Consider the following 54,088-nt stretch of genomic DNA (forward strand, 5'->3'; position numbering starts at 1 on the left):
ACCTGGGCCACATGGTCGGCGCATTTCCCTTGGAAACACCTCCCGCTCACCTGCCCGACGGATTCGGCACCACATACATCGGCCCCGGACGCACAGCCGCGGTGATGAACCTGGGACCGAAAAGGTCCTCGACCTTCTTCGCCTACCGCTGCCCCGACCCCGACACCGAACTCACTCTCGGCCCCGCACCCGCCCTCACCCGAGCATTCGGAGATCTCGGCGGCGGCGTCGCCGAAGCACTCCCTCAACTCGACGCCAACCCCGGTACCGCCTACTTCGACTCGGTCGGCCAGATCGTAATGGACCGCTGGAGCCAGGGCCGAGTCGTCCTACTCGGCGACGCCGCCTGGTGCGTAACGGTATTCGCCGGCTACGGCGCCGCCCTCGCCCTCGACGGTGCCGACCAACTGGGCACCGCCCTGGCCGCCCACAACGACGTCCCGGCCGCCCTCACCACCTGGGAGACGACCCTGCGCCCCGAGGTGAAAAAGCGACAGTCACTGGCACGCAAGGGAATCGCCCGTTTCGCCCCACCAACACGCACCCACGTCTGGGCAGGAGAACTAGCCCTCCGCGCAATCCAACTCCCCGGCATCCGCACCCTGGTCCACCGCTCCATCCAACGCGCCAACAACTGACCGCCGAGTCCGGCCACCGATATCCCTGTGATGCCCCGCGTCGAGACTCACTCTGTCTCAATTCTTTTCGGGTGCGGACGCGGCGAAATCGGACCTGAACCACCCCGCATGACCGGCTACCGTGGACACTCGACGAGGTAGGCATAGGACAGAGGAGCGTTGACGTGACAGTGTTCTCCGGACGCGCGATGTGGGGGCCGCGCTCACGAACGACAACACTCGTCGGGTCGCGGTATGCGGGTTCTCAGGCCCCGTACCAAGACTCACGTGGACGCATTCGCAGTTGGCGCTCACATGGATCCTGAAATGCCTCCGACTCTCGCACCCGGCGTTTGCCCACCTCAGCGAATCATGCTGGAGGACCTGCTGATACGACGCTGGCAACCGGAGGATCTCATCCTTCGGTTCGAAGCGATTACGACGTCGTACGAGCACATCCATCCGTGGATGGAATGGCTAGCCGAGCCGACCACACTCGATAACCAACGCGCATTCGGTGAACGCGTCGCCTATGGGTGGCCAACTCCCGATCGAGCCTTCAACTACGGCATCTTCGACACCGACGGCACAGTGCTCGGTGCGATCGGCCTGCACGACTGCCTCGGCCCACCGGCCGTCGAGATCGGCTATTGGTGCCACGTCGAGCACACCGGTCGCGGTGTCGTGACCCGCAGTGCGGCCGCGCTGACTCAGCTCGCGATCGCACTGCCAGGTGTCGACCGGGTCGAAATCCACTGCGACGAAGCCAACGTCCGCAGTGCGGCCGTCGCACGCCGCCTCGGCTACCGCCTAGACCGGATCGAGCCCCGTGCGAAGCGTGCCCCCGCCGAATCCGGTCGCGGCATGTACTGGGTCATGGATCGATAACCCCAAGCCGCCCAATTTCGCTTCCGATGGACGCCAGGCCACCACACACGCCGAATAACCGAAGTCTATTGTCCCTCCCTTGCTCGAGCGCGGTCCTGCTGGGTGAGTGACTGCCCGTGAACAACCGCGCCGACGTAATCGCTCCACTTGTTCGCCAATTCGGCCAGCCGCCACCATGCTTCGTGAACGAGTTCATCGGAGGCGCTTTCACAGGTGTGGAGCAGTTCAATTGCCTCGACTTGCGCGGCAGCGAGTCGGTCTATTGCAGCACCCGGAGACTCGTTGCAGCACTCGGGAAATGGCGCGCAGCACTGCACCCAGGTGTCGATGCACGTGATCACCAGCTGCCGAGTTATGTCCAGGCTCCCCCGCCCCGGGTATCGTCGCCGAGCGAGGTGTAGTTCGGCGAGAGCACGCGAAAGCTTCGTGACCGGGTGCGCATCTGGGTCGTCGCCGATGTGGCCACAGCATGCCGCAAGCACCTCGTGCCAATCGGGAAGATTCGCCCGGGGTGGCGTCACGGGAATCGCCATGCCTACAAAGAGCACATGGGGCTTCATAGCCGATCAATCCTCGGCGAGCCCGGCGCTGTAGGCAGCAGCCGCCAAATAGACAAGACACTGCGGGCCGTGCGCACCATGAGCGCCCAATAGGAGCCGAGCATGAGCGAGTTCGGAAATCGAGGGTTCATCGAAACAGTTGCGGGACTGAGTAAGCCACAAATCTCGCTGCGCAGGCATGACCATGTCATCCTTTGGTTCTCACGAAGGTTGTGCCAGAGAGGAGCCAATCGAACGGAGACTCGACTCGGCGGCCGATCCACATCGAAGGGTGTCAGGATTCGTCGCTCGAACCGTCCCGCACCGGGACACTCGCTAGCATGGCTTGAAGGCGAGCGCCGAGGGGTCAACCAATGAGCGAAAGTCAGCAACGCGAAGGTCGCTATGTCGGCCAGCGAGTACGCATGATCCGGAAACGCCGAGGTATTTCCCAACAGGTGTTGGCCGACAGGATCGGCAAGTCACGTGGCGCGGTGGCGAAGTACGAAAGCGGCGAGCGACCTGTCGATTCGCGCCGCACACTGTTGGACTTGGCGCAGGCACTCGGCGTCACCATGAACGATCTGACCGGCCATGAAGAGGAGAAGCTCGACCCTGCATCCGCCGGATTTCACTCCGTGGTTCCCGATATCGAAACCGTGCTGTGGTCACAGGGGAACACCACGGACACCCGCCCGCCCCGCAGTGTGGATGGCCTACTCGAAATGACGCGCGAGGCCACCCGAATTCGCGACAACTGCGACTACGCCACACTGGGTCCGATGCTCGTGCCGATGCTGACCGACGCTTACCGACACGTCCGCCAGACCGACGATGAGCGTGCGTGGGACGTATTCGGCACTGTCGCATACGGTGTCGCCTCCGCGCTTCGCGCTCGTGGCTATCACGCGCTCGCATGGACGGCGTCGCAAGAAGCTCAACGTGCGGCCGACCGTACCGGTCAAATCGCGCAGATCGCGGCCGCCGCATTCAGTCGAGGACAAATCATGCTGTCGCGCCCCGGCGCGCTGCCGGCTGCGCTCGCGACCACCATGGACACCGCCGAGCGAATCTGCGCTGACGTTCGAACAATCGGTGAGATCGAGACATACGGAATGCTGCACCTGCAAGCGTCCATGGTGGCTGCCACGATGGGAAAAGACCCCGCGCCGCATCTGGCCGAGGCAGCCGATCACGCCAGCAGACTGGCCGATGTGAAAACCGCTCCCAATCGATCCGTGGCACGAAACGAGTCATTCGGCCCGGCCAATGTCACGCTCTGGCAGATGTCCGCGGCGATGGAAAGCCGCGAGCCCGGCCGGGTACTCGCTCTCGCTCCGACCCTGTCAGTAGACGAGCTGCCCAATGAAGGACGACGTGCGCAGTATTTCGTTGAGATCGGTCGCGCCCAGGCCATGCAGGCGAACTATCGAGACTCCCTGTACGCCCTGCTGCGCGCCGAACACACTGCGCCCCAACATGTTCGAAATATGGTGACTGTTCAGGAGCTCGTCGGACACATGATGCGGACCGCGCGACGAGAGCTCACAACCGGTGAACTCGGCAGACTCGCACATCGCGTCGGTGTCGTACCGTCCTGAATTGGCGGGCACCGTACGCGCTGCGACAAGTCACGAGTTGCTACGGTGGTGAGGACTTGATCGGGCCCCTGCGGGGCTGTTGACTGGCCCAACATGGAACGCTGGGGTGCGGATCTGTACGGAGATCCCTGTGGCGGTTGCGGTTTCGAGTGGTCGACGACCACTGAGCAGGCGATCGAATTGGTCAGGCAGCTGCCATCGCGATGCCGGGCTTTGCTGCATGATCGGACCGGCTCGGAACTGCACCCCGATTTGGGCTGGACAGTGTCCGGCTATGTCAGTCACATCGTCGACAATCTGAGAATCTGGGCTGAGCGATCGGCGGGGGCACGTCTTGGTGGTGCGACCGAGGTCAGCGGCTATGACCCGGATCTGATCGGCCGCGGCCGTCGCTACAATGACGTCGCGCTCGCTGGCGCGCTGTGGTCACTCGAGCACGCTTCGCGAGAGTGGGTGGAGTCGATCACCGCCGCACTCGAAGCGGATGTCGTTCTCGTACACGCCGATCGCGGTCGACAAACGGCCGCTGACGTGGCACGTAACAACGCTCATGACGGGTTCCATCACATATGGGATATCGAACGGACCCTCGGTGCGGTCGACACCGAATAGGCGACGGTGAGTTGGTCGCACGCCAATCGAGTCGGACCGGTGAAGACAGGTGGACGTATGTTGGAGCGATGACTGTCGATACTCACGGCGCGCGGCCGACGGCCGGCGTCGTCGCAACCGATCAGGATGCCGTGCTCAGCGCGATCGCGGGGGTGTTCGGGCGGCTCGAGGCCGCGCTCGGGGCCAAGGATGCCGTTGTGTTCGACAGTGTGTTCACCGATGACGTGGTGTTCATCAATCCCGCGGGCGAGATGGTTCGGAACTGGGATGAGCTGCACGATTATCACCAGTTCGCGATGCGGAACAGCCCGGATGCCGAGGCGCATTACGACATTCTGGCCGTGCGGCTGCTCGCCGGTGGACATGCGATCGTCAATGTCGAGCAGACGCTGCGGACCCCGGATTTCGCGGTAACCAACCGTGGGACATGGGTTTTCACCGAACATGACGACAACTGGTGGGTCTGCTCGGTGCACAATACGAATGTGGCGGGGAGTGCCGGACCACCGGCGGCGGAACCTGCCGACGTGTGAGGTTGTGGCGAGTTCAGCGAAGCAGAACCTCGATGCGGTGCTGCGCGCAGATCTCCATGATGATGTCGAAGATCGAGCTGTCGTCTCGATTGGTTCGCCTGCCGAGATGAGTTCTTGCCGTGGCAGATTCGTTCCACACGATCGTGAACGGGGTGGTCGCTCCGAATCCGCCACGCGTGCAGTCTTCGAAGGCGTCGAGATTCCAGCCGAAGTATCCGCCCGGACCGTTCACCGCCTCGCCGATGGCGCAGTAGAAGGTGTCCTCGTCAACGATGTGAGTTCCGTCGAGCTCGTATCGGGTGCCGGGTGGGTCGTCGGGGAGGGGCGTGCGTCGGTGCAGGGCTACCGACAACCATGCGCGGAGCGCGGGCCGGTCGATGTTGTGCCACAGGCCATTTCGGGTCAAACGGCCGGATCGCACCAGCTCCCAAGGCCGCTGCGCCTCGGGACGCAATTCATGGCAGGACAGGCTCAGCGTTACGTCGGCCAGGGCGGGGTCGTCCGCGTTCGGCCGGATGTGTTCGGCGGTAACCCGATTGGCGAAGTAGCTGGCGAGACGGTGGCCGGTGGGATCGAGGAAGTCGATGTGAGCGTTGCCGAGCGCGGCATGTTTGGTACCGAGCCGTTCGGTCGCGCGCCGCAATTTTTCCCGGGGTGCGCAGCCGAGCAGGACCACGTGGCGCGTGTAGGGGTCGTTCGGCATCGATGGATCCGGGGTGAACAAACCTGTCGCGTCGAGGGCGTCGCACCAGAGGTCGTCGGCGTCGTCACCGGTGAGCCGGTACTTGGCTGAGGGAATCGTGGTGTGAGGTTCGGGCATCGGTTGAATCTAACGCGGGTGGAGGCCAGGGCGGGTTCGCGCCTTGGCGAATTTGCCGCGATGGCCTCCCACCGGGAACAAGAAGGGCGGTGGGAGGACATCGGGCACGGCGAGCCGGGTCGCGGAGCTCGCCGTGGCCGGGACCGAGGGGGCATTCCGGCGGCCGGCCATCGCCCGGTGCCGGGCAGGGCGCGGGTGATGGTGGCGCGGCGGGATGAAGACGGTTCGGTTCCGGCCCGCGCTCGCGGTGATGTGGGGCAGCCGCGGAGCGCGAGATGGGTTCGGCTACAACGGGATCGGGGGTGATCGAGGTGTGGCCGAGGGGTTATGGGCGGTTGGCGTAGGCGGAGTGGGTACCGAAGGTGCGGTAGCCGTAGACCAGGGGGGCGGCGGTGCGGGTTTCGGCGGCCTTCACTTCGCCCAGGAGCAGGATGTGGTCACCGGCGTCTATGGCTTGGTGGAGGTGGCAGGCGAGCCAGCCGGGGGCGTCGGTCAGGCGCGGGAGGTCGTTGTCGAATTGCCAAGGGACACCGGCGAATCGGTCCGCACCGCGTTGGGCGAAGGTGATGGCTATGCGGTCGTGGTCCGAGCCGAGGACGTTGACGCCGAAGCGCTCGGTGCTCAAGATGGCCGGGAGCAGGCCGGAGCGGTGGTCCAGGGCCACGCTGATCATGGGCGGGGCCAGGGACAGCGAGGCGAAGGAACTCACCGTAACGCCGAAGGGCACCTGGCCGTCGGTGGTGGTGACGATGGTGACCGGGCCGCAGACACCGGCCATCAGATTGCGAAACGTGTCCTCGGACAGCATCTTTGCTCCGATCAGGTGAAGTTCTTGGTGGCCGTGTCGCCGGTGGCGCGGCCGAGCAGGACCTGACCCGCCTGGGCGAGCATGCCGTCCTCGTCGATGGTGAGGTGGCCCAGGATCACCTCCACATCGCGCAGGAAATGCTGTGTGGGGTCCTGGGTTTGGTAGATGGCGGCACCTGAGCCGCGTACGGCGGTCTGGATGGCGTCCCACGCCAGGCGGCCGACCGACAGGCAATCGAGTTTGATGTTCGCACGCATCTCATCGCTCATGGACGCGGTGCTCGCGGCATTGACCTCGATGGTTTCCCGGACAGCGCGATCGAGGGTGGCCTCGGCGGTACGAAGCTGGGAAACCGTTCGCGCGTAACGCAATTGACCGGCGGCGGTATCGCCGGTCAGACGAGTGCCGAAGGCCTCGCGGCGCTTGTCCAGGCGCTCACGGTAATCGCGGACCACCGCCTGCCCCGCGCCCAGCAGCAGCGCGGGCAGCAGGAAGACCAGCAGATCGCGAATATCGTAGGAGTACAACGGTTCCGGGTAGAGTGCGGCGGCCGGATTGTCGCGCGAGAGCCAGTCGTGGAGTTCGAGGCTGAAATCCTCGGCGACGAATTCGTCGTCCACGATGACATTGTTGCTGCCGGTGCCCTTCATCCCGGCCATATCCCAGGTGTCGGGCACCTCGACCGCCGACCGCGGCAGCAGGAACAGCCGCAGCTCATCCTCGCCTTCGATCCTGGCGGCCAACTGCACCCAGTTCGCGTTGAGCACGCCCGAGCAGTACGCCCAGCGCCCCGAGAGCTGGAACCCACCCTCCACGCGCACCGCCCGCCCGGGCGGATTCGCCGCGACCGCCACCAACTGCGGTCCGGGCGTGGCGAATACCTTGCGCTGGGTCTGCTCGGGCCAGCGCGCCAGCATCCAGCCGTGCGCGATGAAGAACGACAGCGTCCACGCCGCCGAGGGATCACCCTGCGCCAAAACCCGCAGTACATCGACGAATTCGCGCGGTCCCGCGCCCGCTCCGCCGAGCGCCTCGGGCAACAGCAGCCCGAACAGCTCCTCACTGTCGGCCACGGTGGCATCGGGTAGCCGGCGCAGCTCCTCGGTCTCGGCGATGCGTGCCCGCAGCACCGGCACCAGCTCCTGTGCCCGGGCCACGAGCGGATGCACCGCGCCGAGCTGAGGATCCAATACGTCTTGCATGACTCTCCCGTCGAAAGTGGCGGTGACCGGATCTCCCCCGTCGGGCAACTCGCCGTAACTGTGGTGCCACCCCATGAGACACCACAGATGTGCGCAACGTCAACTAAGTTTCGAAAGTTAGTAAAATATGCGCGTCTGAGAAATCGGCTACAGTACGCACATGTCCAAGGTGAAAGGCGCAGGCTCACGTGCCGATACGGTGACCGCGGCGATCCGCGCGGACATCCTGGCCGGACGTCTGATCCCTGGGCAGCGACTCACCTTCCCCGAACTGGGCGCGGTCCACGCGGTGAGCGTGGGCGTACTACGTGAAGCCCTGGCCCGGCTGGTCGAACAGGGCATCGTCACCACGGTCAGCAATCAGGGCTTCAGTGTCATCGCCCTGTCCGCGCGCGATTTCGCCGAGCTCACCCAGGTCCGCACGCTCATCGAACCGCAGTTCATCCGCGTCTCGGTGCAGGCGGGATCGACGCGCTGGGAATCGGAAGTCGTTGCCGCGCACCATGTTCTGCAACGCACCCCGTACTTCGCCGAAGACGGCACGGCATTCAGCCCGGCATGGAATACCGCGCACACCGACTTCCACATGACGCTGCTGGCCGGATGCAGCAATGTGTACATGCACGACGGCACCGCGCGCCTGCGCGATGTGTCCGCGCTGTACCGGCGCTGGTCCCCCATCCGCAGCCCCGTCGATGAGGCACTGGCGCGCATCACGACTGAGCACCGCGACCTGATGGACGCGGCGCTTGCCCACGACGCCGACCGCGCGGAAACGCTACTGCGCGAACATATTCAACGCGCGGCCGACGAGATCGTCATTGCGCGGGAATTTCCCGAGCCGTCCGCAGCCGCGCAAGGATAACCATGCCCGCGCCGCCGATGAGCGCGAGGAACGATGCGCCCAGTACATAGCCCGGCCCGGCGAATCGCTCCAGCCCGAGCGCGTGATCGAGCGAATACCGGCCGGGCCCGGCGAGCCCGGTCCCGAACGTGGTGAGGCCGTACAGCAGCGCGAGCTCACAGCCACCCTTATTGGCCCACAACCCATTTGCCGCCGTCATGGCCACCGCGACCACCATGGTGCCCACGATCAGCGCGGTCCCGGCGGCGGTGAACAACCCACCCGCGAACAGCACCGCGCCGAGCACCTCGGTCGCACCGGCCACAACAGCCATCGCGGGCCCGGGCCGCAATCCCCATTTCTCGAACACTGCCCCGGTGCCCCGCGGTCCGGAGCCGGAGAACCACCCGAACAGCTTCTGACACCCGTGGCCCGCGATCAGCACAGCGAGTGCCACCCGCAGAAACAGCAGTCCCGCATCCATTGTCAGCGTCCTTCCGTCAGGCCGTACGCGGCGGCCCCGTTGCTATCCAGAATCGCGGTCTTCTCGGCCGCGGTGAGTTGTTCGGCGTTGCGCACCAGATCGACTGCGACAGTGGCGGGTTCGCGCGGGGTGTCACTGCCGAGTACCAGCCGATCCAGCCCGAGCGAATCCCGCATTGTGCCGAACAGATACGGATCCTCGATGAGGCTGGTGTCGTACCAGAATCTGCGCAGCTGACCCAGTACGCCACCGAGTTCGGCGTGCAGTTCGGGATCGGCGGCCCGCAGCCCGCGATCCCAGCGCCCGAACAGGTACGGAATCGTCCCGCCGGTGATCCCGCCGATCACCCGGACGTTCGGAAAACGCAACGGCACCTTGGCCGCAACGAGCCGGCACAGCGCGATCGCCATCTCGGTCGGCCCGCAGAACGCGGGGGTGAGCATGAATTCCGCGGACCCCGGCGCCATCTGCGGGGTCGCTCCCGGATGCAGGAACACCGTGGCGGAGCGCTCGTTCAACGCCGCCCAGATATCGTCGAACTCGGGAGCGTCGAGGGGGCGCCCGGCGACCGACGGGCCCAGATTCACACCGCGAAAACCACATTCGTCGAAACAGAAGTCGATCTCGGCGAGCGTGGCGGCGATATGCGGCAGCGGCAGGCTCCCGAACGCGCCCAATCGGCCCGCACCGGCAGTCACCGCCTCGCGCATCATCTCGTTGGCGTAGCGAGTCGCGGTGATCCCCGAGCCCGCATCGGGAAAGTACGGCTGCACCGCGCCCACACTCATCACGGTGAGATCGATTCCGGCGGAATCCATATCGCCGATCCACCGCTCGATGAACGCGGCGTCGCCCGCGGCGAACTGCCGCCGCGCCGCGGCGGTCAGATGTGCGCCGTAATGCGCGAAGGAGTCCACCCGCGCCCGGGCATCGAGGGAGTCCATCGTGTCGAAGAAGCGCGGTGGAAGGTAGTGACTATGAAAATCTATGCGCATAGTCGCGAAGAATACGCACATCTATCAAACATTCGAAAGTATGCGCTGAGCACTCCCAGCTCCGGGCCATCAGCACAGACGTGCGAGAATTGACCCCGTATCCGATCGGAAGGTACTGATCCGCAGTGAACATGGGCCTGGTTTTGGGCGACCGCCGCTTCCGCGCTTCGGCACAGGAGCACGTGGTGTTGCCGCATTTCCTCAGGTAGCCACGCCCTGCTCCCACCGAAGCGTCGTCGGCCATCGACACCTTCGACCCGCACGGGAGCCACATGTCCACGATCAGCTGGACCGAGAACGACACCCTCCACACCGCCCGCTGGCATTCGGAGAACGGAACCCCCGCCGCGGCGCAGATCGTCATCATCGACGACAGCACCTCGGCGAACAACGCCCTGCGACTGGCCCGCTCGGGCACCGGACTGCTCTGGCGCGGCGACTTCCACAACGCCCGGCATCTGCTGCGCGCCATGGATCGACGCCTGGCCGGGAAATCGACTCCTCCGGCCGGCCGCCGGTCCGGGAAATCGGCATCGGGAGATCGGCGTTCCGCCAAGGGATCGCCCCCGGCGTCGGTGCGCGGGGAACTCGGCGCGGTCTTTCACGCACAGCGTGAGACCCGGTCGCGGCGAGCCGCACTCCTGGGCAGCGTGCTGATCGAGCTCGAGGTCGATCGCTCGATCGACCTCGGCCGCGCACCCGATGTGCGCGCGGCCTGCGAACACGCCTACGGGGAACCCGCGCACGAGCTCGGCGAAATCTCCCGCGAGACAACCGTTATCTCACTGCCCGAGCTCCTGGGAGTCATGAGCGCGTACGAGTGGCACCGCAAGGGCATCGACATCACCGCCGTCGGTGGTCGCCTGCACCCGGCCTACGGCGTCTTCGCACCCACCCGCGACGAATACATCGATCTCCTTGCCGCCATTCCCTTTCCGGTCGCTGACCCGCTGGTCTTCGATATCGGCACCGGCACCGGAGTCCTCGCCGCAGTGCTCGCGCGGCGCGGCGCACGACAGGTTCTCGCAACCGACCTCAACCCCCGCGCGGTGCGCTGTGCGCACGAGAACATCCGCCTGCTCGGCCTCGACAACCAGGTCCACGTGACGGAAGCCGACCTGTGGCCCGATGACACCACCCGCGCGGATCTGATCGTGTGCAACCCGCCGTGGCTCCCCGGAATCCCCACCTCGGCATTGGAATTGGGCATCTACGACGCCGCCTCCGACATGCTCAACCGCTTCCTCGGCGAACTCGTCGACCATCTCACCGCACCCGGTGAAGGCTGGCTCATCCTGTCGGATCTGGCCGAACACCTGGGCCTGCGCACCCGCGAGGAACTGCTCGCCCGCATCGCCGCCGCCGGTCTCGAGGTGCTCGGCACCCACGAGACCGCACCCCGCCATTCGCGCGCGGCCGATGACACCGATCCGCTGCATGCCGCGCGTGCACTCGAGCGCACCATGCTGTGGCGGCTGGCACCGCAACGCTGAATTCGCTTCAGGATGCCCCGGTCTCGGCCGGGGTATCGAGTGCGCGGGCGGTATCGCGCACCAGCGTCCGGAACCACTGATGCCCCGAATCGAAAGTGTGCACCGAATGCCACCACAGCGCTTCGTTGATCGGCCCGGCATCGAATGGGCACGCGATCACCCGCAGTGTCGGCGGCAGGTTGATCGCCTGTGTGAGCCGCTTCTGAATGATCGCGATCCGATCGGTGCCCGCCACCAGTAACGGCAGCGCCACAAAGCGATCGATGACCGCGCGCGGGCGTATCAGCACACCGCGCTCCGCGAGTCTGCGCATCATGAAAGTCGGCTCACCGGGCTCATATTGTCCGAGCACCCAGTGCAATCCGGGTAGCTGCTCGGCGGTGGGCGGATGCTCGGCGATCGGATTGTCCCTATCCACCAGCGCCACCCACTCATCGGAGAACAGCTTCGAACTGGGCACACCGAGCGGGAACGCACCGTGTGGCGCGATCAATCCGTCTTCGGATCGCGCCGAGGCGTCGGAATGCAGCTCCGAGGGTTTGATGAATTGCCGCAACCGCAGCGAGGCATGCGGTGCCTGCGCCTCGAACGCCGACAGCAGGCTGGGACCGAGCACGGCGACCAGATAATCCGAGACGGTGAGCACGAATTCGCGATCCGAGGTGGCCGGATCGAACTGGGACTTGGTGTCGAACAGCCGGTCCGAGAGCTGCATGACCCCGCCCGCCTGCTCGCGCAATTGCGTGCCGAGCGGAGTCAATTCGTAGTGGTTGCCCACGCGTTCGAGCAGATCGTCATCGAAGTGCCGCCGCAACCGCGCGAGCATGGCACTGGCCGCGGGCTGGCTCACCCCGATTCGCGCCGCGGCCCGGCTCACATGCCGCTCTTCGAGCAGGGCATGCAGTGCTACCAGCAGATTCAGATCCGGGCGAGCAGACATCCGGCAAGGGTATCAGTCTGGGTGATGGCTGGATACAGATCAATGATTTCACGAATAACCCCAGCGTAATCACACTGGAACGCATGGTTGACATCACCGCCGTGCTCGATGGCGTGCACGGACCGGTTCTCTACGCCGTGTTCGTCGCCTTGACCCTGCTGCTCTTCTGGATACCGACCGGGATGATCATTCCGGGCGAACCCTTCTTCGTCCTGGCCGGAATTCTCGCCGCGAGCGGGCAGGTCTCACTACCCCTGGTGCTGATCGTCATCATCGCCAGCGCGATCATCAGCCCGATCGGCGCGTACGCGGCCGGACGACGGTTCGACGGCTGGATCAGCAGCCGTCCCGCCGATTCCAAATTCCGCCGCCTGCTCACCAAAGGTGAAGCCGCACTGCGCCGCCACGGCGCACCCGCGGCCGCTTTCGCGTGCTGGATTCCCTTCCTGCGCACCACCATTCCGCTGATGATCGGCGCCTCGCGCTACTCCTTCACACGCTTCGTCGCGTTCAGCGCCACCGGCACCACACTCTGGAGCGCGCTGTTCATCATCGGCGGCTACTTCGCCGGGCCGTTCTTCCAGAAGTTCGCGATCTACGTCGGCATGGGCCTGCTGATCCTGCTGGTGCCCCTCATCTTGTTCAAACTCATCCGCCGACTCGTGCGCGGCCCCGCCGCCAAGCAACCGGCGCAATGAACCCGCCTCACCGAAGGCATTCCGGCCCAACCACACCCACCGAGAGGATTCCTATGACAAGCAATCCAGTCACCGCGTACACGCACGCGCTGCTGATCGACGGCACCGGCACACCCGCACTCGCGGATGCCACCATCGTGGTCACCGACGGCGAAATCACCGCCGCGGGAACCGATGTGCGTGTACCGGCCGACGCGAAGATCGTGGACCTGGGCGGTAGGACGGTGCTGCCCGGACTGATCGACGCGCATGTGCACCTGGGTGGACTGGGTTTCGGCAACACACCCGCGTTCGGCGGCCGCGCCGAGACCGACGACTACGCCGCCGCCCGCTCGGGCGCGCTGCGGCACGGCGTCACCACCGAACGCAGCCTGGGCGATTTCCTCACCGACAGCCTCGCCGTGCGCGATGAGATCGAACGCGGTGAGCTCATCGGCCCGCGCCTGTTCACCAGCGGCCCCAGCTTCCAGGTCGAGGGCGGGCACCCCAACGGCAGCGTCTGGTTCAACGATCCGGTCGCACTGCGCGAGGCGGCCCGGGTGCCCACGACCGCCGAGGAAGCTCGGCACGCGGTGCACGAATTGGCCGACGCCGGAGTCGATCTGATCAAAATCATCATCTCCAACAACGCGATCTTCGGCCCGCCACGCCCCGAGCTGAAGATGCCGTGGGATATCACCGCCGCCATCATCGACGCCGCGCACGCCCGGGCACTGCGCGTGGTCACCCATACCGAGACCCTCGCCGACGCCCTGCAGGCGGTGCGCGCGGGTTCGGACGATATCGAACACCTGCTCATGCGCGCACCGGAACCCCTCGACCCCAGCGCATTCGACGAACTGTTCGAGCTCATGGCCGAACGCGGTACGTATCTGGTCGCCACCATGGTCGCCCATCAGCACGAGTCCACACCCGAAACCGACGCTCGCACACTGCGATACGGCAACCACCTGATCAAACGCGCGTACGACCGAGGAGTGACGCTCGGTGTCGGCTCGGACGCCCACTCGGCGGGCATGCACGGCTGGGCGCTGCGCAACGAACTCATCATGATGGTGCACGACCAGGGCATTCCCGCCGCCGACGCCCTCGTCGCGGTGACCAGGACCAATGCCGAACTACTGGGCTACGCCGACACGATCGGCACGGTCGAAGCGGGCAAACGCGCGGATCTGCTGATCATCGACGGTGATCCGATCGCCGATATCACCGCCCTGGCCAATATCCACCAGGTCCTGCGCGACGGCGTCGTAGTCGTCGACAACGCGCACGCCTGAACCGAGACACCCGAAAGGAGCAGCGCCATGACAGCGGAAACACACCGCGGCACCGAATCCACGATCATCACCGAAACCCATAACGGTGAACAGTTCGACGTGGTCTACAAACCCGCGCGCCGCCCGCCGGACCTCGGCGAAGGCAGCGATGACGAATTCGCGGGCAACGGCTACCTGGGCTACTGCCCGCCCTTCCACACCCGCAGCTACCAGGCCGCGCCCGGAATCCGATGCGATCAGGACCAGCCGGTCACCCTGCGCGACGGCACCGTCATCTACACCGATATCTACCGCCCCGACACCGACGTGCCGGTCCCGGTGATCATCTCCTGGAGCTACTTCGGCAAGCGCCCCGGTGACGGTATGACCGAGTGGAATGTCAAAGGCGTTCCCCGCGAGACGATTTCACTCATGGCCAAGTTCGAATCGGTCGATCCCGGCTACTGGTGCCACGTCGGCTACGCGGTCGCCAATGTGGACCCGCGCGGTATCGGGCACTCCCAGGGCAATATCAACTTCCACGGCTCCCAGGACGCCCGCGACGGCTACGACTTCGTCGAATGGCTGGCCGAACAGCCCTGGTGCAACGGCAAAGTCGGAATGGCGGGCAACTCCGGCGTCGCGGTCACCCAGTGGGCGATCGCCGCACAGCAGCCCCCGCACCTGGCCTGCATCGCTCCCTGGGAGGGCACCTCGGACATCTTCAACGAGGCCATGTACGAGGGCGGCGTCCCGGGTCTGACCTTCCATTCGGCGCTCACCGGATTCCTGTCCGGTCCGGGCCTGGTCGAGGACATCGGCGAAATGGGCCGCCGCTACCCGTTTTTCAACAACTACTGGCGCGATAAGGTCGCGGATCTGACCCAGATCCAGGTGCCCTGCTATATCACCGCCTCCTGGAGCCACTTCCACCTGCACGGTGCTTTCGAGGGCTTCCGGCATGTGGGCGATGAGCGCAAATGGATTCGCGCACACCGGGATTTCGAATGGCCGGATATGTACTCCCCCGGCAATATCGAAGATCTGAAGCGATTCTTCGACTGCTACCTCAAGGACATCCACAACGGGTGGGAACTGACCCCGCGCGTACGCCTCGAGGTCATGGACGCGCTGGACTGCGACTACCAGGTGAATCGTCCCGAGCGCGAATTCCCGTTGGCGCGCACACGATACGACAAGCTCTACCTCGATGCCGCGAGCGGCTCGCTCTCCCCCGAACCGGTCGCCACAGCGTCCAGCACGTCCTACGACGCGGCCGAAGGCGTGGTCACCTTCGATATGACCTTGCCCGAAGAGACCGAGCTGACCGGGTATTCGAAGCTGCGCCTGTACGTGGAAGCCGACGGCAACGACGATATGGACCTGTTCGTCAACATCCAGAAGCTCAGCACCGCGGGCGAATGGATCCCGACCCATGTGCTGGACCATCCGCATCCCGGTGCGTGGGGCAAGCTCCGCGTCTCGCGGCGCGCCCTCGATGAGCAGAGGTCGACCGACTTCCACCCGGTGCTGGCCCAGCGCGGCGAGGACAAGCTGAGCCCGGGCGAGATCGTGGCGGTGGACGTCCCCATCTGGCCCACCAGCCGAATCTGGCACGCGGGCCAGCGCATTCGCGTCCAGATCGCCGGGCATTACATTCGCGGCGACTGGTTCGAACCACTGACCTGGCAGACCTGCAATACCGGGCGGCACATCCTGCACACCGGTGGCGCGTACCAGGCGTATCTGCAAATCCCGGTGATCCCACCGAAATTCACCGATGCGGGCCACACCTACCGGTAACCCCAAGACTATTCAGGAGGACCCATGACCAGAATTGATGTGCACTGTCACTACCTACCCGAATTCTATCGAGAAGCCCTGGCCGCCAACGGTCATGCGCAGCCCGACGGCATCCCCTTCATCCCGCAGTGGAGTGAGAACGCCGCGCTCGAGGCCATGGACAGCCTCGGCGTGCGCAAGTCATACCTGTCGATCTCTTCGCCCGGCGTGCATTTCGGTGATGACGCCGCCGCGCGTGATCTGGCCCGGCGGGTGAACGAGGAAGGCGCACGCCTGCATCGCGCCCATCCGGATCGATTCGAATTCTTCGCCTCCACTCCCCTGCCCGATATCGATGCCGCCCTGGCCGAAATCGCCTACGCCTTCGACGAACTCGATGCCGCGGGCGTGGTCTTCGAAACCAATTTCGACGGCATGTATCTGGGCAACGAGCATTTCGCGCCGGTGTACGCCGAACTCGATCGGCGGAGCGCGGTGCTGTTCATGCATCCCACCAGCCCGGCGGGTGCCTGCACGGGTGCCGCAGAGCCGCTGCGCTATCCGCGCCCGATGCTCGAATTCCTCTTCGACACCACCCGTACGGTCACCGATCTGGTGCTCTCGGGCACGCTGGAACGCTATCCGAATATCCGGGTGATCGTGCCGCACGCCGGCGCGGTGCTGCCGATGATCACCGCGCGCGTGGATGTCATCGGCGCGAAGATGGTCGGCAAGACCGATCCCATGCGAACCGCGTTGCGGCGCTTGCACTTCGATCTGGCGGGCATGCCGGTGCCCGAGCAGCTGCCCGCGCTGTTGAGCGTCGCCGATCCCGAACATATCCACTACGGCAGCGATTTTCCGTTCACTCCGCTGCCCGAAATCGATATCAACGCCAAGCGTCTGGACGCGGCCGAGATTCTGCAGGGCGGACTGCTGGACAAGGTGATGTACGAGAACTCGGTGCGTCTGTTCAGCTGAATCCGCTTTGACGCAAATGATGGCCCGCACCGGAATCCGGTGCGGGCCATCAGTGTTCACGCGTTACTGCTGAACGGGCACCGGCTGCTGTGCGACCGGCTGCTGCACCGCGGGCTGCGGTGCGTTGATGGTGCTGAAGAACTGCGACGCCGCCGCGATACCCACCGGAATACCGACCAGCGCCGCACCGGCCGCAGCGCCGAATCCACCGGCCATCGCCCCGCCGCCGACACACCCCGCGGCAGCCGCGGGCAGCGTCAACGTCCCGGCGCTGACCGGAATGAACAGCGAGCCACCGGTGAACGCACCGAGCACGCAACCGCTCACCAGACCGATGGTGCCGCCCACCAGGGTGCCGATACCGGTCGCCAAACCGAACTGGGTTGCGGCGGTGCCCAGGGCGCGGTTGTAGCGCTCCTGCGGGTCGATCGCATCGCCCGGACCGGCCACCGGCGCGACGGCGGCGACGGTGTCGACCGGGGTCTGCGCGGCCGAATCCACCTGTGCCGCAGCGGCGACCGGTGCCGCGAACTGCTCACCGACCACGGTGGCCCCGATCGGGTCCTGCACCTGGAACTGGCCGCCCTGGGTGGTCAGTGTGCCGATCGGCGAGCTGAGCACCACCGAACCGTCGGACAGATCGCTGGTGTAGCGCACGCCCGGCAGGATCTCCACACTCAGGCGGCTCGGATCGGTATTCGCCGGGGCCGCATCGGCGTGCGCGGTTCCCGCGGCTGCCACCGCGGCGGACACCGCGATAGCGGCGATCACGACGGCCTGGCGGGCATTTTTCGTCGAGGTCTTCATCGGCCTCATCTCCATCTCTCTGGATATTCTCTTCTCGGCGCGCGCGACGACTCGCAATGCGTTGTGCGCCGGAGATTTCCGCGAATCGCGTAATGCGAATTCGCTCGGGATCCGATCCCTTTGACGTGTACCGGATCACATTCGAAACTATCAGGTGACCTACGACACTTCAAACCTATGTTGAATCGGAATAGGGGTATAAATCGAGCGAATAATGGACGTTGACAAAGCGTTCACGGCAAACGCCGAATAGCCCTTTCCGCATTGTGCGGAAAGGGCTTTCGGTGGGCGGGATTCAGGCGGTTAGATCGTTCCCTCGCGCAAGGGAATGGCCGGAGCCCCCGCGACGATACGGTTTTCCAATACGCCCAGACCCTCGATCGAGGCGGTGACGATATCGCCCTCGCGCAGGAACGGGAACTGTTCGGGCGAATGTGTTTGGGACAGTTCATTGATGCAGCCGGTGCCGCAGGTGCCGCTGCCGATCACATCGCCCGGGCGCACCTCGGTGCCGCGCGAGGCATAGGAGATCATCTCGGCGAAGGACCAGTACACATCGGACCAGACGGCCTCGGTGTACTTCTGCCCGTTGACCTCACAGCGCATGGCGAGCCGATACCCGGTGCCCTCCTTGAACGCGGCCAGCTCGTCGGGGGTGACCAGCCACGGGCCCAGGCCGGTGGCGGTGTCCTTGCCCTTCACCGGGCCCATGGACAGCGTCATTTCGCGTTTCTGCAAATCCCGTGCGCTCCAGTCGTTCAGGATGCAGAAACCGGCGATGAGCCCCTCGGCCTGCTCCGGGGTCACATCGCGGCCGTAACCGCCGAGCACCGCGCCGACCTCGAGTTCGAAATCGAATTTGGTGCTGCCCGGGGGAATAGGGATATCGCCGCTGCCGGTCGCGGCATAGGGATTGGAAAAATAGAACACCGGGATGCGATACCAATCCGGGTCCATGTCCAGACCGCGCCATTTGCGCCCGGCCCGGACGTGCTGTTCGAACGCGTAGAAATCTCGCACCGTCGGCGGTGTGGCGATCGGTGAAAGGTATTGCACGTCTGCGGGATTCAATACCTCGCCGGAGGTGCCCCGGGCGAGTGCGGCTTCGGCGAGCGAGCGCTCGGGGTCATTGAGCAGTGGCGCGATATCGTCGAGATCGTTGAGCAGATGGATACCATCGGATTCCACGATGCCGACGCGGACGGTTTCGGCGGCGGTGCGGATACGGGTCAGTTTCACGCGGATTCTCCTGGGTTGATAGCCGTCACGTTGTGTTGGGTGGTCCACTCGACATAGGAGGGCTCGGTGAATCCGGTGCTGCCGTAGCGATCCACCGAGGCACGGATGCGCTCGAGCAGCTGATCCAGATCGGTATCGAGGTCGATATGCTCGATGAAGGGCTGGCGCGCCTCGAATCCGGTCTGCCAGTACACCTCGCAGCGATTGCCCTCGGGGTCGTAGAAGTACACGCCGACGGCATTGCCGTGCGAGACCACCATGTCCAGCCGCACGCCCTGTTCGCGGAAGCGGCGGAAGAAGCCGATCACGCTCTCGAGGGAGGCGCAGCGGAACGACACCTGTTGCAGCAGTTGCGCATCGGCGGCGGCGGTGCGGCCCGAGGCGAGCAGGACCTCATGGTGTTCGGTATCGGGACGGGCCGAGAGGAACCAGACGCCCAGCTTCTCGTCATGGTCGGTGACGGTCAGCCCCAGCGTGCCGGTGTAGAACTCGAGCTGGCGCGCGATATCGAAACAGCGGATGCCGACGTGGCCCAGTTCCGCGATCGCGGGTGTGAAATCGATTGTCATTGCTTACCTTTCGCTGCGGAGATGGTGTCCAGGAGTCGGCCGGTGCCCAGCACCGCGCGCAAGCGCGCGGCGGTCGCACCGGCATGTTCGGAGGGGAAGACCGCCGCGACATAGCGGTCGGGGCGCAGCAGCACGAACTTGCCCGCCGCCGGACGCAGCAGCGCCTCGAGTTCGCCGTCGGCATCACCGATGGCGGGGCGCGATCCGCCGGTGCGGGGGCGTCGATCACCGAGTACGACATCGACGCAGCGCATGGGAAGCGGACGGAGTGCGGCGATGGCGCGCTCCCACTCCTGGTCGGTGACATCGACTCCCAGCAGGTTGAAGCGATCACCGAGTACCGCGTCCAGGCGGCGGGTGGCACCGTCCGGGTGCAGGGTCCAGGGCTGGTCCAGCGCCGAGCCCACGAGCTCATCGGCGGGCGAGCCGTCACGTACCACCAGCCCGCTGCGAAAGTGGGGCTTGGGGAGATACTTCAGATGTACGAGATACCGTCTTCCCCAAGGTATTCGGAGCATGGCCGTGACTGCGGCATCACGCACTCGCGCGGCTGCGCGGTTCGTGGTCATCACGATCCGCCCTTGCAGGATCGAGGCGCGCACGGTGATCTCGGCATGCGGTTTGCGTTCGGCCGCATAGGAATCGAGCAGTGTCGGCGAGGCATACCCGCCATCGATCAGTGCCAGTTTCCAGCACAGATTCGCCGCGTCCCGGATACCGGAGTTCAAGCCTTGGCCCGCGAACGGGGGCATCATGTGTGCGGCATCGCCGAGCAGGAACACCCGTCGATCACGCCAGCGCTCGGCCACCAACCCGCTGAAGCGGTAGTTGACCGCCCGTTCCACCTGGTCCGGGGTGATGGTGCGGTAGGGGGCCAGTAGCCGCTGGATCAGATCGAAGGGCGGTTGTTCGCGGGCATCGCCCTCGCCCGGGCGCAGCAGGAACTCGTACCGGCAGCGGCCGTCGCCGCCGGGCACGATCACCCGGGGCCGGTCCGGATCGCCGAAATGCATGCTGCACCGGTCGTCATGGCTGTCGCCGACGGTGTCGACCACCAGCCAGACATCATCGAAGCTCTTGCCCGCCATGGTGATTCCGGCCTGTTTGCGCACGGTGCTGCGTCCACCGTCGCAGCCCAGCAGATAGTCCGCGTACACGGTGTCCTCGACCCCGCCCGCGCCGCGCAGCGTGACCTCGACGCCGTCGGCGTCCTGCCGATACGAGACCATCTCGGTGCTCATATGCAGCGTGACATGGTCCCGGCGCTCCAGTTGCCGCATCAGCACCTGCTCGAGTTCGGGCTGGGAGAACTGGCTTTTGATCGCATAGCCGAACACATACGGCCGCGCGCCGCGTGCCTGGAACAGTCGCTGCTGTCGACGGCCGTAGAACCGCACGCCGGTCCCCGGTGCGATCACCGCGTCCAGGCGTGCGCCCAGGCCCAGTCCGTGCAGTACCCGCAGCGATTCGGCGTCCATGCTGATGGCCTTGGCCTCATCGCTGGTCGAGGGGTTCCGTTCGATCAGCACCACGTCCACGCCCGCGGACGCGAGTAGATTCGCCGCCGTCAAACCGACCGGGCCACCGCCCGCGATCACCACGCGCAGCGAGGATTCGCCCTGCGCCAGTGGAGGATTCATATTCGATTCCGATCTCTGTGCCGTGCGCGGGGCCACGGGAGCTCCCCGGCGCACTCGATCGACGCTCACTCTGTTCTGTAGAGCGGATCATGTTCTGCACAGTAGTCACTTTTTGTGGGTCGCGTCAAGAATGGCGACTCTTGCGTTGTTCCGCACACAGGTATACGTTCTGTGTCGCAGAACACATGGTGAGCCTGATTCCGGCCCGGAGAAGACGTCCCGGGCCAGCTCGAACGCGCCCGTCAGGCCGAAATCAGCACCGCCGGTTCGGCATTCACGGTGGCCGCAGCGTCGCGCTCCACCCTGGTACGAGAGGTAGTCCTCGCATGTCCACCGACACTCGACCGACCGTCGACACCCCGCACGGCAATCCGCCGAACCCCGCCAGACCACGCCGCATACTCGCCCTCGGCGTGCTGATCATGATGCTCGAGGGCTGGGACCTGGGCGCACTCGGCACCGTCGGGCCATCGCTGCTGGACTACGAGCCCTGGCATGCGACCGATGCCACCATCGGCATGCTGGGCAGTGCTCTGGCTGTCGGAATGCCGATCGGCGGTTTCCTGGCCGGACGGGCGGCCGACGCCTGGGGTCGCCGCGCACCGGTGCTGGTCTGCCTGGTGTGGGTGTCGATCGCCATGTCGATCAGCACCTTCGCGCCCGGACTGGCGATCTTCGCACTCGGTCTGGGACTGACGGGGATCGGTATCGGCGGGCTGACCACCCTGACCATCACCTTCGTCGCCGATGCCGCGCCGGCGCGGCGCGGGGCATTCTATGTGGGAGCCGCGCAATGCGGTGTCGCGCTGGGCGGGGTGATCGTCGCGTTCGTGGGCCGAGCGGTACTGCCGCAGTGGTCATTTCAATGGTTGTTCCTGTTCGGTGCGCTGGCCCTGCTGCTGATCCCGGCCTGCTGGTATCTGGTGCCGAATCTGGCCGCGGGCCTGCACACCAAGGAACACGCACCGTTGCGCGCGCTGCGCTCGCCGGAGTTCCGCCGCCTCACCGTGCTGTTCTCCACCGCGAGTTTTTTCGTGCTGCTGCTGGTGTCTGCCGTGGCGGTATGGCTGCCCACCCTGCTCGTGCATAACGGGCACGACCTGCGCTCCGCCCTGGGATTCACCGTCGCCTTCAACGGTGGTGCGATCGCGGGCACCTTGATCGCGACCGTGATCGCCGATCGCGGCTGGACCAAGGCCACCATCCTCGCCTGCCTGGCCTGCGCGTCGGTGGCCATGCTCGCGCTGAGTGCGGCCGGAGCGACCTGGTTGATCCTGCTCATGTCCGCGGCCGCCGGTATCGGCGCGTTCGGCACCCAGAACCTACTCAACGCCTACATCACCGCCTCCTACCCACTTCGCCTGCGCGGCACCGCACTCGGGCTGATCATGGGTTTGGGCCGCGTCGGTGCGATCGCCGGACCCGCCTACGTCAGCGCCGTCACCGGCACTTGGTCCGCGCCGGCCATCGGCTTCTACGCCCTCATCGTGCCCGCGGTGATCGCCGCCGCCTTCGTCGTCCTGATTCGCCCCGCGTCCCAGCCCGAGTACAGTGTTCTGGTCAGCAGAACGCCCTAGACCGAGCCCGCGGTCGCATCAGCAGGAGGAACCGTGGCCGTAGCCGCCGGATATCCCATCGAATCCGTGGACACCGCCATTCGAATCCTGTTGATGCTCAAGGACGAACCCGAACTCCGCATCGCCGCGGTCGCGCGTGAGCTGGGCGTGGCCCGCTCGACCGCGCACCGCATGCTCACCACCCTCCAGGCCCGGGACATGCTCCGCCAGGACCCCGCCACCAAAGCCTTCGGCGCGGGCCCGGCCCTGGTCGAACTCGGCATCGCCGTCATGGGCGCGGCCGATCTCAAAGCCGCCGCCCGCCCCATTCTCGAGCAACTCGCCGAACGCACCGGCGAAACCGTCCACCTGGTCACCCTCGAGGGCACCGAACTGGTCTTTGTCGACGGTGTCGAAGGCAAACAGGTCATCCGCGCGGGCCTGCGCACCGGCCACCGCACCCCCGCCCACACCACCGGCGCGGGCAAAGCCCTACTCGCGGTGCTGGATTCCACCGAACTTCGCCGCCGCTACCCCACTGCCCGCCTCACCGGTGGCACCGACGACGCCGTCCACACCCGGCGTGCCCTCGAGACCGACCTGGACGAGGTTCGCACCCGCGGCTACGGCATCAACCACGCCGAATCCGAATCCGGCCTGACCGCGTTGGGTGCGGTCATCCACGACACCCGCGGCGGCGTCCGCGGCGCGCTGTCCCTGTCCGGCCCGTCGTTCCGCATCCCCGCGGCCAAGATCGACGAACTCGCCACCGAATTACGCTGGGCCGTCGAAGAACTCACCACCCGACTCGGCTGACCTGCCTAGCCCGCAAACATGAAAAGGTGTCGCCAATGACCCCGCTCGAAGAACTCGAGAACGACATCGCCCGCAGCGGCCTGCTCTTCGACCCGCAGATCGCCGACGACTTCATCCACGGAACCGCCCGAATCCCCAGTGCCGGAGTCGATGTCGCGGTGAACGTCGATCCCGAACTCGCCGACCACCCCGACCCGGATGCCACCGTCCTGCTGGCCGCGATCGAGCGACTACTCACCATCGCCCCCGAACGCTGGCACCAGATCATCGATGCGATCGCACAGGAAATCGAAGAGGCCGTCGGCGACCAACCCATCGCCGAACCGATCGACCTACGTGATGACCTGACCCTCAGCTCCACCGTCGTCTTCCACGATGCGACCCTGCTGTCCTTCGCCGCCCCGAAACAGTTCCCCGACAGCTGGATTCGAGTCCAACTCGATGAGGATCTCGCCGTCGACGGCGTCGCGGTGGACGACAGGGAGGACGATGTCGAGACAATGGAATTCGAGTCGGCCGACGACCTCCTCGACCATCTCAGCGCGGCGGACAATCCCTGACCTGACCGGCGTGGATCATCACACCAGTGGCTGGTGCTTTCGAATCCGGTGCCGCACATAGCCGATCTGCGGTCCGCCGACACTGCGCAGGAACTTGGGCAGGAATCGGTTGACGAATCCCACGAACTGGAAGAGGTGCTCGAAGCGGCGCTGATCGGCCGCGGTCCAGGCCACGCCCATATGCTCGCGCATATGGGGTGCCAGGAATCCGGCGGTCAGAAAGCGCAGCAGGCCGCCGAAGAACAGCCGCAGATACCAGTGGATCATCCGAAGGTGTAGCAGGTCGTCGACGTATTGCCGCACCTGCTCGTCGATGCTCACCCGCCGGCAGGCGTCCAGCCAGTACGCGTCGAAATCGGCTCGGGTCTTGGGCCACATATCCGGATGCACCTGCAAAGTCGTGCCCAGCGCCGAGGCCGTGGAGTAGAACGCCTCGGCCTGTTCGGAATTCATTCTGCCGTGCAGCATCTGGTAGGAATCCTCGAAGCCGACGTACAGACACGCGGCCACCCACAGCTGGGTATTGCGATCGAAGGCGTTGTATTTGACCTTCGCTCCGGGCTGGGACCGCACCTGCCGATGCGCGACATTGACCGCCGCGCGCATGGCCTGCTTCTCCTCGTCGGTGCCGAGGATGGCCACTGCCAAATAGGAGGCGGTGGTGCGCAGTCGTTTCCACGGATGCTTCATGAGCGCACCGGATTCCACCGTGCTCTCGACCACGCCGCGTCCGACCTCCGGCCACGCCATCTGCATGGCCACATTCGCCGGTGCGTTGGACAGTCCCCAGAAATCGAGCGCGTCCGGCAGCTGCGGTAGCCGTTTGCCGCCGACCCGGTGCACGGACGGAATATTGATGCGGGTCTGCTCCAGGGTCAGCGGCGGCGTGCTGCCGGGCTCGGGAGTTTTCGCGACCGACATACGGCGATGCACGGTGGGCGCGTGATCCTCCTCGACATACGAATCACTGTGCGGATCATCGTAATTGGGTTCCCAGCGCGGTGTGTCCAGGGTCATGGTGGTCCCTTCTCGAATCAGCGCGCAGCTCTGGCAGGAGCGACGCGGTCGGTGAAACTGCCGTGAAATCCGGGGAATACGTGCCCGTGCAGACGCGCGATAGCGAGCGGAGCTCGTTCGATGTCTCTGGCATCCAGGATGATCAGCGCGGTGCGATGTTCGGCCGCCAGATAGGTCAGGGCCAGAATCCAGCCGTCGTCCTCGGCGGCGGTGGCCGATCGCGGCACGAACATCGGCTCACCCGGGAACTCCCCGGCGGTGAACTCATGGCGATGTTCACCTCCGGTGCGATGGTCGAATTTGACTATCGCACCGGCACTTTCGGGATGATAGGCGGCGAAGTAGCTGAACCGGTGCGCCCGGCCGGTGCGCCGCTCATCGTGCATGGGGAATTCGACCGAGGTGAACTCGCCGAGATCCTCGCGTTCGACGCGGCCGGACCGGGTGATCCGCACGCGCACCGGACGTCCGACGGCGGGCAGTCCGTCGCGGAACTTCTTCAGTGCGCCGGTGAGGAATTCGAGCGATTCGTGGCGCACCACATCGAGCACTACGTCATCGCCGTCCTCGTAGGCGTTGTCGATGTGCACGTAGATGAAGGGTTCGCATTCGATGATCCGATGCCTGCCGCCATCGCGCGGCACCAGCACGATGCGCATGCCGCGCTCGGGGCGGTACGCGGCGGCATCACCGTGGGTTCCCCTGCCGAGCATGGCGAGTCCCGCTCGCACGGGGTCCACCGTGATCGGCGCGAGCGCGAAGACCAGGAAGTGTTCGGTAATCGCGAAATCGTGCTGCACGATGACATCGTCGAGCGCGATCACTCCGAGCGTGCGCGCCCGCCCCGCAGGATCCACCCGATAGCAGCGCAGTGACGGCGAGATCTTGCGCCCCACAGCCAGATCCAATCCGAAATTGAACAGCTCGCCGGTGACGGGATCGATCTTCGGGTGCGGCGAGAAACGGGACAGGCGCGTGAGCGTCCCGTCGAAATCGCAGGGGCCCTTGGTGCTCAGGTCGACCGGATCGATATCCCACGGCCGCCCGACATCGCTGAGTGCGAGCAGCCGATCCGCGTGCACCACGGCGTGGGTGTTGGCGTTATCGGCGGGTGGACGACCGAGGTTGGCGCGCAGCCCGGCGGCCTGGCTGTACAGGCCGCGCACGCCCGCACCTCGATTGCGCTCCTCGGCACGGAATTTCGGTGTTCGCACGTAGCGGGACCGGAACCGCACGGTACCCGCGTCAATGACGAACTTGGTCACCAGCCCGTCCCCGTCGAAGGGGTGTTCGGCGCGGAAGCCCCCGGCCTCGAACCGCGCCGGTCCATTGCGATAGAGCGTGCCGCGCAGCTCGTGCGGAATCGTGCCGGTCACCGCGAGTTCGACCTCCTCGGGGCATTCCACGGCGGGTTCGAATGCGCGCGCGAGCGGGTTGCGGGTCTCGGTGACCGGGGACATGAGCCTTCCTCTCCCTCTGGTTCGGCTCTACGCGCCGTCACAGCCGCTTAGAGACGTTGAGATGGTTTCCACTTCAGTCTCTCAGCGCGAACGGCTCGAGTCAACGCGTATGTTAATGTCAATTCCTCCCCGGGTGACCTGACCCCGCAGGTGCCGATCAGCCTGTCGTGGCACCAATTGTGCAGTTTTGCACCACATTTCGCCCCGCTCCCCCGTCGCAGCGATCGACTCCGCCGCCGCCGTCGATCACGTCGTCGCCCGGGCCGCCGTCGATGCTGTCGTTCCCGCGACCACCCGATATGCGGTCATTGCCGCCTCCCTCGGTGTAGCCGAACAGCCCCGGCAGATACCCGGTGAGCACCGAGACCGGAATCGGCATCCGCTGCACCCCGGGCATGCCGAGCAGTCCCAGCACCAGGCCGTCGATCGCGACATCGAGCGCGGCGACGATATTGTCGCCCTTGACCGGCGCTCCGAGACCGTTCGGCCCGTCGCCCAGCACGATGACATCGTCACCGCCCGGGCTGCTGACCGTGGGTCCGAGCGCGGACTGATTGTCACCGACCACGAACCCGGACCCTCCGGGCGGTCCGGTGAGAAAGTCGTTGCCGCCCAACCCATTCGCGCCGTAGAAGCTGGTGTTGTCACCGTTCATCGAGAACACCGACCCGGAGGAATCGGTGATGATGTCGTTGCCGCCCGGACCGCTCGCGACGCCCGTGATGGCACCGTTGTCGCCGACGAAGATCTCCAGATCGCCTGCGGCGTCGGTCAATTGGTCATCGCCACCCGCGCCGGAGGCATTGCCCCGGAACGAGGCGTTGTCTCCGTGTAGGATATCCAGGTTCCCCGGGCCACCGTTGAGCACGTCGTTGCCCCCGTGGCCCGAGACATCGCCGACGATGACCGCGTTATCCCCGGCGATAATGTCCAGATCACCCGGACCGCCCAGCACGACGTCGTTTCCGCCGTCGGCATCGATGGTGCCCACCAGCGCGAATTGATCGCCGATGACCGCATCGGTACCCGCCTCGCCGTCCACGAGATCATCGCCGAGGGCGCCGATGACGAAGTCGTTGCCACCGCCCCCGCAGATGATGTCATTGCCCGCGCCGCCGTCGATCCAGTCGATACCGTCGGACCCGACGATCACATCGTCACCCGGGGTCCCGTGGATATACCCGGCCCCGACGATGGTGGCCGGGTGACCATGGCAGCTCGGCGGCTGCCCCGTGGCCGGGCCGGTCGAAAACACCGTCCCCGCAACCGATATGGCGAGCAGCACCAGCACGATTCCACCCCGCCCGCGGCTCATCCGATGTCCAGCAGGTTCGGCTGCCCCGCCAGATACCGTGCCCGGTCGACCGCCTTGAACGGTTCGAGTTCGGGCGGCCGATAGCCGTCGAACAGCGCCGCGTGCGCCTCGCGTGAGCCCGCCGCGTCGAGCAGTGCGTTGACCGCGTGCCGGGCGGCTTCATTGGCTGCCTCCATCGAGGTGAAGTCGATATTCTTCGGTGTCTGAACATAATCCGCGGCCAGGAACAGATTCGGAATCGCGGTCCGCGCACTCGGGCGCAGCTCCCACGAGCCGACGGTGTTGAGGAAATAGCGTTCATCGTTGTAGGGCTCATCGGTGCCCAGATCCTGCGCCGCGGGATCGATGAAGTAGGACTCGATCATGTCGTCGGTGAGAATGTCCGCGCCGGAATCGTTGAGATGCATCTTCATCTGCGCCCAGGAGTCGTCGGCGATCTGCTGCGGTGTGCACCGGCTGGCCGGTTTGCCGTACAGCACACCGGGTTCCTCGACCCAATCGGAGATCACCACCGACAGGCAGTCCTGCTCGCGGCCCGATCCCCAGGTCTGGCTGAAGTTCTCCTTCCAGATCTGCCCCTGCGGCAGCGAGACCAGCTTCCACGGCGAGTCGATATGCGCGACATGACCGCGCAGCACCGCGGGCTTGCGGTTGAGATAGAACTGGATCCCGTTCGACCATGAGGTCTGCAACTGCTTCAACTTCTCGAATTGCGGGTCGCGCGAGGCCAATTCGGAGTCGGCGAGCAGCGGTGTGGCCCGTTCCAGTGGGACAGCGAGCACGAACCAGTCCGCGCGCACCGATTCGGTACCCCGGGGACCGCGCACCCGCGCCCCGCCGATCCGATCACCGTCCAGATCCAAGCCGACGACTTCGGCGGGCATCCGGAATTCGACGCCGATCGATTCGAGATACCGGACCCAAGGGTCGATCCAGGCCTCATTGGTCGGTGCGTTCATCACCCGGTTGAGCGGTCCGGAGCTGCCCGGAAGCTGCAGGTATCCGGAGAACAGGATCGATTCGATGCCCTGTCCGGCCGTACGAGCGCTGGCCACATGGGCTTTGAGCGCCTGGATGATCTGCGCGGAGCCGCCGAACACCCGCTGATAGTCGATCGATCGCGACGGTGCGCCGAGGTAGTTCCACCACGACACGTGCTCCCACTGTCCGTATCGCCGCTCATCGCAGCTGGTCAGATACACCAGAATGCGGTCCACGACATAGGCGGCCTCCCACGGCGGAATGAAGACCGCGTGCGCGAGGGTGCCGATCAGCATCTGGCGCAGACTGTCCAGATTGATCTGCCCGGGTGTGTGTATGGGGTCTTCCAGGACCCAATCCGGCAGTCGCCCGGCGCGGGCGAGACTGACATCGGCCAGGGTTTCCAGATTCCCCAGCACGCCATTGGCGTTGCCGGGGAACGGAATTCGGCCCAGCGTATCGGGCAGGTGGCGGTAGAAGCCGAAGTAGCCGCGATGCCCGTGCTCGCCGGGCAGATCCCGGCGGCCATCGGTGCCGGTGCCCGGCACGTACATGCTTTTGGCCTTGCCGCCGAAGGCTTTTCGCTCGTACACGGTGACGGCGAAACCCCGCTCGGCCAACTCGTGTGCGGCGCTGAGCCCGGCGACGCCGCCGCCGAGCACCGCGACCCGGCCCGCGTCGGCCGCCGCACGCGCGGTGTTCCTCCGAGTTCCGGCGAGCGCCGTTCCCGCCGCTGCGACCCCCGTGATCTTGAGCAGGGTACGGCGAGAAATCGGAGCGGTGCCTGTGTCCAGGCGCGTCGAAGCAACCATCCCATTCTCCAACTGCGTGATGATGGCACCTGCCGGGCACGAAAAGCCTGGCGGCACTGTGGAATTGCCCGGTCGACCGGTAACGAGCCCCATCGCTCGCCGCGGCAGGATCTGCGCGGTTCAGAAGCAGGAAGTTATCTGTAATTCGCCATGTCGAGACCCCACCCAACGTGCATAAAATGCTGCCGATACCTGAGTTAAGTTAGTGAGCATTCTTCTGGGTTTCAAGGTCAAGTGGCTAGGGTCACAACCGGATTGATTACGGATGTTCATCGATACCCGCGTTTTGCCGGGCCCATCGAAGTGGGGGCACCAAAGGCGCTGATACTGAATAGCTTTCGTTGATACGGTCCGGGCGTTGGTTCAGTTCGCCGATGCTGCTCGGCTTCACGAAACGAGATCCCCATGCTGCGTCTTGTCCGTATGCGCCGCGCGCTGGCCGCGATCGCGCTGGTCGTTCCGGCCGTCACGGCGCTCACCGGAACCGCTGCCGCCGATGCCGAGTCGACGACGACATGGACCGTCACCAACCCGAACGCCGACGGGGCATTCACGGCGGTGTCCGGCAAGGTCACCGTCAAGAATGGTTCGGGGACACTGCTGTTCACCTGTGCGAGCCTGACATCGAAGGGCAAGATCGTCTCCGGCACCCGCACCTCCCCCGGGCTGGGCACCGTCGAGACCACCGCGGCAGCCACGTGCAATGCGCCGGACGGCACGGTATGGAACGCCACCGGCGTCATGATGGGCGACTCGAGACTTGTCGCCAACGGCTACGACGCCGCGACCGGGACCACCTCGATCACCAATGGTCCGGACGGCGTGCCGATCAATGTCTCCTTCGTCAGCAGAGACACCGCGCACCAGTGTGGGTTCTACACCTATGCGACCGCGATGACGTACGCCAACGCGACCTCCACGCTGAAGGCAACCACGGCAAAGGTCAAGGTCGGCACCGCGAGCGGTGCCCCGGTATGTCAGGGACTGCTCACCCAGGGCGAGACGGTCACCTTCGCCGCCGACTACAAGGTGACCCCGGCAATCAAGATCACCGCCTCCTGATCGCGGAGCGGCCGGTGCGCTCGCACGAAGCGCGTCGAATCCGGAGCCGCGATGAATCCTGCTGTCGGGTAAGGCGTGCGGGGTAAGATCTGTGGCCAGCGTGGCCATCGCAGGTTCGGGTCCACTCTCGAGCGGCTCGACGGTGGTTCGCCAGACCGAGGGATGCGCCCATGTCCGACCTGCGCGCTTACGCAGTCTTGACCGCAGTGCCCGCCCTGCTCGCGTTCGGATCGGGAACGGCCACAGCACAACCCGCCGCTGCCCAGCCGCCCATCACGGACGGTCTGGAAGTCCATGCTGTGGCACCGGATCCCAACTCGCTGCGGATGGCAGCGCAGTCGATCCCATTGCCGGAGGGAATCAACCCGCAGCTCCGCGAGCAAGCCCAGACCTACCTGGACGGTGCGCAGCAGCAGATCATCAACGCGTACAACGGGATCGGGCTGCCCAGGGTCCAGGCCAATAGGGCCGACTCGACAATGGCGGGCCAGGTCATCGGCGCGATCATCGGCAAGGTCGTGGTGTTCCCGCTTGAGATTGTCGGATGCGGAGTCGGTGCGACGGTTGGCGCGATAGCAGGCGGCGTCATCGGTGCGCTTCCGACCGTGGGTGCGGGGGCGCCTGTCGGGGCCGCCGTCGGCGGGGTGGCCGGATGCCTGATCGGCGGTCTGGCCGTGGCCATTCCGGTGGATGTGGTGGGCCTGGCCGGAGGCGCGGCACTCGGTGGGCTCGTCGGTAATGCCCTGGGCACCGACGCGCCCCCGGCAGCCGCTGCCGCGCCCATCGTGAACAGTGCAGCGCCCCAAGCCGATCCGCTGCCCGCTGCGCCGGTCGCCGCCCCCATCGCGGCGGCGGCAGACACGGTTACCGCGCTCGCACCCGCCGCTGACACAGCGGTCACCTCATTGCGGTCCGCCATCGCGGCCCTGCCCCCGCTCACACCCGACGCGCTCGGTCCGCTCACCCAACCCGCCAACGATTTACTCGCGGCGGTGCAGGCGGCATTCTGAGCGCCCAGTGCGCGAATTGATTACCGCCGTAGGCAGTTCGGTCAGTCGATCTTCAGGTCGGTGAATGCCGTCGGCCAGTCGACCTCGGCGGGACCGTCGTACAGTTCGAAGGTCTTGCCGTGTGCTTCGGAATTGAGCAGCGCGGCGACCGTCGCCCGAGCCACGGTCTCACGGCTCACACTCCCATCGCCACGATCACCCTGTTCGAGACGCACACCACCGGCAGCCGAATTCGTGAGCCACCCGGGCCGCACGATCGCATACGGTGCCCCGCTATCCCGCAACACCTGCTCACCGGCCCCGCGAGCGCGGATGATCCCCGCAAGCTCCGGATGCTCGTCCGCCCGGGTGATGTAGATCTGCGAGAGCAGAACAACCGGAATCCGCTGCGCCGCAGCGAGTTCGGCAATCCGCCCCACCCCGGCATTCATCACCGCATCGGCACCCGCATCGTCCACGGGCGGCTCGACCGAGACAATAACGCCGTCGATTCCAGTCACGATGCCAGCATCGACCGAACCCGCGAGATCGACCGAGATACTCCGATCGTCCCGAGGACGCCGCGTGCCGACGACCACCTCGTGCCCGAGACCGCGAAGCAGTTCAACCGCTCGCCGTCCGGTACGCCCCGTACCCCCGATGACCAGATACTTCATGTAACTCCTCCGGCAACTAACATTCCGCGCAATCGCACCTCGGTTGCCGATCTTGCCGGTGAACGGCCGAGTCGTCGAATCGCCCGCCGGGGAGCGCGGGATCCAGCACCACTGGCACACTGTGCCTGTGGGGAGCACTTTCGCGATACGCCAAGCTGCGACAGCGGATTACGATGCCATCGTCGCCGTAGTCGATCTCTGGTGGGGCCGACCGGTCGCTGCATCCCTGCCACGCCTGTTCCTCGAACATTTCGCGCGCACCAGCCTGATCGCCGAGCAATGCGGTGAGCTCGCGGGATTCCTGATCGGATTCTTCTCACCGGACGATCCGCGCACGGCCTACGTCCACTTCGCGGGCATTCACCCGGACCATCGTGGCGCGGGTTTGGCCCGCGATCTATACCACCATTTCATCACGGCGGCGAAATCCGATGGGCGGCAACTGATCCGGGCCATCACCTCACCGAGAAACGTCGCGTCCATCGACTTTCACAGGGCATTGGGCTTCGACGTCGGCGGGCCGGTCATGAACTACAACGGCCCGCACAAGCATATGGTGACCTTCGAGCTCCATCTACCAGCCTAGCCGCGAGCACCTCACACCAAGAGGGGCTAACGCCAGTGATGATCGCCGAGTGCGGCTGCCTCCGAACCGCCGTCGGCGAAGATGATCTGACCGGTGACGAAGCGGTTGGACTCGCCGGCGAGCCAGCAGATGAGTTCGGCGACCCATTCCGGGCGGCCCGGGAATCCGCCGAAAGGTTGGGGTGCAGCGGTTTCCACCGCTCGGCGGATATTGTCGTCGGCGAAAATCCATGCGGCGGCGGGAGTGTCGACAACGCCCGAGGCGACGGCATTGAGCGCGATCCCGGCCCCGGCCCACTCCGGGGTGGGAGCGGACGTGCGCACCCAGCGGTTCAGCGCGCGCTTGGCGGCTCCGTAACCGGCGGTCGCACCCCCGGCGGCCGGATCGTTGGCGAGCAGGGCGACCGCGGTGGCTTCGTCTCCGTTCAGGCACGCCTGCATGATGCGCTCGTCCGCGGGCGCGAGCGAGGACGTCGACGATACGACAACCGCTCTGGGCGAAGGGCTTTGGGCCAGCAGTGGCCGCAGGCCCGACAGTGTCGCCACGGCGCCGAAATAGTTGGTTTCCAGCATGCCGGTCTTGCCGCCGCCCGCGATCGCCAGTACCGCGTCGATCGGACCGAACTCGCTGACCTGCTCCACCAGTGATCGCCGCCCGTGCGGCGTCGCCAGATCGGCCTGGACTTCGGCATTTTCGAGGTCGCATCCGATCACCGTGGCGCCACGCTCACGCAGCAATTCGGCGGTCGCCGCGCCGATCCCCGATGCCGACCCGGTCACCACGTAGGTGCGCCCGCCGGTCTTCGCCTGTGATGTCATCGCGCCCCATCTCCTCACCCGACCGGCACCTCTGGTCCATGCCGGAACAACCCCAACACCGTAATGGGGTCGCGCCGCCACAAGCATCCGTGCAAGGTCAGCGGCTGATTCGCACACGTTCTTGTAGTACACCGATTGGTGTACTAGATTTCGCCTCAGCCGTGGCACGGTCGCTGCGGGGCAAGGAGGCGGGTATGCGCCGGATACTGTGCACGATCCAGCAGGGCAGCCTGACGTCATCGCAGTTCCGAGCTGCGGAACGGGCCCTGAGTGAGTCCTATCGCGAGTCACTCGGAACCGGCGACCGCGCCGCGGTGGTCTGGTGCGAGATCCCCAAGGGCCAGTCCTACACGGAGAACAAACCTTCAACAATGTCGTGGGTACTCGCCGAAACCGATGACGGCCTCGACCCCACTCGCCGAGAACACGCGATGCGCGCGATGAGCCAAGCCTGGAATTCCATCACCGGCGCCGGTCCCAACGACCTCATGCTCGCCCTCGTCGACAGCGCCCTCTTCAGCCGCTACCTCGACCTCAACCGCGCCCGAATCCGCCCCGCCGCCCGCCCGGCATTCCTCCTGCGCACCCTCGCCCACCTCATCACTTCCCGGCTCACCCGGGGCCACCTCGCCATCGCCGCGAACCACCCCGGGAGCTGACATGCCGCTCTACAACGTCGCCTGCCGCGCCCTCCCCGACGCCATAGCCCACCAGGCCATCGTCGAAGCCATCACCACGACCCACTGCGAAATCACCGACGCCCCACCGGAATTCGTCAGCGTCGTCTTCCTCCACGGACAGCCGATCCGCACCGCCGTCGAGCTGTCGGTGATCGCCGGCGTCCGAGGCGGAGGCAATCGCACCCCCGACCTGTTCGCCCGCCTGGAACACACCCTGCAATCCGCCATCGCCACCGCGGCCCACCTCGAACCATCAGCGGTCGAAATCGCCCTGATCGAATTCGCCGCCAGCTGGATCATGGAGGGCGGCGTCGTCCTCCCCGAACCCGGTGAGGAACAGAACTGGCGCCCGAGCTGATCCCGGACCGGTTGGGTGCTAGAGCGGCATGAGGTGGTGCTTGCGGGGACCGTGCCGAATTGTCTTGTCGCGCAGCAGGCGTAGCGCTTTGCGGATTTCCAGTCGAGTATGAGCGGGTTCGATGACCGCGTCGATATAGCCGCGTTCGGCGGCTATCCAGGGTGTTGCCGCGGTCGCGTTGTAGAAGTCGATCAGCTGCTGGCGCAGGACGGGTCGCTCGGTCTCGGGGACGGCCGCGAGTTGTCGCCGTTGGGTCAGGCTGACAGCGGCTTCCGCGCCCATGACTGCGATGCGGGCGGTCGGCCAGGCGAGGTTGATATCGCCGCCGAGTTGTTTGGACCCCATCACCGCGTACGCGCCGCCATAGGCTTTGCGCACGATGACCGTGACGATCGGGACAGTCGCTTCGACCACGGCGTAGAAGAATCGGCCGCCGCGTTTGATGACGCCGATCTTCTCCTCTTCCACGCCCGGCAGCACGCCCGGGGTGTCGACGATGAAGATCAGTGGGAGACCGAACGCGTCGCAGAGCCGGATGAAATGCGCCGCCTTGTCCGAACAGCGAGCGTCGATCGCACCGCTGGACATCAGCGGCTGATTGGCGATCACGCCGACGCTGCGACCGTCCACGCGCGCGAAGCCGGTGATGATATTGCGGGCGGCGGCATCACCGACTTCGTGGAAGTCGCCGTCGTCGAAGATCCTCGCCAGGACGTCGTACATGTCGTACCCGGAGCGATCGGAGTCGGGAATCAGAGCGTTCAATTCCCGGTCGCTGTCGGTGATTTCGGGTTCGATCCCCGGATTCACCACCGGAGGTTGCTCGAAGCAGTTGGACGGCATGAAGCTCAGATACCTTCGCGCCCAGTCGAACGCCGCTCGCTCGTCCACGGCAATGTGATGGATATTGCCGTTGTGGGCTTGGTTGAACGCGCCACCGAGTTCTTCGAGGGTGACCTCCTCCCCCGTGGTCTCGCGGATGATGTCCGGACCGGTCACGAACATGTACGCGGATTCGGTCGCGATCAGCACATCGGTGTTGATCGGTGAATACACCGCTCCCGCAGCACATTTGCCCAGCATCACCGACACCTGCGGTACCGCCCCGGACATACGCAGTTGCCGACGACTCAGGGCTGCGTACCAGCTGAGCGAGGTCACCGCGTCCTGTACCCGAGCTCCACCGGAGTCATTGATCGCGACGAACGCGCACCCCACATCGGCCGCCAAATCCATGGCCGCGGCGACCTTCCGGCCGAACATCTCTCCGATCGATCCGCCGTACACGGTCTGATCGTGCGAAATCACCACCACCGCACGCCCATCGACCGTGCCCCGGCCGGTGACCACACCGTCGCCGTAGAGGGCATCCGCCCGGCCCGGTTCGCGCACGAGCGCGCCGATCTCGATGAAACTGCCCGGATCCACGAGCATTTCGATGCGCTGGCGCGGGCTGGGAATGTTCTTCGCCGCTCGCTTGGCGATCCCGGCCGCGCCCGTCGGTTCGTGCGCCTCCGCCAGATTCCGCTGCAGCAATGCGTGTTTCGCGCCGGTGGTCGTCACAGATGTGTCCTCCCTGGAACCGGGGCTGCCGGTTTCGCCTTCAGAGGCCGACCCTAGCTGGAATAGACCGGTTCACAACTATGTGTACTGCAATAAACTCGAAGCCGTGTCGTCCACAGCAATGCATAGCGGTGCACCGAGTTACCAGGCACGGGCGGGCCGCGCCCTCGAAGAACACACCAAAGCGATGATCGTCGCCGCCGCCGAGCGGGTGATGATGGAACGCATCAGCTCACCGCGTCAGGGCAATTCGATCGAGCGACTCACCCTCGCCGACGTGTGCGGCGCCGCCCGCGGATACATTCGGCGTGACGGCACCGAGGGCCCAATTCCCAAGGCCACCATGTGGAAACACTTCAAGACCGTCGAAGCGCTCGCGATAGCGGTCATCGAAAATCTGACAGCGGACGATCGGCCCGTCCCGGATCAGATCGCAGCACTCACCGCACGCGACGAGCCCATTGGCACTCGGCTCGACCGGGGCGACGCGCAACGACTGGAGGCGCGATTCTCCGCCCGGCACTACGACATCGCTCGTCTGGAAGAACAGTTCGACCACGCGTCGACCGGCAATGAACACTCCGACATGCTTTTCTGGGCGGCCGAGCTCGCCGAACGTCACCTGCAACAGCGTCGGCGCGGGGATCAGCAACCGGTGGTCGCTGCCCGAGACTGGGCGCGCCGGGGAATCGCCCTGGTCGATCCGGAGGCCCGCCTGGATTGCATGATGGGAATACGCTGCACCCGTGCGGCGGCCGCAGCCGAGGTAATCCTGTGCAGGAAAACCGATTACGAGCCCACCGGCCTGAGCCGAATCCGGTCCATCAAGGAAACCGAGATGACCTTCGCCGACACGCTGGGCTGGCGGCTACACCACGAGTTGGCACGATTCCACGCCGACCACGCCCGCGCACTCGCTGAAGAGGATCCGGACCGCGAAATGCGTTCGCTCCACACGATCGCCACCACTCTGATCGAACTCTGCGGCTCCGGCCCGAGCGCCGCCCGGGAGCCGCAGGACACACTGCGAGCCAGCGAACTCGCCGATGTCATCCTCGGACTGCGCCGAATCCACATGGCATACGCGAGCCATCCCGAACACCGCCGGCTCTGCGCTGCCGTCTTCGGCGACAACATCGAAAGCATAACGCGAAAGTTGTTGTCCTGCTTCTCCGCAACCAGCAAGGAACGCCAGCGCCACGAAGGCAATATCCGAGCGCTTCTTCACCTCGACCATCTCACCCGCCCCGACCCCACCGCCGAATTCGACCGCGTCCCTTCGCCCTTGGACAGCGATGAACAGGCGGCTATCGACATGCTTCGAACCGCGGAATACGGCGTCGTCCGCGACATCCTGGTCGCGCGCTACCTGACCGCGAAAGCACACGCTCTCATCAGCCTCGACGAGAACCGCCCCGCCGAGCGCACGGTCGTCGAGCGCTCCCTGGTCCACCCCCGCCCAGCCGCTCTCATCCAGGCCGCCCTCCAGTTCTACAACCACACCGCCGCGGCGAGCCCACGCGGCGCGATAGGTGTACTCCGTGCGATCGCCGCCGCCGCCGGCGCCAACCTGAACCGCGCACACCCATCGCACGACGCCCGCACGCCTCCCGGCAGCGAATTCGACACCATCGCCAAAGCAATCAACGACCTGGTCCTGATCACCATCAGTCGCCGAAATCGCTTCACCGACAACGAGATCGAACGTCTCATCGACATGATCGATCCGATGTACTACTACATCACCTCGGGCCGGAACTGAACGGCCGAGGCATCAGTTCAGGTAGTCCTCTTCCAGCCGTTCCACCACCCACGCCCAATAGGCGGACTTCTCCCACTCGTGCGCGCGGATCGCGGCGATCAGCTCGCGCGCGGTAGCGTCGGAGTCCGGATCCTCCAGCGGCGCGGCCAGAGTCGCCATCAGCGCCACCGCGCCCGCCGCCTCGCGCACCGAGGCGAATGCAATGCCCTGATCACCCTCGCCATGATCCCACCCGCTCGGGGCGTAGACCTGCACTACGCCCGTCTCGCCATCGAGCATCAGGGTCATTTCCCCGTAGAAGGTGCCCAGTCCGTAGGCGTACTTCGCGGGCGGAGAATCATCGTCGGGGTAGCGGCGGCCGAACAGCTCGTCCGGATCCGCTTCCCACATACCCTTTTCCGGCAGGTCCGCGGAGTCGAACCACTCGCGGTCGATCGCTACCGCCGGAAATCCCACCTCGGTGAAGAAGGCCCGTGACTCGGCGTGCTCGAGTCGCTCGGGCAACTCGGCCGGACGCCATAGCGCATCGCCGCCGACCTGCGCGGCCAGCCACTCGGGCGTGGGGCTCGCCGCGTTGTTGATCTCGATCGTCATGGAGCCATTTAACATCGCGCCCGCACATCGACTTCGGCCACGGCACTATGGAGCGATGACTCCGACACCGGAAAGCCGTTCGCTCCCAGCTGATTCCGCGCTGGTCAGCGACTACGACAGTATCGCCGAGGGGTATACCGCCGAGAATGAGAACAGTCTGCTGAACGCGTACTACGAGCGTCCCGCGATGCTGGAGCTGGCCGGGGATGTCGAGGGTCGGCGGATTCTCGATGCCGGGTGCGGAGCGGGGCCGCTATTCGCCGAGCTACGCGATCGCGGGGCCATCATGACCGGAATCGATGCCAGCGCAGGGATGTTGGAGCAGGCCCGGCTGCGACTGGGTCCCGATGCGGATCTGCGTATCGCCGATCTGGCTGAGCCGCTGCCTTTTCCGGATGCCGCGTTCGATGACATCGTCGCGTCCCTGGTGCTGCACTATCTACGCGACTGGGGACCGGCGCTGGCGGAACTGTGCCGGGTGCTGCGGCCCGGCGGCCGCCTCATCGTCTCGGTCGAGCACCCATTCGCGATCCATCTTGCCGAACGCGCCGACGGGCGGAAGAACGACTATTTCGATACCCGCAACCGTGTCGAGGAATGGACCATGGGCGGGCAGACCGCGAAGGTGAGCTTCTGGGACCGGCCACTGCACGCGATGACCAATGCCTTCATCGCCGCGGGTCTGCACATTGATGTCATCAGCGAACCACCTGCCACGCCCGCCGCCCGCGAACTGTTCCCCGAGGTGTTCGGCCAGGTGACCGGTTCGAGCTTCCTGGCTTTCCTGTTCTTCGTCCTTCATCGCGACTGATCGGGGTGCTCACGCCAGTGAGGTGTGAGGGCGGTGCAAGAGCCCGGGGTGAGGGTTGATGGCATGACGTGGGAGAGCGGCTATCGCGCCGATGGAAAGACCGTTCTGGTGACCGGTGCCAATACAGGCATCGGGTATTTCGCCGCGGAGCAACTCGCGGCCGCCGGGGCGACGGTGGTGCTGGGTTGCCGCGACGCAGGCAAGGCGGAGCTGGCCACGGCCGCGATTCGGGCTCGGGTCGACCGAGCTCGGGTTCATCAGGTGCGCGTGGATTTGGCGAATCTGGAGTCGCTGCCCGCGACAGTGGACGCGCTCGGCGTCGACGCCCTGGACGCTGTCGTGCTCAACGCCGGTGTCCTGCTGTCCGGTCCCGAACGCCGTCTGAGCGCTCAGGGCCACGAATTGATGTTCGCCACGAACCATCTCGGGCATTTCGCGCTGGTCGCGCACCTCGCGCCATTGCTCTCGGCTGCCCGTGACAGTCGAGTGATCACCGTGGGCAGCTTCGCGGCCCGCTCGGAGCAGCTCGATCTCGCCGATCTCGAATCCGAACACGACTACCGATCCAAGCGCACCTATGGGCGGTCCAAGCTGGCGCAGATGCTGTTCGGCTTCGAGCTCGATCGCCGGTTGCGAAGGCTCGACGCCGAGATGGCGAGCATTGTCGTGCACCCCGGTGGTGCGTTGGACGCGTTGACTCCGGCACGGCCACCGATATTCGCGCGCACCACAGCGCAACGTTTGACTGGACTGCCCGCCGGGCTCGCACTGCACGGCAAGGACGCGGGCGCGCATCCCATCGTCCGCGCCGTGCTGGACCCCGATATCTCCGGCGGAGAGCTGTGGGGGCCACGGGTTTTCGGTCTCCGTGGACAGCCACATCGGGAAACGCCGCGACCGCACATGAGCGACCTCGACACTGCTGCCGAATTATGGACCGCCAGTGCGGCACTCACCGGTGTCGACCCGTTCGATTCTGCGGCAGTGCCCGATTCCTCGCACGCACCGCGCCGATAGCGGCCGCCGAGGACGCTCACCCCTGCGAGCCGGTGTGCACGTGTGATCGCAGCCCTTGCGGCCCGAACAGGATGAGCAATTCGACCGCTCCGCCATCGGCGCTGCCCAGCCAGTGCGGTACCGAGGTGTCGAATTCGGCGGCCTGGCCGGGCGGCAGGGTCAGATCGCGGGTGCCGACCAGCAATCGAAGACGGCCGTTGAGCACGTACAGCCATTCGAAGCCGTCGTGTGTCTGTGGCGTCGGCTCGAGTGGCGCCGGACGTGCGGGGATCATCATCTTGAACGCGTGAACGCCGCCTGGTCGCCGGGACAGCGGCACGAAGATCATCCCCGACCGGTGGATCGGTTTGAGGTGGATGCGGGGATCGCCGGTACGGGGCGCGCCGACGAGATCGTCCAATGGCACGTCATAGGTGCGAGAAAGCGGAAGCAGCAGTTCGAGGGTGGCTCGGCGCTGGCCGCTCTCGAGCCGGGACAGTGTGCTCTCGGAAACGCCGGTCGTCGCCGCGAGCGCGGCGAGGGTGATGCCGCGCTCGCGGCGTAGTGCGCGCAGGCGCGGGCCGACCGCGTCGAGCACCTCATCGGTATCGAAGTCCACGCATCCATCTTGCCGAAACCGCAAGTTCGCGTGCCAGACGAGGGTGCGCCGACTGAGACTGGGGCCATTCCGGCCTATCGCCGGATCCGCACCCGCTCAGGAGGACAGCGTGCCAAACATCAAGCGCCATAACGTGACTCGTCTTTCGAGGCTACTGAGCGCCGGGCGCGCGGTCATCGCGATCGTCCTGGCACTGTTATTGACGATGGCGGCCGCAGCCTGCTCAACTGCACCACCGGCGGTCCCTTCCTACGCTGCTGCCACCCACGACGATCCTCGGTTCGAGAACACTTTCCGACACGAATTCACCGACGTCGACGGCGTTCGCATGCACTATGTGACCGGCGGCAAGGGCACCCCGGTGGTACTGATCCACGGCTGGCCGCAAACCTGGTACGGCTGGTGGCCGATCATGCCCGCGCTCGCCGAGCACCATACGGTTTACGCCATCGACCTTCCGGGACTCGGCGACAGCGTCGGTGCACCCAGCGGTTTCGACAAGGCGACCCTCGCCCGGTACGTGCACACCCTGATCGCCGATCGGCTGGGCGTGCGGGACGCGCGCGTCGTCGGCCATGACTTCGGAGCCGCGGTCGCCTTCCAATACGCCGACCAGTTCCCCGCCGACACCGCCCGCCTCGGTTACCTCGACCTACCGCTCCCCGGCCCCGCGATCGATGCATCCACCTATCGAACATTGAGCTGGCATATCGCATTTCACTCCCAGCGCCGAGTTCCCGAAGCGATCGTCGGCGACCATGTCCGCGAGTATCTGGCGATGTTCTATCCGCAGGTCTCCTTCGGCGGCACCGCATTCGGGGGCACCTCCCAGCGCTCTCCCTTCACCGATGCCGACATCGACGAATTCGCGCGCACCTACAACCGGCCATCGGCACTGTCGGGCGGATTCGAGCTCTATCGCGCGCTCGACACCGATGTCCGCGACGCCGTGGCTGACGCCCCGACAGCGGTCCCGACGCTGCTCATGACCGCCCAGGGACAACTCGAGCCCATTCGCGCCACAGTCGCACCACGCATGAGCAATATCGTTCGGGCCGTTGATGTTCCGCATGCGGGCCACTGGCTGGTCGAGGAGAATCCCGACTTCGTCACCGCGGAGCTCGAACAGTTCCTGGATTGAGGATTTCCAGAGCTGCGCGGGTAATGCTCTGCGGGGACGCCGGCTCCGGTAACGCTGTGATCATCTCCAGTTCCCTGTCGCCGCACCGGCCGTGCTCATCGGCGTGAGGCCGGACGGTGCAGGATGTACCGCGCACTGACGCCCTCGGTTTCGAGGTAGGCGAGTTCCCCGGCGAGGCACGAGACGACCACATTGTCATCCCAGCCGACGATCGACTCCAATGCGCCCGCCAGGGGAACCTCGACTTCCGTTGGACCGGAACGCCCGTCGAGAACGACACAGGAGGCGGGAGCTCCGAGAGCATGCAGCGCGGCCGTTATCTCCGGGGCCGTCTGCCGTCCCGGTGCGATCGGCTCGATCCAGCGTTCGTCGATGCTGCGGTAGATGCCGTCCGCGATCAATCCACCGAAACCAGAGCGTCGCAGCAGATCTCGCGCCCGTTCCCGCTGGAAGCGATGAACGAACGCGTCGACGAAACCGTCGGCGTGTGGAGTCGGGTTCTCGGGCATGGGGTTCCGTTCAGCTCGGGCCGGTCAACGCAGGACCGACGTGCCGGAGGTGCAATCGGACCACTGGCTGAGGGTCCGGGTCCGTCACTGCTGCCATCTCCGCGATAGCGGTTCACGTGATTGCCGAACACATGACGGATCGGTTCATCCGCCCCGCCGCCCTCACTCGCCGTGAGAGTCACGGTAATCCTCCGCTCCGTGGTTCGCGTGTACCGCGAGCTCGGCGAGTGGCGTGGTGAGAGTGCGGCGTCCGGGTGATCATCCCGACCCCATGAAACCCCTCGGGTTGTGCGTATGACCGGCAAACCCCACGTCGCAGCGGTCCATCGGTAGCAGCGCGCGGTGCCAGCGGCTAGGGTCGCGCCGTGTCGATGGTGAGGAGCAGCCCGTGACGAACAGTGCGTCCCCCGGTTCGTCGGCGGGGCAGCTCGTTCGCAGCCTCGGCACGGGCGATGCCGTGGTGGTCGGGCTCGGTGCGATGATCGGCGCGGGGATCTTCGCCTCGCTCGGTCCTGCCGCGCACGCGGCCGGGTCGGGTCTGCTGCTGGGGTTGGTCGTCGCTGGAGTCGTCGCGTACTGCAATGCGACATCCTCCGCGCGCCTGGCAGCCCGCTATCCGGCCTCCGGTGGCACCTACGTCTACGGTCGCGAGCGGCTCGGCGAATTCTGGGGCTATTTGGCGGGCTGGAGTTTCATCGTCGGCAAGAGCGCCTCGTGTGCGGCGATGGCGTTGACGGTCGGCACATATCTCTGCCCCGGGCACGCACATGCGGTCGCGGTCGCCTCGGTGGTGGCTCTGACCGCAGTGAACTACGGCGGAATTCAGAAGTCCGCGTGGCTGACCCGGGTGATTGTCGGGGTCGTGCTGGCGGTGCTGGCTGCGGTGGTCACTGCCGCGTTCAGCAGCGGCCATACCGACACCGCACGGCTCGCGATCGGCGGCGATACCTCCGTCACCGGCATCATGCAGGCGGCGGGCCTGGTGTTTTTCGCGTTCGCCGGATACGCGCGCATCGCGACCCTCGGCGAGGAAGTCCGCGATCCCGAGCGCACGATCCCCCGCGCCATCCCCGCAGCCCTGGGCATCACCTTGCTCGTCTATGCGACGGTCGCGGTCGCGGCCCTGCTCGTCCTTGGACCACAGCAACTTTCGACCGCGACGGCTCCGCTGACGGAGTTGGTGCGGGTTTCCGGTCATGAATGGTTGGTCCCGGTTGTGCGGGTCGGTGCAGCGGTGGCGGCGCTGGGTTCGCTGCTGGCGTTGATCCTGGGTGTCTCGCGCACCACACTCGCCATGGCGCGGGATCGACACCTGCCTTCGGTGTTCGCGGCCGTGCATCCACGGTTCCAGGTCCCCCATCGCGCCGAGCTAGCCGTCGGTGTGGTGGTGGCAATCGCCGCCGCCACAACGGATTTGCGCGCTGCGATCGGATTCTCCTCCTTCGGAGTGCTGCTCTATTACGCGGTCGCGAACGCGGCCGCATGGACATTGACCGTTGACGAGCGTCGCCCTCCGCGAGCTGTTCCTGTTCTCGGGCTGATCGGTTGTCTCGCATTGGCTTTCACGTTGCCACAGAGATCGGTGTTGTCCGGTGTGCTGGTGATCGGGTGTGGCGCCGCCATCTACGCGGTGCGACGACTGGTCATGGTGTTGAGCAGGCGGCGCGCGAGGGGCATCGCGGGCCGGATCAGATCGAAGTAGTGGGTCGGCACCGCGGTGGCTAGTGCGTGCATCAGGTGCGCGTCCGCGCCGATGAGAATCCGGGCATGGCCCCTCTCGATACCGTGCTGGATGGTTGCCGCGGCCTGCTCCGGAGTGGTCCTGGCCAGCGCGGTGAAGTTCCGGTGGAAGAGTTCGGGATCGGTATTGCCCAAGGCGTCCACGTGGACCCGGCCTGCGCGGGTGATGGGGGTGTCGATGCCGCCGGGGTGCACCGTGATCGCGTGCACGCCGGTGCCGTGCAGTTCATGGCGCAGTGCTTCGGTGTATCCGCGCACCGCGAACTTCGAGGCGCAGTAGGTACTTTGAGTCGGGAAAGCCAATAGCCCGAAAATACTGGACACGTTGACAATCGCCCCCGAGCGTTGCTCGAGCAAGTACGGGAGGAACGCACGGGTGCCATGTGCGACGCCCCAGAAGTTGATGTCCATCAGCCATTTGTCGTCCTCGTACTCCGCGTCGGCGACGGTCTGGGAGACCACGACACCCGCGTTGTTCACGACCGCGCCGAGCGGAGCCGGAGCCCACGCGGATACTGCGCCCACCCAATCGATGTGAGCATCTCGATCGCGAACATCGAGTACCCGGGTCAGATATGGTCCGGACAGTCGAGCACCGGTCTGCGCCAGCCCCTCGGCGTTCCAATCACTCACCGCGACAGGGCATCCCATCGCCGATAGCCGGACCGCCAACGCCCGGCCGATCCCCGAACCCGCGCCGCTGATCACCACGGTCCGGCCGGCGAGCAGTACACGGGACATCAGGGGGTGCCCGCCGGGATGTCGGTACGCCTGCGGACCACCATCGGTAGCCCGCCTTTGGGACGCAGCGAGGTCGCGCCTTCCTCCACGACTTTCCAGCCCGGGACGGGATCGAGAACGTAGCGCTGACTCACCGCCGCCGCGATCAAAGTCCCTTCCAGGAAAGCGAATTGGGAACCGATACAGATCCGCCGCCCGCCGCCGAACGGCAGATACGCCCCGCGCGGACGGTCCTTGCCCGCGCCGGGCAGGAATCGGGAGGGGTCGAATCGTTGCGGGTCAGGCCAATACGCGGGGTCTCGGTGAATCTCGTGGGTCAGCACGATCACGATCGATCCGGCCTTGACGCGGTAACCGCCGAGAACGTCGTCCTGATGAGCGGTGCGCATCGCCAGATAGACCGGCGGGTGGATCCGCAGCGCCTCGCTGAAACACGCTTGCGTCCAAGGCAACTGGTCGATATCGGCGGCGGTCGGTGTACGTCCCCGCAATACCGTGTCGACCTCGTCGAGCATGCGCTGCCGTGCCTCCGGGTTTTCGGACAGCAGATGCCAGAACCAGGCGAGTCCCGACGCGGTGGTCTCGTGCCCCGCCCCGAGGAAGGTCAAAGCCTGCGCCAGCAGTTCGGGATGACTCAAGCGCGTGCCATCCGCACCGCTGCGGGCATCGAGCAGCATGCCGAGGAAATCGCCGGTGGGCGCGGCGGGATCGTGCGTGCGCTCATCGATATGCCGCTGCATCAGCCTGTCCATCTGGCGCAATCGGCGATCGATCCGGCGCGTGCGCCAATGCGCCCGTGCCGCCAAACCCAGGCTGACGCCGGGGACCGCCTGTAAGACCCAGGTGGCCGCCGAGGCTCCGACGAACAGCATGTCGTGCAGCACTTCGGCGAGCGCCGCACCGATCTCGGCGATTTCCCGATCGGTGAGGTTGGTGCTGAACAGCGTCTCCGCCGCGATTTCCAGAGTCGTGCGCATCATCTCCTGCGCGATATCGCGCCGCGCGCGGTCCGGGCTGCGGTCCCAGCGTTCGAGCATGGCGAGCGTGCGTCGAGTCATGGTGTCCGCGAAGGGATCCAGACGCCTGCGAGTGAACATCGGGTTCAGCATTTTGCGGTCGCGCTGCCACCGTTCGCCGCGACTGGTGACCAGTCCGGTACGCAATCCCAGTGCGGGAACATCGTATTCGCGTCCCTTGCTGTAAATGTCCTGCCTGCCGATGAATACGCGTTCGGCCTCGGGCGCTCGGCTCACGAACACGATCTCGACTCCGGGACCGCTGACCCTGATGGTCGGTCCGTACTTGCGGAACAGGCCGTGCAGTTCGGGCACGATATCGCGCTGCATCGCGCGGGTGAGTGCGGGAACCGCCCAGAGCGGCACCGCGGGTGGGAGGGGTCGGGTCGCTGGATCCTGCGGCGCGTAACTGTCGAGAGCGACGTTACTCATGGTCAAACCTCCAGAGCGCGCGCACATTACGGGCGATGGGCTTGCCGCGGCGTCGAAATCAGCGGTTCCATCGCGGGTCTTCCGCGCGACGACATTAAGATTCTTACAAGATAGACAGATTGCGTCGATTTGTCATCCAAACAATGTTCCGGCGACCGATCCGACCGCAGGGCTGAACTAGGATTCGTGGCTATGGCACGTGAACGCGCGGGTGAGCGCGCCGAGGCGACGGCAGAACGCATCCTCGACGGAGCGTTGCGCGCCGGGGAGATCTACGGCTTCCGCAAGCTGACCATGGACGAGATCGCCAAACACGCGGGCCTGGCCCGGGTGACGATCTACACGCACTACGCGAACAAGGACGCGATCGTCTCCGCGCTGGTGAGTCGCGAACTCCAGGCGGTGCTGGCGACGGTCAGCGCGATCGGCGACGCGCAAACCGATCCCGTGGAGCGATTGGTCGAAATGTTCACCTTCGGATACGGCTGGCTGCGTGATCACGCACTGCTGCAACGGATTATCCGCACCGAACCCGAAGCGATACTGCCGTACGCGGCCTATGACAGCCCGCTGCTCGTGGTGGGCAGGCAGTGGATCGCAGGCCAACTCGCGACAAGTTTCTCAGGCGGCGACCAGGACCCCGAGGTCTTCGAGGAGGCCGCAGAATTGATCGTCCGCATCGTCCAATCACTGGTGCTCAGCCCGGTATCGATCTACGACCTGACCGACCCCGACGGCGTCCGCACGCTCGTGCGCCGCTGGATCATTCCCATTGTGCAGGAAGCGGTTTCGGGCGTTCGGGCCGACTGATACTCACCGCCCGGTGTCACCCGGTGCGCGCCAAGCCGAGACGGATGGGGCCAAGTCGAAGCCGGTCACCAGGCGCCGGGCAAGCACCGCAAACTGTTGGGTGCGGTAAGCGCGGTCGGTGATCGCGTCGGCGTGAGCGCACCCTGGTGTCCCGCCCGGGCAAGTACAGTGCCCAGGTGGCTGTCACCGTGGAACCCCTGACCGTGGTCGATGACGAAATCGTCGAAGCATTCGACCGCCTCCTCCCCCAACTCTCGACAACGGCCCCCGCCTCGACCGAACCGCCCTGACCCACCTCGCTACCGCCGACGCAACCACCGTCCTGATAGCCCGAAGCGACGAAAAGATAGTCGGCACACTAACTCTGGTGATGTTCCCCCTCCCCTCTGGCCTCCGAGCCCGCGTAGAAGACGTCGTAGTAGACGACACCGCCCGCGGCCAAGGCGTAGGCGCCCTCCTGATCGAAGCCGCCAAATCCCGCGCAACCGCCGCCGGCGCCCGAACCCTCGACCTAACCTCCCGCCCCTCCCGAACCGCCGCCAACCACCTCTACGAACGCCTCGACTTCCACCCCCGAGACTCCCGGGTCTACCGCTTCATCCCGGCCGACCGTGGCCGATCCCGAGCGTGAACTCGGGACAACGTGCAGCGCCAGAACAGCCCCCACTCCCAATCAGCTGAATCGGCAGACGTTCTCGCGCTACCGGCGTTCGATCATCCGCCGGAATTCCTCCTCGTGCGGCCCGGACAGCTCGTAACTGACCGTCACTGGCGAGGTCGGTCCGACCTTCGGTGTCGGGCCCGGCAGCCATTCGCGTGTTAGCCGTTGAAATGCGCTGTAGGACAACGGCACTGTCTCACCCTCCAGCTCCGAATGTGCAATCCCGCCCCGCCGGCCCTTCACGATGGGTTCCTTACCCTCGCGCGGCCACCACATCGGTGCCAATTCGTCCGAAGTCAGTGCGACATATATGTCTTCAATGCCGACCCAGTTACGGCCAGCCCCGGTAGCGATATCGGCTGCGTTTCGCAGCATGCGGATCAGCGAGGGCGCGACCCCGTCGACCGTCACCCGGCATTCATCCCGCAGTTCACTCGTCATGGCGACAAGGCTAGGTCGAGGCATCGCCTACCGCTCGTGCTTGCCGTTTGTGGTAGGCAGGTGATGACGCTCTCGGGGCGAGACTCGGAGCACTGAGTTCCTGGGGGAACGATGGCCGGTATAGCCAAGTTCGGGGCGATCTCGCTCGATAGCAAAGATCCGCATGAGCTCGGGCAGTTCTATCAAGCGTTGCTGGGGTTCGAGATTCGGTATGAGACCGAGGATGTGGTTGTGATGCGCGGGGACGGGGTGATGTTGACGGTCGAGCGGGTGGCCGATCATGTGCCGCCGGATTGGCCCGAGAACAAGGTTCCCAAGCAGATGCATATGGAACTGTTTGTGGCAGAACTGGATAGCGGGGAGGAGGCGGCGGTTGCGCTCGGGGCGGTCAAGCCGGAGTTTCAGCCTGCGCCGGATCGGTGGCGGGTGCTGTTGGATCCGTCGGGGCATCCGTTCTGCTTGACGGTTCCGCCCAGCGTCTAGTGGTGCGAGCGTCGAATTATGGACACTGCTGATCCGCATCGGGTTGCGCTGGATCATGTCCTGGCCGTGGTGGCCAATTCGGACTGGGGCGCGGGAATGGTGTTGCGCGGCAGTATGACTCTGCTGGCGTGGCTCGGACCCGAGGCTCGACCACCGGGCGATCTCGACTGGATTGTGCTCGAACCGCAGTTCTGCGATCCCCTCGATCCCTACCCGTTCCTGGACTCCATCGAAACGGTTCAACAGTGGCCGGAGGCCGAAGACGGCGCTGCCCGCTCGGAGATCTGGACCGACGAGGACTTCGACACCTTCGGCCTGCGCCCGAAACTTCCCCCGGAAGGTTTGCGGTGGATCCGCGCCGATGAATTCGAACGCCCTTCGCTACAGGAGGATTTGACCGCCGCCATCTCATGCGATCGATTCGCCAGTGATGACGTCACACTCAATCCCCGCGGCATTCGGACCGACGAGCAATGGCCGTATTTCGACAGCTACGGCAGCACCGGCACCAGACTGATTGTGCCGTGGGACAGCGAGGATTACGGATCCGGCCAGCTACACCTGGATTTCGCCGTCGACCACACCCTGCCCGCCCCACCCGTGTGGACCGCGATCCCTCGCGCCGACGGCCGCCCACCAACCCCGGTCCCGACCGCCTCCAGAGAACTATCCCTGGCTTGGAAACTGCTCTGGCTGCACACCGATGCGACCGAATCCGGCCACGCGAACGGCAAGGATCTCTACGACGCGGTCCTGCTGGCCGAATCCCCGCACACCGCACTCACCGCCCGACTGCTGCGCGCAGTTCTCGGTACCAGAACTCGCGACCTCACTCCCACCGCCGTGCGGGATTGGGAAGTCGACTGGACCGATTTCCGCACCAGCCACCCTGACGTTCGCGGCGAACTCGGCGACTGGCTCGACCGGCTGATCCGAGCCCTCGAACCGAATCTTGCTCTCGCAGTGCGGAAAACGACTCGCGGTGCCGACGCCTGCCCCGTCGAAGCCGAGGATTCAAGCGCGTAGACCGGGCGGCATGACCTCGCGGGGAACGATGCGGCGGGTGTGGGCGTAGACGGCGGCGTGGACGCGGTCGCGGACGCCGAGTTTGGATAGGACGTTGGAGACGTGGGTTTTGACTGTCTGTTCGCCTACGCCAAGGATGCGGGCGATTTCGGGGTTGGTGTAGGCGTTGGCTATCAGGAGTAGGACCTGATGTTCACGGGCGGTGAGGGATTCGAGTTCGGGGGCTGCGGGGAAGGGGTCGATTCCGGTGGCCAGGCGTGCCATGAGGCGGCGGGTGAGGCTGGGGTCGATGAGGGCGGTGCCGTGGGCGGCGGTGCGGATGGCTGAGAGCAGGCCCGCCGAGGGAAGCGTTTTGCTGAGGAATCCGGTGGCACCGAGACTCATTGCACGGTAGAGGTTTTCGTCGGATTCGTGGTTGGTGAGGGTGAGGATTCGGGTGGGACTCTCGGGTGCGGTCGCGGCGGCCTCGAGGCCCGGCATGTCCAGCGAGATCAGGGCCACATCGGGTTGCAGGCGCTGGATTTCGCGGAGGGCGGCCACGCCGTCACCGACCTCGGCGACGCATTCGATGTCGGGCTGGCCGCTGATCACCGAGCGCAATCCCGAACGGAACACCAGATGTCCGTCGGCGATCAGCACCGAAATCGCTGACAGCGATGCGGCATCGGGGGCCGCGGGTGTGTGCTCGGCGAGACTGGCGACCTCGACGGGAGCGGGCAGCGGCGCGTTCCCGACCGTTCCGCTGACCGTCAGCGTCGCCGCGGTGACGGCAACCGCCAGTGATGACGCGGCCCGCAGCAGCGGACGTCCCGATGTATTCGTGGCCATACCTTCCGACCTTAGGGTCAGCGCAGGAAACCTTCATAGTTCCGGTTCAACAGCTGGCTTTCGATTTGTTTGACCGTATCGAGGCCGACGCTCACCACGATCAGCACAGATGTGCCGCCGAGCGCCAAAGTTTGGGTGGTGTCGGTAGCCCCGAAGTGCAATAGCAGGTTCGGCAGCACCGCGACCACGCCGAGGTAGAGCGACCCGGGCAGCGTGATGCGGCTCAGCACATAGCTGAGGTAGTCCGAGGTCGGCTTCCCCGGGCGATATCCCGGAATGAAGCCGGCGTACTTCTTCATCTCATCCGCGCGCTCCTCCGGATTGAAGGTGATCGCGACATAGAAGTAGGTGAAGAACACGATCATCGCGAAGTAGACCCCGACATACACCGGACTGCTCGGATTGACCAGGTACTTCGAAATCCACACCTGCCACGTCGACGGATTCCCCGAATCGCTCCGAGTCAACTGCGCCAACAGATTCGGCAGATACAGCAGCGACGACGCGAAGATCACCGGAATAACCCCGGCCTGATTCACCTTCAAGGGCAGGTACGTCGACGACCCGCCATACATCTTGCGTCCCACCACGCGTTTGGCGTACTGCACCGGAATCCGCCGCTGCCCCTGCTCCACGAACACCACTCCGACGATCGTCAGCAATGCCGCACCGCAGATCCCGGCGAAAACGAGCACACCCTGACTGTCGAGAATCGCCATGCCCTGCGTGGGAATCCGCGCCGCGATACCGGCGAAGATCAACAGCGACATCCCGTTTCCCACACCGCGCTCGGTGATCAGCTCGCCGAACCACATGGTCAGCGCCGCACCGGCGGTCATGACGAGCACGATGATGATCATCGAGAACAGCGAACTATCCGCCAGCACGGACTTATCGCACCCCGGCAGCAGCTGCCCGTGCCCGGCCAGCGCCACCAGCGTCGACGCCTGCAACACCGCCAGTGCGACAGACAGATACCGCGTGTACTGCGTGATCTTGTTCTGCCCGGTCTGCCCCTCCTTGCGCAACTCCTCGAACCGCGGAATCACCACGGCCAGCAACTGGGTGATGATGCTCGCGGTGATATACGGCATGATCCCGATCGCGAACACCGTGAGCTGCAACAGCGCCCCACCGGAGAACAAACTGATCAGCTGATAGATCCCACCCGATTGCCCACCGGACGCGTTGTCGACACAACTGCGCACCCCCTTGTAGTCGACCCCGGGCGACGGCAGTGTCGCCCCGAGCCGATACAGCGCGAGCAGTCCGAGCGTGAGCAGAATCTTCCGCCGCAGGTCCGGGGTCCGCAAAGCGGGCGCGAGGGCGGAAAGCAAGGATCCTCCTGTGAACGTGGCTGTTGCACAGGCGAATCCCGCTATGAATGATCAGCGTCGAGCCTGCCGGGACCCTCGACGCTACGGATCACCGACCCTCGCACACGTCGCCCGCAGGGCGGACATCCGTCTCCCTCGATCGGGGGAATCGCGGGCCGTCAGCTCTTCCCGAGCCAGACCAGAAAGGCCACGACCATCGCCTGCACGCCGGTATCGAGCGTGGGTTGCAGGGCCGGGGCGAACTGCGGACTGTGGTTGGTCGGAATGTCCTTGCCGCTGTCGAACAGCGCAGAATCGGTGCAGCCGATCACCCAGTACAGGTATGGCACTCCGAACGCTTTGGGGATCTCCGGAAAATCCTCGCTGGGCGTCGCCGACCCTGTCTGCGCATAAGCGGCACCGAAGAATTCGGCGAACGCGGCAGCGACCTTGCCACTGACTTCCGGATCATTGATCACCGGTTCGGTATCGACGATTTTCACCACATCCGGCTTCTTCTGCACCCCCGCCGCCTGCGCCACCGCATCCACGATCCGCCGAATCGACGCCTCGAAATGCGCGCGGGTGCCGTCGTCGTACGACCGAGTGCTGAGCTGCAACTCCGCGGTATCGGCAATGACATTGCCCGCGTTTCCCGCACGGATCTTGCCCACGGTCAGCGACGCCGGTGTCTTCGCGGCCAACTCCCGCGAGACGATCGTCTGCAGTGCCAGCACCGTCGAGGCCGCGATCACCACCGGATCGATCGCCGCCTCGGGCATCGAACCGTGTGCCCCGCGCCCGTGGATCGTGATGTCGAACAACTGCGCCGACGATAGGAAAGGCCCCGGACAGATCTTCACCTCCCCGGCCCGAAACGGCAGAACATGCTGCGCCAGCGCCACATCCGGCGCCGGAATCCGATCGGTCAACCCATCGGCCACCATTCCCGCGGCCCCCGCCCCGGTCTCCTCCCCCGGCTGGAACAACACCTCGAGCGTGCCCTGCCACATGTCCCGCGCCGAGGCCATCAACCGTGCCGCACCCAACAGCCCGGCGGTATGAATGTCATGCCCGCACGCGTGCATCACCGGAAACTCATTGCCGAATCTATCTTTTCCAGTCACCGTGCTGGCATACGGCAGCCCCGTCTCCTCCCGCACCGGCAGCGCATCCATATCCGCGCGAGCCAGCACACACGGCCCCGGCCCATTGCGCAGAATTCCGACAACCCCGGTCGTGCCGATCCCTTCGACCACCTCGAATCCCCACTCGCGCAACAGCTTCGCAACCAGACCAGCGGTCTCGACTTCCATCATCCCGAGCTCCGGATGGGCATGCAGTCTCCGGTAGTACCCCTCCACCTCGGAGCGAATCCCCTCGAGACCCTTCAGAACCGTTTGCGCGTCGGATGTAGACACAGGTGCCACCTTTCCCGGGACGAGGACCAAGGACTGATCGCTATCGGATAGCAGTCCTCGATCCCATCACATCCACCCGCCCCAAACCTGCGGAAGCGCGATGCGCGGTATGAATTCGAATCCGCGCACGACAGGAGGCGAGC

General features: G+C 65.5%; 54 protein-coding genes (1 of these 54 cut by a window edge). 28 read left to right on the forward strand and 26 right to left on the reverse strand.

All coding sequences use genetic code 11. The features are described from left to right. From ACFC4D_RS15275 to ACFC4D_RS15295, 5 genes are all read left to right on the forward strand, one after another. Nucleotides 1-638: the 3' portion of an FAD-dependent oxidoreductase gene (locus ACFC4D_RS15275; protein ID WP_376063543.1), read on the forward strand. It extends 565 nt beyond the left edge of the window; only the last 638 of its 1,203 coding nucleotides appear in the window; the start codon falls outside the window, past its left edge; the stop codon is at nucleotides 636-638. A 306-nt stretch (nucleotides 639-944) separates the two neighbouring features. Then, nucleotides 945-1,505 carry a GNAT family N-acetyltransferase gene (locus ACFC4D_RS15280; RefSeq protein ID WP_376063546.1) on the forward strand — a complete coding sequence of 187 codons (561 nt, stop codon included), beginning with the start codon at nucleotides 945-947 and terminating at the stop codon, nucleotides 1,503-1,505. A 913-nt stretch (nucleotides 1,506-2,418) separates the two neighbouring features. Beyond that, on the forward strand, nucleotides 2,419-3,645 hold the full coding sequence (locus ACFC4D_RS15285) for a helix-turn-helix domain-containing protein (protein ID WP_376063548.1): 1,227 nt from the start codon (nucleotides 2,419-2,421) through the stop codon (nucleotides 3,643-3,645). A 93-nt stretch (nucleotides 3,646-3,738) separates the two neighbouring features. Beyond that, nucleotides 3,739-4,257 carry a hypothetical protein gene (locus ACFC4D_RS15290; RefSeq protein WP_376063550.1) on the forward strand — a complete coding sequence of 173 codons (519 nt, stop codon included), beginning with the start codon at nucleotides 3,739-3,741 and terminating at the stop codon, nucleotides 4,255-4,257. Nucleotides 4,258-4,325: 68 nt separating this feature from the next. Next, entirely contained in the window at nucleotides 4,326-4,790 is a 465-nt protein-coding gene (locus ACFC4D_RS15295; RefSeq protein ID WP_376063552.1) for a YybH family protein, read from the forward strand. A 13-nt stretch (nucleotides 4,791-4,803) separates the two neighbouring features. On the opposite strand, the gene ACFC4D_RS15300 is transcribed toward ACFC4D_RS15295, so the two are convergent. From ACFC4D_RS15300 to ACFC4D_RS15310, 3 genes are all read right to left on the reverse strand, one after another. After that, the gene (locus ACFC4D_RS15300) at nucleotides 4,804-5,130 is read right to left on the reverse strand and encodes a barstar family protein (RefSeq protein ID WP_376063697.1); all 327 of its coding nucleotides are present in this window, start codon (nucleotides 5,128-5,130) and stop codon (nucleotides 4,804-4,806) included. Nucleotides 5,131-5,935: 805 nt separating this feature from the next. Further along, nucleotides 5,936-6,418 (reverse strand): flavin reductase family protein, encoded by a 483-nt coding sequence (locus ACFC4D_RS15305; protein WP_376063554.1) that lies wholly within the window; start codon nucleotides 6,416-6,418, stop codon nucleotides 5,936-5,938. Nucleotides 6,419-6,429: 11 nt separating this feature from the next. Next, nucleotides 6,430-7,695: a hypothetical protein gene (locus ACFC4D_RS15310; protein ID WP_376063557.1), complete on the reverse strand. Its 1,266-nt coding sequence runs from the start codon at nucleotides 7,693-7,695 to the stop codon at nucleotides 6,430-6,432. 85 nt (nucleotides 7,696-7,780) lie between these two features. Here ACFC4D_RS15310 and ACFC4D_RS15315 point away from each other — a divergent pair, with 85 nt between their 5' ends. After that, nucleotides 7,781-8,485 carry a GntR family transcriptional regulator gene (locus ACFC4D_RS15315; protein WP_376063559.1) on the forward strand — a complete coding sequence of 235 codons (705 nt, stop codon included), beginning with the start codon at nucleotides 7,781-7,783 and terminating at the stop codon, nucleotides 8,483-8,485. Here the strand turns inward: ACFC4D_RS15315 and ACFC4D_RS15320 are convergent. Both ACFC4D_RS15320 and ACFC4D_RS15325 read right to left on the reverse strand, forming a co-directional pair. Further along, the gene (locus ACFC4D_RS15320; RefSeq protein WP_376063562.1) at nucleotides 8,439-8,948 is read right to left on the reverse strand and encodes a DoxX family protein; all 510 of its coding nucleotides are present in this window, start codon (nucleotides 8,946-8,948) and stop codon (nucleotides 8,439-8,441) included. The two genes, ACFC4D_RS15315 and ACFC4D_RS15320, sit on opposite strands and share 47 nt — an antisense overlap. 2 nt (nucleotides 8,949-8,950) lie before the next feature. Further along, the gene (locus ACFC4D_RS15325) at nucleotides 8,951-9,943 is read right to left on the reverse strand and encodes an amidohydrolase family protein (protein WP_376063564.1); all 993 of its coding nucleotides are present in this window, start codon (nucleotides 9,941-9,943) and stop codon (nucleotides 8,951-8,953) included. 272 nt (nucleotides 9,944-10,215) lie between these two features. Here ACFC4D_RS15325 and ACFC4D_RS15330 point away from each other — a divergent pair, with 272 nt between their 5' ends. Continuing rightward, nucleotides 10,216-11,436 (forward strand): methyltransferase, encoded by a 1,221-nt coding sequence (locus ACFC4D_RS15330; RefSeq protein ID WP_375958351.1) that lies wholly within the window; start codon nucleotides 10,216-10,218, stop codon nucleotides 11,434-11,436. A 7-nt stretch (nucleotides 11,437-11,443) separates the two neighbouring features. On the opposite strand, the gene ACFC4D_RS15335 is transcribed toward ACFC4D_RS15330, so the two are convergent. Further along, on the reverse strand, nucleotides 11,444-12,376 hold the full coding sequence (locus ACFC4D_RS15335) for a LysR family transcriptional regulator (protein WP_375958353.1): 933 nt from the start codon (nucleotides 12,374-12,376) through the stop codon (nucleotides 11,444-11,446). 83 nt (nucleotides 12,377-12,459) lie between these two features. Between ACFC4D_RS15335 and ACFC4D_RS15340 the strand changes: the two genes are divergently transcribed. From ACFC4D_RS15340 to ACFC4D_RS15355, 4 genes are read left to right on the forward strand one after another with little or no spacing between them, the layout of a single operon-like run. Continuing rightward, nucleotides 12,460-13,074: a DedA family protein gene (locus ACFC4D_RS15340; RefSeq protein WP_376063567.1), complete on the forward strand. Its 615-nt coding sequence runs from the start codon at nucleotides 12,460-12,462 to the stop codon at nucleotides 13,072-13,074. A 53-nt stretch (nucleotides 13,075-13,127) separates the two neighbouring features. Continuing rightward, nucleotides 13,128-14,351 (forward strand): amidohydrolase family protein, encoded by a 1,224-nt coding sequence (locus ACFC4D_RS15345; RefSeq protein ID WP_376063570.1) that lies wholly within the window; start codon nucleotides 13,128-13,130, stop codon nucleotides 14,349-14,351. 27 nt (nucleotides 14,352-14,378) lie between these two features. Next, a complete protein-coding gene (locus ACFC4D_RS15350) occupies nucleotides 14,379-16,133 on the forward strand; it encodes a CocE/NonD family hydrolase (protein ID WP_376063573.1) in 1,755 nt (584 codons plus the stop codon). A gap of 24 nt (nucleotides 16,134-16,157) precedes the next feature. After that, nucleotides 16,158-17,093 (forward strand): amidohydrolase family protein, encoded by a 936-nt coding sequence (locus tag ACFC4D_RS15355; RefSeq protein WP_376063575.1) that lies wholly within the window; start codon nucleotides 16,158-16,160, stop codon nucleotides 17,091-17,093. Nucleotides 17,094-17,156: 63 nt separating this feature from the next. Here ACFC4D_RS15355 and ACFC4D_RS15360 read toward each other — a convergent pair whose 3' ends face one another. The 4 genes from ACFC4D_RS15360 to ACFC4D_RS15375 all read right to left on the reverse strand — a co-directional run bounded on the left by ACFC4D_RS15360 (nucleotide 17,157) and on the right by ACFC4D_RS15375 (nucleotide 21,348). Then, nucleotides 17,157-17,900, reverse strand: coding sequence for a hypothetical protein (locus ACFC4D_RS15360; RefSeq protein ID WP_376063578.1), 744 nt, complete (start codon nucleotides 17,898-17,900; stop codon nucleotides 17,157-17,159). Nucleotides 17,901-18,203: 303 nt separating this feature from the next. Beyond that, complete coding sequence (locus ACFC4D_RS15365) at nucleotides 18,204-19,139, reverse strand: fumarylacetoacetate hydrolase family protein (protein ID WP_376063580.1); 936 nt, start codon at nucleotides 19,137-19,139, stop codon at nucleotides 18,204-18,206. Then, complete coding sequence (locus tag ACFC4D_RS15370; RefSeq protein ID WP_376063582.1) at nucleotides 19,136-19,708, reverse strand: VOC family protein; 573 nt, start codon at nucleotides 19,706-19,708, stop codon at nucleotides 19,136-19,138. Before ACFC4D_RS15370 ends, ACFC4D_RS15365 begins: the two co-directional genes overlap by 4 nt. Then, entirely contained in the window at nucleotides 19,705-21,348 is a 1,644-nt protein-coding gene (locus ACFC4D_RS15375; RefSeq protein ID WP_376063584.1) for a bifunctional 3-(3-hydroxy-phenyl)propionate/3-hydroxycinnamic acid hydroxylase, read from the reverse strand. The genes ACFC4D_RS15370 and ACFC4D_RS15375 overlap by 4 nt, the downstream gene beginning before the upstream one ends. Before the next feature lie 326 nt (nucleotides 21,349-21,674). Between ACFC4D_RS15375 and ACFC4D_RS15380 the strand changes: the two genes are divergently transcribed. Genes ACFC4D_RS15380 through ACFC4D_RS15390 form a run of 3 tightly spaced genes read left to right on the forward strand, consistent with a single transcriptional unit; the run spans nucleotide 21,675 to nucleotide 24,280 of the window. Beyond that, entirely contained in the window at nucleotides 21,675-22,925 is a 1,251-nt protein-coding gene (locus ACFC4D_RS15380) for an MFS transporter (protein WP_376063586.1), read from the forward strand. A 33-nt stretch (nucleotides 22,926-22,958) separates the two neighbouring features. After that, nucleotides 22,959-23,720 (forward strand): IclR family transcriptional regulator, encoded by a 762-nt coding sequence (locus tag ACFC4D_RS15385; RefSeq protein WP_376063588.1) that lies wholly within the window; start codon nucleotides 22,959-22,961, stop codon nucleotides 23,718-23,720. Nucleotides 23,721-23,755: 35 nt separating this feature from the next. Then, a complete protein-coding gene (locus ACFC4D_RS15390) occupies nucleotides 23,756-24,280 on the forward strand; it encodes a cytochrome C5 (RefSeq protein WP_376063589.1) in 525 nt (174 codons plus the stop codon). A gap of 18 nt (nucleotides 24,281-24,298) precedes the next feature. On the opposite strand, the gene ACFC4D_RS15395 is transcribed toward ACFC4D_RS15390, so the two are convergent. From ACFC4D_RS15395 to ACFC4D_RS15410, 4 genes are all read right to left on the reverse strand, one after another. Further along, nucleotides 24,299-25,201, reverse strand: coding sequence for an oxygenase MpaB family protein (locus ACFC4D_RS15395; protein ID WP_376063699.1), 903 nt, complete (start codon nucleotides 25,199-25,201; stop codon nucleotides 24,299-24,301). Between the two features lie 113 nt (nucleotides 25,202-25,314). Then, nucleotides 25,315-26,757: a carotenoid oxygenase family protein gene (locus ACFC4D_RS15400; RefSeq protein WP_376063591.1), complete on the reverse strand. Its 1,443-nt coding sequence runs from the start codon at nucleotides 26,755-26,757 to the stop codon at nucleotides 25,315-25,317. A 157-nt stretch (nucleotides 26,758-26,914) separates the two neighbouring features. After that, nucleotides 26,915-28,072, reverse strand: a complete 1,158-nt coding sequence (locus ACFC4D_RS15405) for a calcium-binding protein (protein ID WP_376063593.1) — start codon at nucleotides 28,070-28,072, stop codon at nucleotides 26,915-26,917. After that, nucleotides 28,069-29,865: an FAD-dependent oxidoreductase gene (locus tag ACFC4D_RS15410; protein ID WP_376063595.1), complete on the reverse strand. Its 1,797-nt coding sequence runs from the start codon at nucleotides 29,863-29,865 to the stop codon at nucleotides 28,069-28,071. The genes ACFC4D_RS15405 and ACFC4D_RS15410 overlap by 4 nt, the downstream gene beginning before the upstream one ends. A 405-nt stretch (nucleotides 29,866-30,270) precedes the next feature. Here ACFC4D_RS15410 and ACFC4D_RS15415 point away from each other — a divergent pair, with 405 nt between their 5' ends. Together ACFC4D_RS15415 and ACFC4D_RS15420 are read left to right on the forward strand one after the other, a co-directional pair. After that, complete coding sequence (locus ACFC4D_RS15415; RefSeq protein WP_376063597.1) at nucleotides 30,271-30,927, forward strand: hypothetical protein; 657 nt, start codon at nucleotides 30,271-30,273, stop codon at nucleotides 30,925-30,927. Nucleotides 30,928-31,097: 170 nt separating this feature from the next. Further along, nucleotides 31,098-31,937: a hypothetical protein gene (locus ACFC4D_RS15420; protein WP_376063600.1), complete on the forward strand. Its 840-nt coding sequence runs from the start codon at nucleotides 31,098-31,100 to the stop codon at nucleotides 31,935-31,937. A gap of 41 nt (nucleotides 31,938-31,978) precedes the next feature. On the opposite strand, the gene ACFC4D_RS15425 is transcribed toward ACFC4D_RS15420, so the two are convergent. Next, nucleotides 31,979-32,593 carry an SDR family oxidoreductase gene (locus tag ACFC4D_RS15425; RefSeq protein WP_376063602.1) on the reverse strand — a complete coding sequence of 205 codons (615 nt, stop codon included), beginning with the start codon at nucleotides 32,591-32,593 and terminating at the stop codon, nucleotides 31,979-31,981. A gap of 127 nt (nucleotides 32,594-32,720) precedes the next feature. Here ACFC4D_RS15425 and ACFC4D_RS15430 point away from each other — a divergent pair, with 127 nt between their 5' ends. Then, nucleotides 32,721-33,179, forward strand: a complete 459-nt coding sequence (locus tag ACFC4D_RS15430; protein WP_376063604.1) for a GNAT family N-acetyltransferase — start codon at nucleotides 32,721-32,723, stop codon at nucleotides 33,177-33,179. A 26-nt stretch (nucleotides 33,180-33,205) separates the two neighbouring features. Here ACFC4D_RS15430 and ACFC4D_RS15435 read toward each other — a convergent pair whose 3' ends face one another. Next, nucleotides 33,206-33,997 carry an SDR family oxidoreductase gene (locus tag ACFC4D_RS15435; protein WP_376063607.1) on the reverse strand — a complete coding sequence of 264 codons (792 nt, stop codon included), beginning with the start codon at nucleotides 33,995-33,997 and terminating at the stop codon, nucleotides 33,206-33,208. A gap of 371 nt (nucleotides 33,998-34,368) precedes the next feature. On the opposite strand from ACFC4D_RS15435, the gene ACFC4D_RS15440 reads away from it, so the two are divergent. Beyond that, on the forward strand, nucleotides 34,369-34,656 hold the full coding sequence (locus ACFC4D_RS15440) for a hypothetical protein (protein ID WP_376063609.1): 288 nt from the start codon (nucleotides 34,369-34,371) through the stop codon (nucleotides 34,654-34,656). Between the two features lies 1 nt (nucleotide 34,657). Further along, a complete protein-coding gene (locus ACFC4D_RS15445; protein ID WP_376063610.1) occupies nucleotides 34,658-35,035 on the forward strand; it encodes a 4-oxalocrotonate tautomerase in 378 nt (125 codons plus the stop codon). An 18-nt stretch (nucleotides 35,036-35,053) separates the two neighbouring features. Here the strand turns inward: ACFC4D_RS15445 and ACFC4D_RS15450 are convergent, their stop codons facing one another. Then, nucleotides 35,054-36,598, reverse strand: a complete 1,545-nt coding sequence (locus ACFC4D_RS15450) for an acyl-CoA carboxylase subunit beta (protein ID WP_376063612.1) — start codon at nucleotides 36,596-36,598, stop codon at nucleotides 35,054-35,056. Nucleotides 36,599-36,704: 106 nt separating this feature from the next. Here ACFC4D_RS15450 and ACFC4D_RS15455 point away from each other — a divergent pair, with 106 nt between their 5' ends. Further along, nucleotides 36,705-38,360 carry a hypothetical protein gene (locus ACFC4D_RS15455; protein WP_376063615.1) on the forward strand — a complete coding sequence of 552 codons (1,656 nt, stop codon included), beginning with the start codon at nucleotides 36,705-36,707 and terminating at the stop codon, nucleotides 38,358-38,360. Between the two features lie 12 nt (nucleotides 38,361-38,372). Here the strand turns inward: ACFC4D_RS15455 and ACFC4D_RS15460 are convergent, their stop codons facing one another. Beyond that, nucleotides 38,373-38,954 (reverse strand): hypothetical protein, encoded by a 582-nt coding sequence (locus tag ACFC4D_RS15460; protein ID WP_376063616.1) that lies wholly within the window; start codon nucleotides 38,952-38,954, stop codon nucleotides 38,373-38,375. A 55-nt stretch (nucleotides 38,955-39,009) separates the two neighbouring features. Between ACFC4D_RS15460 and ACFC4D_RS15465 the strand changes: the two genes are divergently transcribed. Together ACFC4D_RS15465 and ACFC4D_RS15470 are read left to right on the forward strand one after the other, a co-directional pair. Then, nucleotides 39,010-39,765, forward strand: a complete 756-nt coding sequence (locus tag ACFC4D_RS15465) for a class I SAM-dependent methyltransferase (protein ID WP_376063619.1) — start codon at nucleotides 39,010-39,012, stop codon at nucleotides 39,763-39,765. Nucleotides 39,766-39,828: 63 nt separating this feature from the next. Further along, complete coding sequence (locus ACFC4D_RS15470) at nucleotides 39,829-40,782, forward strand: SDR family NAD(P)-dependent oxidoreductase (protein ID WP_376063622.1); 954 nt, start codon at nucleotides 39,829-39,831, stop codon at nucleotides 40,780-40,782. A gap of 16 nt (nucleotides 40,783-40,798) precedes the next feature. Here ACFC4D_RS15470 and ACFC4D_RS15475 read toward each other — a convergent pair whose 3' ends face one another. Continuing rightward, the gene (locus ACFC4D_RS15475) at nucleotides 40,799-41,380 is read right to left on the reverse strand and encodes a helix-turn-helix domain-containing protein (protein WP_376063624.1); all 582 of its coding nucleotides are present in this window, start codon (nucleotides 41,378-41,380) and stop codon (nucleotides 40,799-40,801) included. Between the two features lie 328 nt (nucleotides 41,381-41,708). On the opposite strand from ACFC4D_RS15475, the gene ACFC4D_RS15480 reads away from it, so the two are divergent. Beyond that, nucleotides 41,709-42,521, forward strand: a complete 813-nt coding sequence (locus tag ACFC4D_RS15480) for an alpha/beta fold hydrolase (RefSeq protein ID WP_376063627.1) — start codon at nucleotides 41,709-41,711, stop codon at nucleotides 42,519-42,521. A gap of 95 nt (nucleotides 42,522-42,616) precedes the next feature. Here the strand turns inward: ACFC4D_RS15480 and ACFC4D_RS15485 are convergent, their stop codons facing one another. Then, on the reverse strand, nucleotides 42,617-43,030 hold the full coding sequence (locus ACFC4D_RS15485; protein ID WP_376063629.1) for a hypothetical protein: 414 nt from the start codon (nucleotides 43,028-43,030) through the stop codon (nucleotides 42,617-42,619). 388 nt (nucleotides 43,031-43,418) lie between these two features. Between ACFC4D_RS15485 and ACFC4D_RS15490 the strand changes: the two genes are divergently transcribed. Next, a complete protein-coding gene (locus tag ACFC4D_RS15490) occupies nucleotides 43,419-44,732 on the forward strand; it encodes an APC family permease (RefSeq protein ID WP_376063632.1) in 1,314 nt (437 codons plus the stop codon). On the opposite strand, the gene ACFC4D_RS15495 is transcribed toward ACFC4D_RS15490, so the two are convergent. Both ACFC4D_RS15495 and ACFC4D_RS15500 read right to left on the reverse strand, forming a co-directional pair. Continuing rightward, nucleotides 44,654-45,511, reverse strand: coding sequence for an SDR family NAD(P)-dependent oxidoreductase (locus tag ACFC4D_RS15495; RefSeq protein WP_376063634.1), 858 nt, complete (start codon nucleotides 45,509-45,511; stop codon nucleotides 44,654-44,656). The two genes, ACFC4D_RS15490 and ACFC4D_RS15495, sit on opposite strands and share 79 nt — an antisense overlap. Continuing rightward, entirely contained in the window at nucleotides 45,511-46,959 is a 1,449-nt protein-coding gene (locus ACFC4D_RS15500; RefSeq protein WP_376063636.1) for a cytochrome P450, read from the reverse strand. The genes ACFC4D_RS15495 and ACFC4D_RS15500 overlap by 1 nt, the downstream gene beginning before the upstream one ends. Before the next feature lie 192 nt (nucleotides 46,960-47,151). Here ACFC4D_RS15500 and ACFC4D_RS15505 point away from each other — a divergent pair, with 192 nt between their 5' ends. Both ACFC4D_RS15505 and ACFC4D_RS15510 read left to right on the forward strand, forming a co-directional pair. Further along, on the forward strand, nucleotides 47,152-47,769 hold the full coding sequence (locus tag ACFC4D_RS15505) for a TetR/AcrR family transcriptional regulator (protein WP_376063639.1): 618 nt from the start codon (nucleotides 47,152-47,154) through the stop codon (nucleotides 47,767-47,769). Nucleotides 47,770-48,094: 325 nt separating this feature from the next. Continuing rightward, nucleotides 48,095-48,400, forward strand: coding sequence for a GNAT family N-acetyltransferase (locus ACFC4D_RS15510; RefSeq protein WP_376063700.1), 306 nt, complete (start codon nucleotides 48,095-48,097; stop codon nucleotides 48,398-48,400). Between the two features lie 69 nt (nucleotides 48,401-48,469). On the opposite strand, the gene ACFC4D_RS15515 is transcribed toward ACFC4D_RS15510, so the two are convergent. After that, entirely contained in the window at nucleotides 48,470-48,871 is a 402-nt protein-coding gene (locus ACFC4D_RS15515; protein ID WP_376063641.1) for a hypothetical protein, read from the reverse strand. A gap of 111 nt (nucleotides 48,872-48,982) precedes the next feature. Between ACFC4D_RS15515 and ACFC4D_RS15520 the strand changes: the two genes are divergently transcribed. Then, nucleotides 48,983-49,354, forward strand: coding sequence for a VOC family protein (locus ACFC4D_RS15520; protein ID WP_376063642.1), 372 nt, complete (start codon nucleotides 48,983-48,985; stop codon nucleotides 49,352-49,354). An 18-nt stretch (nucleotides 49,355-49,372) separates the two neighbouring features. Beyond that, a complete protein-coding gene (locus tag ACFC4D_RS15525) occupies nucleotides 49,373-50,380 on the forward strand; it encodes a nucleotidyl transferase AbiEii/AbiGii toxin family protein (RefSeq protein ID WP_376063643.1) in 1,008 nt (335 codons plus the stop codon). Here ACFC4D_RS15525 and ACFC4D_RS15530 read toward each other — a convergent pair. The 3 genes from ACFC4D_RS15530 to ACFC4D_RS15540 all read right to left on the reverse strand — a co-directional run bounded on the left by ACFC4D_RS15530 (nucleotide 50,369) and on the right by ACFC4D_RS15540 (nucleotide 53,954). Beyond that, nucleotides 50,369-51,208: a LuxR C-terminal-related transcriptional regulator gene (locus tag ACFC4D_RS15530; RefSeq protein ID WP_376063644.1), complete on the reverse strand. Its 840-nt coding sequence runs from the start codon at nucleotides 51,206-51,208 to the stop codon at nucleotides 50,369-50,371. The two genes, ACFC4D_RS15525 and ACFC4D_RS15530, sit on opposite strands and share 12 nt — an antisense overlap. A gap of 17 nt (nucleotides 51,209-51,225) precedes the next feature. Beyond that, the gene (gene secY, locus ACFC4D_RS15535; protein ID WP_376063645.1) at nucleotides 51,226-52,545 is read right to left on the reverse strand and encodes a preprotein translocase subunit SecY; all 1,320 of its coding nucleotides are present in this window, start codon (nucleotides 52,543-52,545) and stop codon (nucleotides 51,226-51,228) included. 158 nt (nucleotides 52,546-52,703) lie between these two features. Then, nucleotides 52,704-53,954 (reverse strand): amidohydrolase, encoded by a 1,251-nt coding sequence (locus ACFC4D_RS15540; protein WP_376063647.1) that lies wholly within the window; start codon nucleotides 53,952-53,954, stop codon nucleotides 52,704-52,706. Between the last annotated feature and the right edge of the window lie 134 nt (nucleotides 53,955-54,088).

It is taken from the genome of Nocardia sp. NPDC056000 (genome assembly GCF_042269265.1).
Lineage (GTDB): Bacteria > Actinomycetota > Actinomycetes > Mycobacteriales > Mycobacteriaceae > Nocardia.

What these genes read in the sequence shown, in the direction of transcription:
- ACFC4D_RS15405 (WP_376063593.1), bottom strand. Translation starts at nt 28,072, where the DNA reads ATGAGCCGCGGGCGGGGTGGAATCGTGCTGGTGCTGCTCGCCATATCG.
- ACFC4D_RS15500 (WP_376063636.1), bottom strand. Translation starts at nt 46,959, where the DNA reads ATGAGTAACGTCGCTCTCGACAGTTACGCGCCGCAGGATCCAGCGACC.
- ACFC4D_RS15530 (WP_376063644.1), bottom strand. Translation starts at nt 51,208, where the DNA reads ATGGCCACGAATACATCGGGACGTCCGCTGCTGCGGGCCGCGTCATCA.
- ACFC4D_RS15280 (WP_376063546.1), top strand. Translation starts at nt 945, where the DNA reads ATGCCTCCGACTCTCGCACCCGGCGTTTGCCCACCTCAGCGAATCATG.
- ACFC4D_RS15400 (WP_376063591.1), bottom strand. Translation starts at nt 26,757, where the DNA reads ATGTCCCCGGTCACCGAGACCCGCAACCCGCTCGCGCGCGCATTCGAA.
- ACFC4D_RS15525 (WP_376063643.1), top strand. Translation starts at nt 49,373, where the DNA reads ATGGACACTGCTGATCCGCATCGGGTTGCGCTGGATCATGTCCTGGCC.
- ACFC4D_RS15390 (WP_376063589.1), top strand. Translation starts at nt 23,756, where the DNA reads ATGACCCCGCTCGAAGAACTCGAGAACGACATCGCCCGCAGCGGCCTG.
- ACFC4D_RS15320 (WP_376063562.1), bottom strand. Translation starts at nt 8,948, where the DNA reads ATGGATGCGGGACTGCTGTTTCTGCGGGTGGCACTCGCTGTGCTGATC.
- ACFC4D_RS15395 (WP_376063699.1), bottom strand. Translation starts at nt 25,201, where the DNA reads ATGTCGGTCGCGAAAACTCCCGAGCCCGGCAGCACGCCGCCGCTGACC.
- ACFC4D_RS15460 (WP_376063616.1), bottom strand. Translation starts at nt 38,954, where the DNA reads ATGACGATCGAGATCAACAACGCGGCGAGCCCCACGCCCGAGTGGCTG.
- ACFC4D_RS15335 (WP_375958353.1), bottom strand. Translation starts at nt 12,376, where the DNA reads ATGTCTGCTCGCCCGGATCTGAATCTGCTGGTAGCACTGCATGCCCTG.
- ACFC4D_RS15520 (WP_376063642.1), top strand. Translation starts at nt 48,983, where the DNA reads ATGGCCGGTATAGCCAAGTTCGGGGCGATCTCGCTCGATAGCAAAGAT.
- ACFC4D_RS15315 (WP_376063559.1), top strand. Translation starts at nt 7,781, where the DNA reads ATGTCCAAGGTGAAAGGCGCAGGCTCACGTGCCGATACGGTGACCGCG.
- ACFC4D_RS15345 (WP_376063570.1), top strand. Translation starts at nt 13,128, where the DNA reads ATGACAAGCAATCCAGTCACCGCGTACACGCACGCGCTGCTGATCGAC.
- ACFC4D_RS15360 (WP_376063578.1), bottom strand. Translation starts at nt 17,900, where the DNA reads ATGAAGACCTCGACGAAAAATGCCCGCCAGGCCGTCGTGATCGCCGCT.
- ACFC4D_RS15355 (WP_376063575.1), top strand. Translation starts at nt 16,158, where the DNA reads ATGACCAGAATTGATGTGCACTGTCACTACCTACCCGAATTCTATCGA.
- ACFC4D_RS15480 (WP_376063627.1), top strand. Translation starts at nt 41,709, where the DNA reads ATGCACTATGTGACCGGCGGCAAGGGCACCCCGGTGGTACTGATCCAC.
- ACFC4D_RS15485 (WP_376063629.1), bottom strand. Translation starts at nt 43,030, where the DNA reads ATGCCCGAGAACCCGACTCCACACGCCGACGGTTTCGTCGACGCGTTC.
- ACFC4D_RS15415 (WP_376063597.1), top strand. Translation starts at nt 30,271, where the DNA reads ATGCTGCGTCTTGTCCGTATGCGCCGCGCGCTGGCCGCGATCGCGCTG.
- ACFC4D_RS15305 (WP_376063554.1), bottom strand. Translation starts at nt 6,418, where the DNA reads ATGCTGTCCGAGGACACGTTTCGCAATCTGATGGCCGGTGTCTGCGGC.
- ACFC4D_RS15325 (WP_376063564.1), bottom strand. Translation starts at nt 9,943, where the DNA reads ATGCGCATAGATTTTCATAGTCACTACCTTCCACCGCGCTTCTTCGAC.
- ACFC4D_RS15440 (WP_376063609.1), top strand. Translation starts at nt 34,369, where the DNA reads ATGTCGTGGGTACTCGCCGAAACCGATGACGGCCTCGACCCCACTCGC.
- ACFC4D_RS15370 (WP_376063582.1), bottom strand. Translation starts at nt 19,708, where the DNA reads ATGACAATCGATTTCACACCCGCGATCGCGGAACTGGGCCACGTCGGC.
- ACFC4D_RS15515 (WP_376063641.1), bottom strand. Translation starts at nt 48,871, where the DNA reads ATGACGAGTGAACTGCGGGATGAATGCCGGGTGACGGTCGACGGGGTC.
- ACFC4D_RS15505 (WP_376063639.1), top strand. Translation starts at nt 47,152, where the DNA reads ATGGCACGTGAACGCGCGGGTGAGCGCGCCGAGGCGACGGCAGAACGC.
- ACFC4D_RS15340 (WP_376063567.1), top strand. Translation starts at nt 12,460, where the DNA reads ATGGTTGACATCACCGCCGTGCTCGATGGCGTGCACGGACCGGTTCTC.
- ACFC4D_RS15425 (WP_376063602.1), bottom strand. Translation starts at nt 32,593, where the DNA reads ATGAAGTATCTGGTCATCGGGGGTACGGGGCGTACCGGACGGCGAGCG.
- ACFC4D_RS15470 (WP_376063622.1), top strand. Translation starts at nt 39,829, where the DNA reads ATGACGTGGGAGAGCGGCTATCGCGCCGATGGAAAGACCGTTCTGGTG.
- ACFC4D_RS15350 (WP_376063573.1), top strand. Translation starts at nt 14,379, where the DNA reads ATGACAGCGGAAACACACCGCGGCACCGAATCCACGATCATCACCGAA.
- ACFC4D_RS15375 (WP_376063584.1), bottom strand. Translation starts at nt 21,348, where the DNA reads ATGAATCCTCCACTGGCGCAGGGCGAATCCTCGCTGCGCGTGGTGATC.
- ACFC4D_RS15435 (WP_376063607.1), bottom strand. Translation starts at nt 33,997, where the DNA reads ATGACATCACAGGCGAAGACCGGCGGGCGCACCTACGTGGTGACCGGG.
- ACFC4D_RS15380 (WP_376063586.1), top strand. Translation starts at nt 21,675, where the DNA reads ATGTCCACCGACACTCGACCGACCGTCGACACCCCGCACGGCAATCCG.
- ACFC4D_RS15310 (WP_376063557.1), bottom strand. Translation starts at nt 7,695, where the DNA reads ATGGGGTGGCACCACAGTTACGGCGAGTTGCCCGACGGGGGAGATCCG.
- ACFC4D_RS15495 (WP_376063634.1), bottom strand. Translation starts at nt 45,511, where the DNA reads ATGTCCCGTGTACTGCTCGCCGGCCGGACCGTGGTGATCAGCGGCGCG.
- ACFC4D_RS15295 (WP_376063552.1), top strand. Translation starts at nt 4,326, where the DNA reads ATGACTGTCGATACTCACGGCGCGCGGCCGACGGCCGGCGTCGTCGCA.
- ACFC4D_RS15330 (WP_375958351.1), top strand. Translation starts at nt 10,216, where the DNA reads ATGTCCACGATCAGCTGGACCGAGAACGACACCCTCCACACCGCCCGC.
- ACFC4D_RS15290 (WP_376063550.1), top strand. Translation starts at nt 3,739, where the DNA reads ATGGAACGCTGGGGTGCGGATCTGTACGGAGATCCCTGTGGCGGTTGC.
- ACFC4D_RS15445 (WP_376063610.1), top strand. Translation starts at nt 34,658, where the DNA reads ATGCCGCTCTACAACGTCGCCTGCCGCGCCCTCCCCGACGCCATAGCC.
- ACFC4D_RS15285 (WP_376063548.1), top strand. Translation starts at nt 2,419, where the DNA reads ATGAGCGAAAGTCAGCAACGCGAAGGTCGCTATGTCGGCCAGCGAGTA.
- ACFC4D_RS15465 (WP_376063619.1), top strand. Translation starts at nt 39,010, where the DNA reads ATGACTCCGACACCGGAAAGCCGTTCGCTCCCAGCTGATTCCGCGCTG.
- ACFC4D_RS15420 (WP_376063600.1), top strand. Translation starts at nt 31,098, where the DNA reads ATGTCCGACCTGCGCGCTTACGCAGTCTTGACCGCAGTGCCCGCCCTG.
- ACFC4D_RS15410 (WP_376063595.1), bottom strand. Translation starts at nt 29,865, where the DNA reads ATGGTTGCTTCGACGCGCCTGGACACAGGCACCGCTCCGATTTCTCGC.